The sequence below is a fragment of the Serratia sp. BNK-4 genome (assembly GCF_048685115.1).
Classification (GTDB): domain Bacteria; phylum Pseudomonadota; class Gammaproteobacteria; order Enterobacterales; family Enterobacteriaceae; genus Serratia; species Serratia bockelmannii.
The window spans coordinates 4,477,299-4,534,969 of the sequence record NZ_JBLQTM010000001.1 but is presented as its reverse complement, the minus strand read 5'-3'; the positions used below and the strand labels follow the sequence as shown (position 1 = coordinate 4,534,969).

44 protein-coding genes and 1 pseudogene (1 of these 45 only partly in view) are annotated in these 57,671 nt (G+C 60.9%); 22 read left to right on the top strand and 23 right to left on the bottom strand.

The window, feature by feature from the left end; all coding sequences use genetic code 11:
- On the bottom strand, nucleotides 1–1,898 hold the 5' portion of the coding sequence (locus ACMGGW_RS21575; protein ID WP_025304577.1) for a bifunctional 5-dehydro-2-deoxygluconokinase/5-dehydro-2-deoxyphosphogluconate aldolase. 34 nt of this gene lie to the left of the window's left edge; the window shows 1,898 of its 1,932 coding nt (coding positions 1–1,898); it begins with the start codon at nucleotides 1,896–1,898; its stop codon lies off the left edge, out of view.
- Between the two features lie 545 nt (nucleotides 1,899–2,443).
- On the opposite strand from ACMGGW_RS21575, the gene iolD reads away from it, so the two are divergent.
- From iolD to iolE, 4 genes are read left to right on the top strand one after another with little or no spacing between them, the layout of a single operon-like run.
- Nucleotides 2,444–4,384, top strand: coding sequence for a 3D-(3,5/4)-trihydroxycyclohexane-1,2-dione acylhydrolase (decyclizing) (gene iolD, locus ACMGGW_RS21570; protein ID WP_025304576.1), 1,941 nt, complete (start codon nucleotides 2,444–2,446; stop codon nucleotides 4,382–4,384).
- Between the two features lie 41 nt (nucleotides 4,385–4,425).
- On the top strand, nucleotides 4,426–5,448 hold the full coding sequence (locus ACMGGW_RS21565) for a Gfo/Idh/MocA family protein (RefSeq protein ID WP_043138991.1): 1,023 nt from the start codon (nucleotides 4,426–4,428) through the stop codon (nucleotides 5,446–5,448).
- A gap of 31 nt (nucleotides 5,449–5,479) precedes the next feature.
- The gene (locus ACMGGW_RS21560) at nucleotides 5,480–6,364 is read left to right on the top strand and encodes a sugar phosphate isomerase/epimerase family protein (RefSeq protein WP_049205585.1); all 885 of its coding nucleotides are present in this window, start codon (nucleotides 5,480–5,482) and stop codon (nucleotides 6,362–6,364) included.
- 59 nt (nucleotides 6,365–6,423) lie between these two features.
- Nucleotides 6,424–7,320: a myo-inosose-2 dehydratase gene (gene iolE, locus ACMGGW_RS21555; protein WP_019455194.1), complete on the top strand. Its 897-nt coding sequence runs from the start codon at nucleotides 6,424–6,426 to the stop codon at nucleotides 7,318–7,320.
- 61 nt (nucleotides 7,321–7,381) lie between these two features.
- Here the strand turns inward: iolE and ACMGGW_RS21550 are convergent.
- A pseudogene (locus ACMGGW_RS21550) lies at nucleotides 7,382–8,563 on the bottom strand (P1 family peptidase).
- Nucleotides 8,556–9,071: a GNAT family N-acetyltransferase gene (locus ACMGGW_RS21545; protein WP_049209126.1), complete on the bottom strand. Its 516-nt coding sequence runs from the start codon at nucleotides 9,069–9,071 to the stop codon at nucleotides 8,556–8,558. Before ACMGGW_RS21545 ends, ACMGGW_RS21550 begins: the two are co-directional and overlap by 8 nt.
- Nucleotides 9,072–9,461: 390 nt before the next feature.
- On the opposite strand from ACMGGW_RS21545, the gene ACMGGW_RS21540 reads away from it, so the two are divergent.
- The 4 genes from ACMGGW_RS21540 (at nucleotide 9,462) to gntK (ending at nucleotide 13,732) form a co-directional block, all read left to right on the top strand.
- Nucleotides 9,462–10,157: a pirin family protein gene (locus ACMGGW_RS21540; protein ID WP_025304570.1), complete on the top strand. Its 696-nt coding sequence runs from the start codon at nucleotides 9,462–9,464 to the stop codon at nucleotides 10,155–10,157.
- Between the two features lie 293 nt (nucleotides 10,158–10,450).
- On the top strand, nucleotides 10,451–11,446 hold the full coding sequence (gntR, locus tag ACMGGW_RS21535) for a gluconate operon transcriptional repressor GntR (RefSeq protein WP_025304569.1): 996 nt from the start codon (nucleotides 10,451–10,453) through the stop codon (nucleotides 11,444–11,446).
- A 340-nt stretch (nucleotides 11,447–11,786) separates the two neighbouring features.
- A complete protein-coding gene (gene gntT / locus ACMGGW_RS21530) occupies nucleotides 11,787–13,103 on the top strand; it encodes a gluconate transporter (protein ID WP_016930400.1) in 1,317 nt (438 codons plus the stop codon).
- A 101-nt stretch (nucleotides 13,104–13,204) separates the two neighbouring features.
- Nucleotides 13,205–13,732 carry a gluconokinase gene (gntK, locus tag ACMGGW_RS21525; protein WP_016930399.1) on the top strand — a complete coding sequence of 176 codons (528 nt, stop codon included), beginning with the start codon at nucleotides 13,205–13,207 and terminating at the stop codon, nucleotides 13,730–13,732.
- Nucleotides 13,733–13,762: 30 nt separating this feature from the next.
- On the opposite strand, the gene ACMGGW_RS21520 is transcribed toward gntK, so the two are convergent.
- The gene (locus ACMGGW_RS21520; RefSeq protein ID WP_197832484.1) at nucleotides 13,763–14,356 is read right to left on the bottom strand and encodes a YhgN family NAAT transporter; all 594 of its coding nucleotides are present in this window, start codon (nucleotides 14,354–14,356) and stop codon (nucleotides 13,763–13,765) included.
- Between the two features lie 319 nt (nucleotides 14,357–14,675).
- On the opposite strand from ACMGGW_RS21520, the gene asd reads away from it, so the two are divergent.
- From asd to glgP, 6 genes are all read left to right on the top strand, one after another.
- Nucleotides 14,676–15,779 carry an aspartate-semialdehyde dehydrogenase gene (gene asd / locus ACMGGW_RS21515; RefSeq protein ID WP_016930397.1) on the top strand — a complete coding sequence of 368 codons (1,104 nt, stop codon included), beginning with the start codon at nucleotides 14,676–14,678 and terminating at the stop codon, nucleotides 15,777–15,779.
- 443 nt (nucleotides 15,780–16,222) lie between these two features.
- Nucleotides 16,223–18,409, top strand: a complete 2,187-nt coding sequence (gene glgB, locus ACMGGW_RS21510; protein WP_025304568.1) for a 1,4-alpha-glucan branching enzyme — start codon at nucleotides 16,223–16,225, stop codon at nucleotides 18,407–18,409.
- A complete protein-coding gene (gene glgX / locus ACMGGW_RS21505) occupies nucleotides 18,406–20,388 on the top strand; it encodes a glycogen debranching protein GlgX (RefSeq protein WP_060435146.1) in 1,983 nt (660 codons plus the stop codon). Before glgB ends, glgX begins: the two co-directional genes overlap by 4 nt.
- Nucleotides 20,389–20,403: 15 nt before the next feature.
- The gene (gene glgC, locus ACMGGW_RS21500) at nucleotides 20,404–21,681 is read left to right on the top strand and encodes a glucose-1-phosphate adenylyltransferase (protein WP_025304566.1); all 1,278 of its coding nucleotides are present in this window, start codon (nucleotides 20,404–20,406) and stop codon (nucleotides 21,679–21,681) included.
- 135 nt (nucleotides 21,682–21,816) lie between these two features.
- Entirely contained in the window at nucleotides 21,817–23,247 is a 1,431-nt protein-coding gene (glgA, locus tag ACMGGW_RS21495) for a glycogen synthase GlgA (protein WP_025304565.1), read from the top strand.
- A gap of 141 nt (nucleotides 23,248–23,388) precedes the next feature.
- Nucleotides 23,389–25,836, top strand: coding sequence for a glycogen phosphorylase (gene glgP / locus ACMGGW_RS21490; RefSeq protein ID WP_025304564.1), 2,448 nt, complete (start codon nucleotides 23,389–23,391; stop codon nucleotides 25,834–25,836).
- A gap of 67 nt (nucleotides 25,837–25,903) precedes the next feature.
- Here the strand turns inward: glgP and glpD are convergent, their stop codons facing one another.
- The 5 genes from glpD to malT form a co-directional block, all read right to left on the bottom strand.
- Nucleotides 25,904–27,412 (bottom strand): glycerol-3-phosphate dehydrogenase, encoded by a 1,509-nt coding sequence (gene glpD / locus ACMGGW_RS21485; RefSeq protein ID WP_043138961.1) that lies wholly within the window; start codon nucleotides 27,410–27,412, stop codon nucleotides 25,904–25,906.
- 246 nt (nucleotides 27,413–27,658) lie between these two features.
- Nucleotides 27,659–28,417, bottom strand: coding sequence for a DeoR/GlpR family transcriptional regulator (locus ACMGGW_RS21480; protein WP_004930797.1), 759 nt, complete (start codon nucleotides 28,415–28,417; stop codon nucleotides 27,659–27,661).
- 50 nt (nucleotides 28,418–28,467) lie between these two features.
- On the bottom strand, nucleotides 28,468–29,304 hold the full coding sequence (glpG, locus tag ACMGGW_RS21475; RefSeq protein WP_043138958.1) for a rhomboid family intramembrane serine protease GlpG: 837 nt from the start codon (nucleotides 29,302–29,304) through the stop codon (nucleotides 28,468–28,470).
- A 171-nt stretch (nucleotides 29,305–29,475) separates the two neighbouring features.
- Nucleotides 29,476–29,802 carry a thiosulfate sulfurtransferase GlpE gene (gene glpE, locus ACMGGW_RS21470; RefSeq protein WP_004930790.1) on the bottom strand — a complete coding sequence of 109 codons (327 nt, stop codon included), beginning with the start codon at nucleotides 29,800–29,802 and terminating at the stop codon, nucleotides 29,476–29,478.
- An 82-nt stretch (nucleotides 29,803–29,884) separates the two neighbouring features.
- Nucleotides 29,885–32,599, bottom strand: coding sequence for an HTH-type transcriptional regulator MalT (gene malT, locus ACMGGW_RS21465; protein ID WP_043138955.1), 2,715 nt, complete (start codon nucleotides 32,597–32,599; stop codon nucleotides 29,885–29,887).
- A 460-nt stretch (nucleotides 32,600–33,059) separates the two neighbouring features.
- Here malT and malP point away from each other — a divergent pair, with 460 nt between their 5' ends.
- Nucleotides 33,060–35,465: a maltodextrin phosphorylase gene (gene malP / locus ACMGGW_RS21460; RefSeq protein ID WP_197832483.1), complete on the top strand. Its 2,406-nt coding sequence runs from the start codon at nucleotides 33,060–33,062 to the stop codon at nucleotides 35,463–35,465.
- A gap of 9 nt (nucleotides 35,466–35,474) precedes the next feature.
- The gene (malQ, locus tag ACMGGW_RS21455; protein ID WP_197832482.1) at nucleotides 35,475–37,565 is read left to right on the top strand and encodes a 4-alpha-glucanotransferase; all 2,091 of its coding nucleotides are present in this window, start codon (nucleotides 35,475–35,477) and stop codon (nucleotides 37,563–37,565) included.
- Between the two features lie 184 nt (nucleotides 37,566–37,749).
- On the opposite strand, the gene nfuA is transcribed toward malQ, so the two are convergent.
- A complete protein-coding gene (gene nfuA / locus ACMGGW_RS21450) occupies nucleotides 37,750–38,325 on the bottom strand; it encodes a Fe-S biogenesis protein NfuA (protein WP_025304558.1) in 576 nt (191 codons plus the stop codon).
- A 58-nt stretch (nucleotides 38,326–38,383) separates the two neighbouring features.
- Nucleotides 38,384–39,067 (bottom strand): DNA utilization protein GntX, encoded by a 684-nt coding sequence (gene gntX / locus ACMGGW_RS21445; RefSeq protein WP_197832481.1) that lies wholly within the window; start codon nucleotides 39,065–39,067, stop codon nucleotides 38,384–38,386.
- Between the two features lie 40 nt (nucleotides 39,068–39,107).
- Between gntX and bioH the strand changes: the two genes are divergently transcribed.
- Nucleotides 39,108–39,878, top strand: coding sequence for a pimeloyl-ACP methyl ester esterase BioH (bioH, locus tag ACMGGW_RS21440; protein ID WP_197832480.1), 771 nt, complete (start codon nucleotides 39,108–39,110; stop codon nucleotides 39,876–39,878).
- A gap of 270 nt (nucleotides 39,879–40,148) precedes the next feature.
- Nucleotides 40,149–40,433, top strand: coding sequence for a YdgH/BhsA/McbA-like domain containing protein (locus tag ACMGGW_RS21435; protein WP_004930765.1), 285 nt, complete (start codon nucleotides 40,149–40,151; stop codon nucleotides 40,431–40,433).
- A gap of 41 nt (nucleotides 40,434–40,474) precedes the next feature.
- Here the strand turns inward: ACMGGW_RS21435 and ACMGGW_RS21430 are convergent, their stop codons facing one another.
- From ACMGGW_RS21430 to greB, 5 genes are all read right to left on the bottom strand, one after another.
- Nucleotides 40,475–40,714: a FeoC-like transcriptional regulator gene (locus ACMGGW_RS21430; protein WP_033639206.1), complete on the bottom strand. Its 240-nt coding sequence runs from the start codon at nucleotides 40,712–40,714 to the stop codon at nucleotides 40,475–40,477.
- Nucleotides 40,714–43,029, bottom strand: a complete 2,316-nt coding sequence (feoB, locus tag ACMGGW_RS21425; RefSeq protein WP_060448470.1) for a Fe(2+) transporter permease subunit FeoB — start codon at nucleotides 43,027–43,029, stop codon at nucleotides 40,714–40,716. The genes ACMGGW_RS21430 and feoB overlap by 1 nt, the downstream gene beginning before the upstream one ends.
- 62 nt (nucleotides 43,030–43,091) lie before the next feature.
- A complete protein-coding gene (gene feoA / locus ACMGGW_RS21420) occupies nucleotides 43,092–43,316 on the bottom strand; it encodes a ferrous iron transporter A (RefSeq protein WP_043139125.1) in 225 nt (74 codons plus the stop codon).
- Between the two features lie 606 nt (nucleotides 43,317–43,922).
- Nucleotides 43,923–46,256 (bottom strand): Tex family protein, encoded by a 2,334-nt coding sequence (locus tag ACMGGW_RS21415; RefSeq protein WP_025304552.1) that lies wholly within the window; start codon nucleotides 46,254–46,256, stop codon nucleotides 43,923–43,925.
- 157 nt (nucleotides 46,257–46,413) lie between these two features.
- Nucleotides 46,414–46,887 carry a transcription elongation factor GreB gene (gene greB / locus ACMGGW_RS21410; RefSeq protein WP_025304551.1) on the bottom strand — a complete coding sequence of 158 codons (474 nt, stop codon included), beginning with the start codon at nucleotides 46,885–46,887 and terminating at the stop codon, nucleotides 46,414–46,416.
- A 230-nt stretch (nucleotides 46,888–47,117) separates the two neighbouring features.
- Here greB and cbpA point away from each other — a divergent pair, with 230 nt between their 5' ends.
- The 4 genes from cbpA (at nucleotide 47,118) to envZ (ending at nucleotide 50,735) form a co-directional block, all read left to right on the top strand.
- Nucleotides 47,118–48,080, top strand: coding sequence for a curved DNA-binding protein (cbpA, locus tag ACMGGW_RS21405; protein WP_025304550.1), 963 nt, complete (start codon nucleotides 47,118–47,120; stop codon nucleotides 48,078–48,080).
- A gap of 5 nt (nucleotides 48,081–48,085) precedes the next feature.
- Complete coding sequence (locus tag ACMGGW_RS21400) at nucleotides 48,086–48,391, top strand: chaperone modulator CbpM (protein WP_004930739.1); 306 nt, start codon at nucleotides 48,086–48,088, stop codon at nucleotides 48,389–48,391.
- Between the two features lie 257 nt (nucleotides 48,392–48,648).
- Nucleotides 48,649–49,368 (top strand): two-component system response regulator OmpR, encoded by a 720-nt coding sequence (gene ompR, locus ACMGGW_RS21395; protein ID WP_004709363.1) that lies wholly within the window; start codon nucleotides 48,649–48,651, stop codon nucleotides 49,366–49,368.
- Nucleotides 49,365–50,735 (top strand): two-component system sensor histidine kinase EnvZ, encoded by a 1,371-nt coding sequence (gene envZ / locus ACMGGW_RS21390; protein WP_015379311.1) that lies wholly within the window; start codon nucleotides 49,365–49,367, stop codon nucleotides 50,733–50,735. Before ompR ends, envZ begins: the two co-directional genes overlap by 4 nt.
- Before the next feature lie 32 nt (nucleotides 50,736–50,767).
- On the opposite strand, the gene ACMGGW_RS21385 is transcribed toward envZ, so the two are convergent.
- The 7 genes from ACMGGW_RS21385 to ACMGGW_RS21355 all read right to left on the bottom strand — a co-directional run bounded on the left by ACMGGW_RS21385 (nucleotide 50,768) and on the right by ACMGGW_RS21355 (nucleotide 57,671).
- Complete coding sequence (locus tag ACMGGW_RS21385) at nucleotides 50,768–51,247, bottom strand: type II toxin-antitoxin system VapC family toxin (protein ID WP_016930378.1); 480 nt, start codon at nucleotides 51,245–51,247, stop codon at nucleotides 50,768–50,770.
- The gene (locus tag ACMGGW_RS21380; RefSeq protein WP_004930730.1) at nucleotides 51,244–51,507 is read right to left on the bottom strand and encodes a FitA-like ribbon-helix-helix domain-containing protein; all 264 of its coding nucleotides are present in this window, start codon (nucleotides 51,505–51,507) and stop codon (nucleotides 51,244–51,246) included. Before ACMGGW_RS21380 ends, ACMGGW_RS21385 begins: the two co-directional genes overlap by 4 nt.
- Before the next feature lie 126 nt (nucleotides 51,508–51,633).
- Nucleotides 51,634–53,253: a phosphoenolpyruvate carboxykinase (ATP) gene (pckA, locus tag ACMGGW_RS21375; RefSeq protein WP_043138920.1), complete on the bottom strand. Its 1,620-nt coding sequence runs from the start codon at nucleotides 53,251–53,253 to the stop codon at nucleotides 51,634–51,636.
- Between the two features lie 194 nt (nucleotides 53,254–53,447).
- Nucleotides 53,448–54,326, bottom strand: coding sequence for an Hsp33 family molecular chaperone HslO (gene hslO / locus ACMGGW_RS21370; RefSeq protein WP_025304548.1), 879 nt, complete (start codon nucleotides 54,324–54,326; stop codon nucleotides 53,448–53,450).
- Nucleotides 54,327–54,351: 25 nt separating this feature from the next.
- The gene (gene hslR, locus ACMGGW_RS21365) at nucleotides 54,352–54,759 is read right to left on the bottom strand and encodes a ribosome-associated heat shock protein Hsp15 (protein WP_025304547.1); all 408 of its coding nucleotides are present in this window, start codon (nucleotides 54,757–54,759) and stop codon (nucleotides 54,352–54,354) included.
- On the bottom strand, nucleotides 54,756–55,436 hold the full coding sequence (yrfG, locus tag ACMGGW_RS21360; RefSeq protein ID WP_025304546.1) for a GMP/IMP nucleotidase: 681 nt from the start codon (nucleotides 55,434–55,436) through the stop codon (nucleotides 54,756–54,758). Before yrfG ends, hslR begins: the two co-directional genes overlap by 4 nt.
- A gap of 99 nt (nucleotides 55,437–55,535) precedes the next feature.
- Complete coding sequence (locus ACMGGW_RS21355; protein ID WP_197832479.1) at nucleotides 55,536–57,671, bottom strand: IgaA/UmoB family intracellular growth attenuator; 2,136 nt, start codon at nucleotides 57,669–57,671, stop codon at nucleotides 55,536–55,538.

The window sequence follows — 57,671 nt, the reverse complement described above, 5'->3', positions numbered from 1 at the left end:
CGCCAGAAACCGATCAGCGTCAGGTATTTTTGTTTCACCTGCTCGATCAGGGCCGCGTCGTCGATTTCCCCCTGCAGCCAGCGGCGCGAAGGTTGGCCGAAAATAGTGCGGCCGACGGCGAAACCTTTCACCCAGCGCGCATCTGCGGCGGCGGCAAAGCCCGCCTTCAGCACCGCCTCTGGGGAATCGAGCCCCAGGATCAGCACGCCGCGGCAGTCGGGATCGTAGGCGTCGATCAGCGCGCCGACCTGCTGCCAGTTTTCCGCGCTCAGCGGCGGCAGTTTCCACCAGTCCGGCTGAATGCCCAACCGGTAGAAGTGTTCAATCATCTCCAGGTAATAGCGCTCGTCCTTGTCGGCGTTGCCGTCCGGCAGGATCACTTCCAGCAGCAGCTCATGGCCGGATTTGCAGCAGCCGCGGTAGACGTCGGCGATCAGCTCATCCTGTTCGCGGCGCAGTTCTGCCGCGTCGTGCGGATGATAAAACACCAGGCACTTCACCACGTGCTCCTGCGGCCAGTCGATCAATTGCGAACCGATGTTGCCGTGCTCCAGGCGCAGCGGGCGCGAGCTGGGCAGCTCCACCGGCCGGCCAATCCACCATCCCTGACCGGTGATTTCGTTCAGCGCCGCCTGCCCGTAGGTGGTGTCGGCCAGAATGCCGCTGTTGCCGTTGAGGCCGGCCTGCGCGGCAGCCTGTTGCGCCGCCGTTAACAGCAGGGTTTTCAGGCGCGGAATGCGTTCCTCGCTGACGCCGGCTTCGCGCGCCATGTCCGCCAGCTGCTTGCGGTGATCGAAGGCGAATACGCACAATTCCGGCCACTGTTGCTTGCGGGTGGTGACCCGGTGCAGGTGATTCAGGCGTGCGTCGCGGTCCGGGCGCGTGACCTGTTGTTCACGCTGCAGATAGTCATCCAGCTCCCGTTTGGTCGGCATGGCCGGGGCGCAGCCGTGACGCGAGACCACCAATGCGCCGCAGGCGTTGGCGTAGCGGCAGGCCTGATCCCAGCCCTCATCGTTCAGGTAGCCGCGCAGCAGGCCGGACATAAAGGCGTCGCCGGCTCCCAGCACGTTCAGCACCTCCACTCGCACACCAGCGTGCAGCTTCACCTGTTCCCAGTCGTCGGCGATGTCATCTTCGAACACCGAACAGCCCTGCGCGCCGCGCTTGCACACCAGCGTGGCCGCCGTGGCCCGGCGCACGTTTTTCAGCGCCGTCAGCGTGTCGGTGCTGCCGCCGGCGATATGAAATTCCTCTTCGGTGCCGACGATCAGATCGAAATGGTGCAGCACCTCTTGTAGCTCGCGCGTGACCTGATCCGATTCCACAAAGCGAGTTTCGCCGTCGCCCAGCGACGTCAACCCCCACAGCACCGGGCGGTAATCGATGTCCAGCGCGGTGCGCAGGCCGTGGCGGCGCGCGTATTCCAGCGCCTTCAGCACCGCGGCGCGGGTGTTCGGGTGCGACAGGTGCGTGCCGGTGATGGCCAGCGCGCGCGCGGAAGCAATGTAGGCCTCGTCGATGTCGTCGGGCGTCAGCGCCATGTCCGCGCAGTTTTCGCGGTAGAAGATCAGCGGGAAGGTTTCCTGATCCTTGATGCCGAGGATCACCAGGCCGGTTAACCGACGTTTGTCGGTGATCAGGCAGCGAGTATCGGCCCCGACGCGCTGCAGCTCTTCGCGCAGAAAGCGGCCCATGTGTTCATCGCCGACGCGCGCCAGCATGCCGGATTTCAACCCCTGAATGGCGGTGCCGTAGGCCACGTTGCCGGAAGATCCGCCGAGGTACTTGGCGAATGTGCCGGCGTCTTCCAGCCGCGCGCCGATCTGCTGAGCATAGAAATCGACGGCGATGCGCCCGAGACAAATGACATCAAGCTGTTTTTCTTGTGTAGCCATACCCGTTTCCTTCTGTTTAAGCAAAACTCCGGCGGCGGCCCGAGCGTGGCGCCCTGCAGGAAGCATGGGGATAGTATGGGGAATGAAAATTTCAATTTCAATATAGAATGAAATTTACACCCCGAAAATGTGATGCGTTTAAAACATCGACAGGAGAACGGGAAAAGCCGATGAAGCGGCCATAAGACGGCGACCGGGCGCGCGCAGAAAAGGGGATTAGATCAGGATAAAAGGCTGTCAGCCCGTGTGGTAACGGTTGTTATCGGCCGGTGCGCGGCGCGAAGCCAGTAAAGGCTGAATCACGAGATGAAACGGGCTTTTCATGTAATATGCGATCTTTATCGCAAAATGAAATGTTTCTTCTGTAATGTGATTTTATGAAAAATATATTTGTTTATAATCGCTTCACGTTTCAGGTTGTCGACTTCGTGAGCAGCGGGCATCGCCTGCTCAAGATAATAGCTGCCGCCGCGTAATACAAACACGGGATTGTCGGCTCGGCGCGAGCCCTTTCCGGGGCGGCCCTCAATCTAAAGGGTGAGTAAATGGGCAAGATCAGGCTAACCATGGCGCAGGCGCTCGTCAGATTTCTCGATAACCAGTATCTGCTGGCCGACGGGGTGGAAACCAAATTCGTCGCGGGTATTTTCGCGATTTTCGGCCACGGCAACGTGCTGGGGCTGGGGCAAGCGCTGGAACAGGATAGCGGCGATCTGCGGGTGCATCAGGGCCGCAACGAGCAGGGGATGGCCCATGCGGCGATCGGCTTCGCCAAACAAAAACTGCGCCGGCAGATCTACGCCTGCACTTCATCGGTCGGCCCCGGCGCCGCCAATATGATCACCGCCGCGGCCACCGCCACCGCCAACCGCATTCCTTTATTGCTGCTGCCGGGCGACGTTTACGCTTCCCGCCAGCCCGACCCGGTGCTGCAGCAAATCGAACAGTCTTACGATCTCAGCATCAGCACCAACGACGCGTTCCGCGCGGTGAGCAAATACTGGGACCGCATCGTGCGACCGGAACAGCTGATGAGCGCCTGCATCAATGCGATGCGCGTGTTGACCGATCCGGCGGAAACCGGCGCGGTGACGCTGTGTCTGCCGCAGGACGTGCAGGGGGAAGCCTACGACTACCCCGACTATTTCTTCCAAAAACGCGTGCACCGGCTCGATCGCCGTCCGGCGACCGACGGCATGTTGGCGGACGCGTTGGCGCTGCTGACGGCCAAACGCAAACCGCTGCTGGTGTGCGGCGGCGGCGTGAAATACTCGCAGGCCGGGCGGGCGCTGCGCGAATTCGCCGAGCGCTTCGGCATTCCGTTCGCCGAGACCCAGGCCGGCAAAGGCGCGGTGCCGAGTGACCATGAGTTCAACCTCGGCGGCATCGGCGAAACCGGCTGCCTGGCGGCCAACACGCTGGCCCGTCAGGCCGATCTGGTGATTGGCGTCGGCACCCGTTACACCGATTTCACCACCTCGTCTAAATGGCTGTTTCAACACCCGGACGTCAGCTTCCTCAATATCAACGTCAGCGCCTTCGACGCCGGCAAGCTCGACGGCGTGCAGGTGCTGGCGGACGCCCGCGAGGCCCTGAGCGAACTGGGCGCGCTGCTGACGCAAACCGAGTACCGCGCCGGCTGGGGCGACGCCATCGCCGCGGCGCGCGCTGCCCAGCATGAAGAGACCGAGCGGGTTTACGCGGTGGAATACAGCGGCGCAGGCTTTGTGCCAGAGATCGACGATCACCTCGATCGCGAGCGGGTGTTCGCCGAATTTATCGCTCAGACCGACTCGGCGATGACGCAAAGCCGGGTGCTGGGGGTGCTGAACCGCGAGCTCCCGCCGGACAGCGTGATCGTGGCCGCCGCCGGCAGCCTGCCGGGCGATCTGCAGCGGGTGTGGCACAACCGCGGCGAGCACGGTTATCACGTGGAATACGGCTACTCCTGCATGGGGTACGAGGTGAACGCCGCATTGGGGGTCAAGCTGGCCGAGCCGCAGCGTGAGGTGTACGCGATGGTGGGCGATGGCGCCTTCATGATGCTGCATTCCGAACTGGTCACCTCGATTCAGGAAGGTTGCAAGATCAACGTGGTGCTGTTCGACAACATGACCAACGGCTGCATCAACAACCTGCAGATGGAACACGGCATGGACAGCTACACCACCGAATTCCGCTTCCGCAATCCAGAGGGCGGCAAGCTCGACGGCAAACTGGTGCCGGTCGATTTCGCCATGCTGGCGGCGGCTTACGGCTGTAAAACCTATCGCGTCACCACCGAGCAGCAGCTGCTCGATGCGCTGGCCGACGCCCGCAGGCAGACCGTGTCCACGCTGCTGGACATCAAGGTGCTGCCGAAGACCATGGTGCACAAGTATCTCAGCTGGTGGCGCGTGGGCGGCGCTCAGGTGGCCGACAGCGAGAAAATCGTCGCAGTGGCGCGCAAGCTGCAGGAAAACATCGATAAGGCGCGCGATTACTGATTCGTTTTCGAACACAACACACTTTCCAGAGGGTAGCGAAAATGACATTGAACATTGGGGTTATCGGCACCGGCGCCATCGGCCGCGATCATATCCGTCGCTGCAGCAAAGTTTTGCAGGGCGCCCGCGTCGTGGCGGTGAACGACATCAATCGCGACAACGCCGCCAAGGTGGTGAGCGATCTGCAGCTGGATGCGCGGGTGTATGACAACGGCCACGATCTGATCAAGGCCGCCGACGTGCAGGCGGTGCTGGTCACCTCCTGGGGGCCAAGCCACGAAGAATTCGTGCTGGCGGCCATCGCCGCCGGCAAACCGGTGTTCTGCGAGAAGCCGCTGGCGGTGACCGCGCAGGGCTGCAAGAACATCGTCGATGCCGAAGCGAAGCACGGCAGGCGGTTGGTGCAGGTCGGCTTTATGCGCCCCTATGACCAGGGCTATCGCGCGCTGAAACAGGTGCTGACCAGCGGCCAGATCGGCGAACCGCTGATGTTGCACTGCGCGCACCGCAACCCGACGGTTGGCGAGGCCTACACCACCGATATGGCGATCACCGATACCCTGATCCACGAAATCGACGTGCTGCGCTGGCTGCTCGACGACGACTATGTGTCGGTGCAGGTGGTGTTCCCACGCAAGAGCCCGAAGGCGTTCCCGCATCTGAAAGATCCGCAGATTGTGTTGTTCGAAACCGCCAAAGGCACGCGCATCGACGTCGAAATTTTCGTCAACTGCCAGTACGGCTACGACATTCAGTGTGAAGTGGTGGGGGAAACCGGCATTGCCAAACTGCCGGAGCCGTCCTCGGTGCAGATGCGCAGCGGCGCCCGCCTGTCGACCGAAATCCTGACCGACTGGAAGGATCGCTTTATCGACGCCTATGACGTCGAGCTGCAGGGGTTCATCAACGACGTGGCCGCGGGCCAGTTGACCGGGCCTTCCGCCTGGGACGGCTACGCCGCCGCGGTGACCGCCGACGCCTGTGTGGCGGCCCAGCTCAGCGGTGAGATCGTACCGGTGACCCTGCCGGCGCGCCCGGCGTTTTACAACAAGCCATCGGCTTGAACCCCGTACCCACGATTGCAGAGGAGTGACCATGAAGATCGCTTTTGATGTCGACGTTATCCGGGATTTGGGCGTGACCAAAATGGTTCAGCAGGTGGCGGACTGGGGCTATAAATACATCGAGCAGTCGCCGCACCCGCAGATCAACCCGTTTTACAAGCATCCGAAGGCCAGCCGCGAAATCATGGCGGAGTATAAAAACGCCCTGAAAGCGACCGGCGTGGAGATCTCCTCATTTATCGTGGTGTATCGCTGGTCCGGGCCGGGCGAAGATCGCCGCCAGGCGGCAGTCAAAAACTGGCGACGGATGATCGAGATCGCGGTGGAAATGGGCGTGCAGGTGATCAACACCGAACTGGCCGGCAACCCCAACGAGCCGGAGATCTGCGAGGAGCTGTGGTATCGCTCGATGGAGGAGCTGCTGCCGATCATCGAGCGTGAAGGTATCCGTATGGAGATCCAGTCGCACCCGTGGGACTTCTGCGAGCTGAGTAACGAAACCGCCGATCTGGTGAAATCGCTGCGCAGCGACCACGTCAAATACCTCTACAGCGTGCCGCACACCTTCTACTACGACAAGGGGCAGGGCGATGTGGCCGGCATGTTGCAGTACGCCGGGGACGATCTTTCCCACGTGCTGATTGCCGACACCATGAATCACACCAAGCATTGCCGTTATATCGTCAATCCGCCGGGCGTTGACGCCGCGGTGCATCAGCACGTCGGCATCGGCGAAGGTGAGGTGAATTTCGACGCCCTGTTCCAGACGCTGCGCGACATGGAATTTGCCAACCGCAGCTTCAAGGCCGGCGGCGAATCGATCATCTGCACCTCGCTGTTCGGCTATCCGGAAAAGATGCCGAGCCAGGCGGTGGCGACCAGAGAGCGCATCGAAAGAGAGCTGTTGGGCAAATAATCTTATTTGGCTCGCCGGCGTCATTTGCACCGGCGGCCCTCCAAGGACCGAGGCAGACCATGAATAAAGACAACGTGAAATTGGCCATCGCGCCAATCGGCTGGACCAACGACGACATGCCCGATCTGGGCAAGGAAAACACCTTCCAGCAGTGCGTCAGCGAAATGGCGCTGGCCGGTTTCACCGGCAGCGAAGTGGGCAGCAAATACCCGCGCGATCCGGCGGTGCTGAAACCGATGCTGGATATTCGCGGCATTCAGATCTGCAACGCCTGGTTCAGCACCTTTTTCGCCGACGGCCAAAAAGACAAAACCATCGATGAATTTATCAACCACATGAATTTCCTGCATGCCATGGGCGCCAGGGTGATTGGCTGCTCCGAGCAGAGCAAGAGCATTCAGGGCACCACCAAAGGCGTGTTCGAAGAGAAGCCGTATTTCAGCGATGAAGAGTGGCAGCGCGTGGCCGACGGTTACAACGAGCTGGCTAAGATCGCCGCCGGCAAAGGCATGCAGGTGTGTCTGCACCACCACATGGGCACCGGCATTCAGACTACCGCCGAAATCGATCGCTACATGAGCATGGTCAACGACGACGTTTACCTGTTGTTCGATACCGGGCACGCCTACTATTCGGAAGGCAGCCAGCAGGCGATGATGGCGATCCTGGAGAAGTATCTGCCGCGCATCAACCACGTCCATCTGAAGGACGTGCGCGATGAGGTGGTGGCGGAAGTGAAGGCCAACAAGCTGAGCTTCCTCGATGGCGTGAAGAAGGGCACCTTCACCGTGCCGGGTGATGGCGTGATCGACTTCAGGCCGGTGTTCAAGCTGCTGGACGAGCGCGGTTACAAGGGATGGATGGTGGTGGAGGCCGAGCAGGATCCGGCGCTGGCCAACCCGTTCGAGTATGCGGTGAAAGCGCGCCGCTATATTCGGGAAACCGCCGGTATTTAAGCGGTAAGGGTGAATAAAGATCGAGGGGCGCTGCCAGCGCCCCTTTTTTGATGGCGGCGCGTTAGCCGCCGAGCGTTTGCCAGGTTGCGACCTGGCTGCCTGGCCATGGTGTAGCGGCATGCACGCCACGGGCGATCGCCCGAGCGAGGGTGTCCGCCGCCAGCGCGCCGATTTGCAGCACCGCCAGTTCGCGGCTGCCCTGTACCTCGCGCTGCCCGGTGGACAGGGCGAACACCACGTCGCCGTCAAACGGGCTGTGCAGCGGGCGAATAGCGCGCGCCATACCGTCTTGCGCCATGATGGCCACCCGTTTCAACTCCACTCGCGTCAGCGCCAGGTCGGTGGCGATGCAGGCCAGGGTGGTGTTCTTTCTGCCGCCCTGCGGCTATTGCACCATCCCGTCTTCACCCTGCGCATGCAGTTGCGCCAGCGCCGCCGCGCCGCCGTTGCCAAATTCACCGTTAATTTCATAAGGCGTCGCCCAGAAGGCGCGGGTGCCGGGTGCGACCACCGCACCCAAACTGTTGACCGCCACCAGCGCGCCGACGGTAGCGCCGTTGGTGGCCACGATCGACGCCGAACCGAGGCCGCCTTTCAGCTTGCCCATGCCGGTCATGGCGCCGTAGCCGGCCCCGACGGTGCCCAGCGGAAAGTCCAGGCCGGCCTTGCCGACCGCCTCGATGCCCAACTGGCGATACGGCGGCGTGAGCTGCCAGTTTTTGTCGCCGCCGTTGGCCAGATCGTACAGGCAGGCGGTGGGCACGATAGGGGAGACCGGCACGCCGGGTGCTGGGCGCAGCGCGTAGCCTTTACCCTGTTGCCCCAGCCAGGCTGCGACGCCATCCGCCGCCGCCAGACCGTAAACCGAACCGCCGCTGAACGTCAGCGCATCGATGGTCTGTACCAAATTGTCCTCACCGAGCGCGTCGGTTTCCCGGGTGGCGGGGCCGCCGCCGCGCACGTCCACGGCGGCAATCGCCGGGCTGTCCGGCAGGATCACCGTCGCGCCGGTGCGCACTCGGCTGTCCTGCGCCACGCCGACCTTCAGGCCGGGCACATCGGTAATCAGGTTGCGGGAGCCTGGACGCCCGGCGGCGGAAGTTGGCATAGCGGCACCTAATGGGGTGAGAGGAGAGAATATGCCGACGGCGGCGGTCAGGCCGGCCAGCGCGTGTAAAAAGGTTCGGCGGTTGATATGCAGGGGCCGGCACAGCGGCCCCTGCGGGTGGGGAATATTACGCATCGCCGTGCGGCTGCCCGGAACGCAAACGCGCCATATGGTAGGCGTCGACCAGCACGCCATCGCGCATGGCATAGCCGCGGCTGGTGCCCTCTATCTCGAAGCCGAACTTGCGGTATAGCGCGATGGCGGCCGGGTTGTCGGTGAACACCGTCAGTTCGATGCGCTCGATGGCGGCCCAGTTGTCGCACAGGTCGATCATCGCCCGCATCAGGCGGCTGCCGACGCCTTTGCCGTGGTAGCGCGGATCGACGCCGATGCCGAAGGTGGCGACGTGGCGGCGGCGAACGCGCTGATTCAGCATCACAACCAACTGGCCGGCAAGCTGCCCGTCGATGATGGCCGCCAGGTTATGCGTGCCCGGTTCGGGATTGGCGAGTCGCTTCTGCCAGGACTCGACGGACGGTAGCGGGAGCTGCAGCGTATCGCGGTAGACGGGCGTCTGCGAATAAAGATGATGCAGGGCTTGCGCATCCGTTGTTTCCACGTGGCGTATCACGATCTCGCTCATGTCGCTGCTCCTTTTGCTTACCGGTTGAATAACCTCTGAATTTATCCGTTTACTGCCTTGAGTCAATATTATTTCAACGGGTCAAAAAAAACGCTTTACAGGTGCGAATGATAATGATTATTATTGCGATGCGTTCCGGGGAGGGCATCAACCCTTGATACTCTCGCTGCGAAGGCACGACATTGCTCACATTGCTTCCAGTGTTTACTTAGCCAGCTCGGGTGCTGGCTTTTTTTTTGCCCTTTTTTCAGCCGTTTCCGCCTTCAACAAATCCGCTGCCCATCCGCTGTTTCATTCCATCGAAATTTTTGAACAGAGGCATGAGTTTTTTACGCTTTCTTATTCTGCTGGCAGGACTAGACTGTAAAAAAACATTGAGGAGAGTTGAATATGATTTATGTACGTAAAGCGGAAGACCGCGGCCACGCCAATCATGGCTGGCTGGATAGCTGGCACACCTTCTCATTTGCCGATTACTACGATCCGAACTTTATGGGATTCTCGGCGCTGCGGGTGATCAACGAAGATATGATCGATGCAGGGCAGGGTTTCGGTACTCACCCGCATAAAGACATGGAAATCCTGACCTACGTGCTGAGCGGCACGGTGGAACATCAGGACAGCATGGGCAACAAGGAGCAGATCCAGGCCGGTGAATTCCAGATCATGAGTGCGGGCACCGGGGTGCGTCACTCCGAGTACAACGCCAATCAGGATCGTCCGTTGCACCTGTACCAGATTTGGATCATCCCGGATCAGGTCGGGCTTGAGCCACGCTATGAGCAGCGCATGTTCGACGCGCCGCAGGGCCGTCAGCTGGTGCTGTCGCCGGATGCGCGTGACGGCTCGCTGAAGGTGTTCCAGGATATGACGCTGTCGCGTTGGGCGCTGAATAAAGGCGAGCAGGGGGAATGCCCGATCGCCGCCGGCCGTCGCGTTTGGATCCAGGTGGTGCGCGGCAAGGTCTCGGTCAACGGCCAGACCGCCGGCATCAGCGACGCGTTCGCGGTGTGGGATGAATCGGCACTGACGATCCAGGCCGACGAAGAGAGCGAAATCCTGCTGTTCGATCTGCCGCCGGTGTGATTAAGCGGTAAATATCAAGGGCTCACGGTGTGAGCCCTTGAGGTGAGTGACTCGCCTGCCGACGTTGCCTGACTTAACGCCGGCAAAACATATAAAAACAAGGAAAATCAATTTATTGATTTTCGGTTGATCGTCACAAAGGGGGAGAAACCACGCTTTTTCCCCTTTGTCTGCGTATGAAGGGCTCACGATGTGAGCCCTTTTTGCGTTGGCCGTCGCATAACCGACAATATCGGCCCGCCGTTTTTTTTGCTAAAATGACTGCCCATTCATGGTTAGTCAGTTCATTGATAATGAAGAAAAAACGGCCGGTACTCCAGGATGTGGCGGACAAGGTGGGCGTGACCAAGATGACGGTGAGCCGTTATCTGCGCAATCCCGACCAGGTTTCCGTCGCCCTGCAGCAAAAAATCGCCGTCGCGCTGGATGAGCTGGGCTACATCCCCAACCGCGCGCCGGACATCCTCTCCAACGCCACCAGCCGGGCGATTGGCGTGCTGTTGCCGTCGTTGACCAACCAGGTGTTCGCCGAAGTGCTGCGCGGCATCGAAAGCGTGACCGACGCGCACAACTACCAGACCATGCTGGCGCACTATGGCTACCTGCCGGAGCGTGAAGAAGAACGTCTGACCTCGCTGCTGTCTTACAATATCGACGGCCTGATCCTGTCTGAGCGCCATCACACGCCGCGCACCCTGAAAATGATCGAGGTGGCGGGCATTCCGGTGGTGGAGCTGATGGACTGCGTCTCGCCGTGCATCGATCTGGCGGTGGGCTTCAACAACTTCGAGGCGGCGCGCCAGATGACCCAGCAGATCATCGCGCACGGCCACCGTCACGTGGTCTATTTCGGCGCCCGTCAGGATGAACGTACCATCATCAAGCAGCAGGGGTATGAGCAGGCGATGCGTGAATCCGGCCTGGAACCGTACAGCATCATGACCGCGCGATCTTCCTCCTATTCCGCCGGCGGTGAACTGCTGCGCGTGGCGCAGCGCGACTATCCGCAGATCGACAGTATCTTCTGCACCAACGATGACCTGGCGATCGGCGCGGCCTTCGAGTGCCAGCGGCAGGGGCTGTCGATCCCGCAGGACATGGCGATCGCCGGCTTCCACGGCCATGACATCGGCCAGGTGATGGTGCCGAAGCTGGCCAGCGTGCTGACGCCGCGTGAACGCATGGGGCAGATCGGCGCCGAGCGCTTGCTGGCCCGGCTGCGCGGTGAAACGGTGTGCCCACGCATGGTGGACGTCGGTTTCACTGTGATCCCCGGTGGCAGTATCTGAGCCATTTTAACGTTCTGTTTTAACACCCTTTCTTTTTGCAGCGCGCCCTGAGGCGCGCTGGTTATCCCGCCTGTAAGCCCGCCGCTCGTTGCCGACATAAGTTTGATCTCTGTCCCAGAACGCGAATTTTAGCCGCTTACCCGGTTCCGGCGCTCATGTTGTTACCGGTATCATGATACCGGTAACAACGAGTGTGCGGTCATCTTGCTGCAAGACTGAACCTCTGACTCAACAACACCTACAGCTCTTCTTAAACACCGGGAAAGAGCCTAAAAATAAAACAACCGCACGCTTTACGCCTATCGTAAAGAGAGTCGCGATAAAAGGTTGGAGAAAAACTATGCCATTAGTGATTGTTGCAGGCGGCGTAGCGCTGCTGCTGCTGCTGATGATCCGCTTCAAGCTGAACGGCTTTATCTCTCTGGTTCTGGTTGCCCTGGCGGTCGGGATTGCACAGGGTATGCCGGTCGATAAGGTCATCGGCTCCATCAAGGCCGGCGTGGGCGGTACGCTAGGCAGCCTGGCGCTGATCATGGGCTTCGGCGCCATGCTCGGCAAGCTGCTGGCGGACTGCGGCGGCGCACAGCGCATCGCCACCACGCTGATCGACAAGTTCGGCAGAAAACACATTCAATGGGCGGTGGTGCTGACCGGCTTCACCGTCGGCTTCGCGCTGTTCTACGAAGTGGGCTTCGTGCTGTTGCTGCCGCTGGTGTTCACCATCGCCGCCTCCGCACGCATTCCGCTGCTGTACGTCGGCGTGCCGATGGCCGCCGCGCTGTCGGTGACTCACGGCTTCCTGCCACCGCATCCAGGCCCGACCGCCATCGCCACCATCTTCCATGCTGACATGGGTAAAACCCTGTTGTACGGCACGCTGCTGGCGATCCCGACGGTGATCCTGGCCGGCCCGGTCTATGCCCGCTTCCTGAAAGGCATCGACAAGCCGGTGCCGGAAGGCCTGTACAACCCGAAAACCTTTACCGACGCGGAGATGCCGAGCTTTGGCGTCAGCGTTGCCACGTCGCTGGTGCCGGTGATCCTGATGGCGCTGCGCGCGGTGGCTGAAATGGTGCTGCCGAAGGGCCACAGCCTGCTGCGCTTCGCCGAGTTCTTCGGCGACCCGGTGATGGCGACCCTGATCGCCGTGCTGATCGCCATCTTCACCTTCGGCCTGAACCGTGGCCGCACCATGGATGAAGTGATGGGCACCATCACCGACTCGATTAAAATCATCGCGATGATGCTGTTGATCATCGGCGGTGGCGGCGCCTTTAAACAGGTGCTGGTGGACAGCGGCGTCGAGCAGTACATCGCCGGCCTGATGGAAGGCAGCAACGTTTCGCCGATTCTGATGGCCTGGTCAATCGCCGCCGCGCTGCGTCTGGCGCTGGGTTCCGCCACCGTGGCGGCAATCACCGCCGGCGGCATCGTCGCGCCGCTGATCGCCACCACCGGCGTCAGCCCTGAGCTGATGGTGATTGCGGTCGGCTCCGGCAGCGTCATCTTCTCGCACGTCAACGATCCGGGCTTCTGGCTGTTCAAGGAGTATTTCAACCTGAGCATCATGGAAACCATCAAATCCTGGTCGGTGCTGGAAACCATCATCTCGGTGTGCGGCCTGGTGGGCTGTCTGCTGCTGGCGACGGTCGTATAATCTTTATCCGGCGCCCTGCGGGGCGTCGGCGTTCCAGAGTATCTTTATCAGTTGGGACGCATTTGGCGCGCTTGCGCCAGTTCCCATAGGGGCATGACACAATGAGCAATCCGCAGAATCACGTATTTATCCTGATGGGCGTATCCGGCAGCGGCAAATCCGCCGTAGCCAGCACTGTCGCCCACGAGGCCGAGGCCGCCATGCTGGACGGCGATTATCTGCATCCGCGCGCCAACATCAACAAAATGGCTGCCGGGCACGCGCTGGACGACAACGATCGCGCCCCGTGGCTGGCGGCCTTGAACGACGCCATCTTCGCCATGCAACGCACCAATCCCGTGTCGCTGCTGGTCTGCTCGGCGTTGAAAAAAAGCTATCGTGACCGCCTGCGCGAAGGGAATAGCAACCTGCATTTCCTCTACCTGAAAGGCGACAAGGCGGTGATCGAGGAGCGCCTGAAGCAGCGCAAAGGTCACTTCTTCAAACCGCAGATGCTGGTTTCGCAGTTCGCCACGTTGGAAGAGCCGGGTGAGCAGGAGCCGGATGTGCAAGCGATTGACATCAACCAGCCGCTGGACGGCGTGGTCGCCGATACGCTCGCCTATATTCGCCGCGTTACCGCCCGCTGAGCGCGGGCCGTTGTCGGCGCCGCCAGGCGCCTACAGCTTCATGTAAGCCCGCACGCCGTCCAGGAACATCTGGGTCGACAGCATCACCAGAATCAGCCCCATCAACCGCTCCAGCGCGCTGACGCCTTTGCTGCCCAGCAGGCGCAGGAACAGGTTCGACATCAGCAAAATGGCCGCAGAGAGACCCCAGGCGATCAACAGCGCTGCCACCAGATGGGGCAGCTGATGCGGATACTGGTGCGACAGCAGCATCAGCGCCGCCAGAATCGATGGCCCGGCCACCAGCGGGATCGCCAGCAGCACCAGGAACGGCTCCTCGCCGGCGGACAGCCCGGAGCTGTTCCCCTCCTGCGTGGGGAAAATCATCTTGATGGCGATCAGAAACAGGATGATGCCGCCGGAAATGGAGACGGTTTCGGTGCGCAGATTGAGGAACGCCAGAATTTTCTCGCCGGCGAACAGGAAGATCAGCATCAGCAGCAGGGCGATCAGCAGCTCGCGGATCAGCACCACCCGGCGGCGGCGCGGTTCCAGGTGCTTGAGCACCGACATGAAAATCGGCAGGTTGCCCAGCGGATCCATAATTAAAAACAGCAATACCGTAGCGGAAATCATCTCTGTCATGGTGACCTCGTGATCGGGAAAACGCCTCGGCCTTTTCGGCCGCGTCCTTGCCTATACCCTATGGATTTCAAATTGCAGCTAGGCGCCCAGCGATCGCATCCCCAGGAGCTTACTCAAGTAAGTGACTGGGGATGCGATCGTGCAGGTAACAACGCTGCAGTTTGAAAGACGACGGGTATATAAGAAGGATTGCTGAGAAATCCTCAGCCATCGAATAAATTCACTTTGCGCCCGCGCCGACATTTTGTAAGGTGAGGAGATATTGCACACAACTCGTTATCACCTACATAAGCCCTTATCCGGGCGGGATACAGATATTATGAAAAACGTTGGTTTCATCGGTTGGCGCGGAATGGTCGGCTCGGTTCTCATGCAACGCATGACGGAAGAGCGCGATTTCGACGCCATTCGCCCGGTCTTTTTCTCCACCTCGCAGCACGGTTCTGCCGCGCCGGCCTTCGGCGGCCAGCAAGGCACGCTGCAGGATGCGTATGACATCGACGCACTGAGCGCGCTCGATATCATTATTACCTGTCAGGGCGGCGATTATACCAACGAAGTCTATCCTAAGCTGCGCGCCAGCGGTTGGCAGGGTTACTGGATCGACGCGGCCTCGTCGCTGCGCATGCAGGACGACGCCATTATCATCCTGGATCCGGTCAACCACGCGGTGATCCAGCAGGGCCTGGACAAAGGCATCAAAACCTTCGTCGGCGGCAACTGCACCGTCAGCCTGATGCTGATGTCCCTCGGCGGCCTGTTCGCCAACGATCTGGTGGAGTGGGCGTCGGTCGCCACCTACCAGGCGGCCTCCGGCGGCGGCGCGCGCCACATGCGCGAACTGTTGACCCAAATGGGTATGCTGCACGCCGACGTGGCGAAAGAGCTACAGGACCCGGCTTCCGCCATTCTGGATATCGAGCGCAAGGTGACCGAAGCCACCCGCAGCGGCAAACTGCCGACCGATAACTTCGGCGTGCCGCTGGCCGGCAGCCTGATCCCATGGATCGACAAGCAGCTCGACAACGGCCAGAGCCGCGAAGAGTGGAAAGGCCAGGCGGAAACCAACAAGATTCTGAACACCGGCAGCGTGATCCCGGTCGATGGCCTGTGCGTGCGCGTGGGCGCGCTGCGCTGCCACAGCCAGGCGTTCACCCTGAAGCTGAAAAAAGACGTGTCGCTGCCGGAAATCGAGCAGATGCTGGCGACGCACAACGACTGGGTGCGCGTGATCCCGAACGACCGCGAGCTGACCATGCGCGAACTGACGCCGGCGGCGGTGACCGGCACGCTGAATACGCCGGTCGGCCGTCTGCGCAAGCTGAACATGGGGCCAGAGTACCTGTCGGCGTTCACCGTGGGCGACCAGCTGCTGTGGGGCGCGGCCGAGCCGCTGCGCCGCATGCTGCGCATCCTGTTGTAAACCCGCACTTCCTGGGGGCTGGCTGATTTCAGCCCCCTAAAGCCTTATTTTCCGCCTTTTTGTTCGCCGCGCACCGCGTCGGACAACGTCACCGCAAGCCTCGTTTCACTGGGCTTCACCCCGCATATCGCCTCGTCGGCCGCCGCATTCAGACGCCGCCGGGCTGGCAGTTTTCTTAATGAAGAATTTTCCTGAGCAATGCTGAGCAGTTTTTAACAGACATTGGCTATGCTTAACGCATGGGTGAACACTTTTTCACCATGACTGAAATATTTCAAAAAATAAGCATAAAGAGCGAAATTCAGGTCGGCAGAGTAAAGATTGGTCAATAACCGACCGCAATCACGCTTTAGAGTCCGAATGCATTGCATGATGACCAAAACGGCCAAGGAATAACCAACAAGCCGTGCTTAGATCATGCTGTTAATCTAAGGAAGAAGACTATGCCTGTACTTCCCGATCGTGACGTGATTGATCAGATCATCTCCGGCCATTACGCCGACCCTTTTGCTCTGCTTGGCATGCATGCGACCGATAACGGTCTGCAGGTGCGCGCGCTGCTGCCGGACGCCGGCGCAGTCTGGCTGGTAGAACAGCAAACCGGCCGGCGGCTGGTGCAGCTGAACTGCGACGATCCGCGCGGTTTCTTCAGCGCCGTGGTGCCGCGGCGAAAAAATCCTTTCCGCTATCAGCTGCAGGTCAGCTGGCGCGATCACCAACAGACTGTCGACGATCCCTACCGGTTTGGCCCGCTGCTGCAGGATATCGACAGTTGGCTATTGGCCGAGGGCACGCATTTGCGTCCCTATGAACGGCTGGGCGCCCACCTCGTTACGCTGGATGGCATCGACGGCGTCAGTTTTGCGGTCTGGGCGCCCAACGCCCAGCGCGTCTCGGTGGTGGGGGAGTTCAACTTCTGGGACGGCCGCCGCCATCCGATGCGTCTGCGGCGTGAGAACGGCATTTGGGAGCTGTTCCTGCCCGGCGTGCGGGCCGGCCAGCTGTACAAATATGAAATCGTCGATTGCTACGGCAATACCCAGCTGAAAGCCGATCCTTACGCCTTTGAGGCGCAGATGCGCCCGGATACCGCCTCGCTGGTGGCGCCGCTGCCGGAGGGGGTGCCGTCGACGCCGGCGCGCCGCCGCGCCAACGATTTTGACCAGCCGATCGCCATCTACGAGGTGCATCTCGGCTCATGGCGCCGCCACACCGATAATCACTTCTGGCTTAGCTATGGCGAGCTGGCGGTGCAGCTTATCGACTATGTGAAGGACATGGGATTCACCCATATCGAGCTGCTGCCGATCAACGAGCACCCGTTCGACGGCAGCTGGGGCTATCAGCCGCTGGGGCTGTATGCGCCGACCCGTCGCTTCGGCACGCCGGCCGATTTCAGGGCGTTCGTGGCGGCGGCGCATGAGGCGGGCATCAACGTGATCCTTGACTGGGTGCCGGGGCACTTCCCGAGCGACGCCTACGGCCTGGCGAATTTCGACGGCACCGCGCTGTACGAATACGCCGATCCGCGTGAGGGCTACCACCAGGACTGGAATACGCTGATCTACAACTACGGCCGTCACGAGGTGCGCAACTACCTGGCGGGCAACGCGCTGTATTGGCTGGAGCGTTTCGGTATCGATGCGCTGCGGGTCGATGCGGTGGCGTCGATGATTTATCGCGACTACAGCCGCGCCGACGGCGAGTGGGTGCCGAATTACTACGGTGGCAACGAGAACCTGGAGGCCATCGCCTTCCTGCGTTATACCAACCAAACTATTGGCCAGGCGCAGCCGGGCGCGGTGACGCTGGCGGAGGAGTCCACCGACTATCCCGGCGTCACTCTGCCGCCGGACGCCAACGGCCTGGGGTTCCACTACAAATGGAACCTCGGCTGGATGCACGACACGCTCAATTACATGAAGTGCGATCCGGTGCACCGCAAATATCACCACAACCAGATGACCTTCGGCATGCTGTATGCCTATACCGAGAACTTCGTGTTACCTATCTCGCACGATGAAGTGGTGCACGGCAAAAAATCGGTCCTCGACCGCATGCCGGGCGACGCCTGGCAAAAGTTCGCCAACCTGCGCGCCTATTACGGGTTTATGTGGGCGCATCCGGGCAAAAAGCTGCTGTTTATGGGCTGCGAATTTGCGCAGGGGCGCGAGTGGAATTTCGATACCAGCCTCGACTGGCATTTATTGGAAGGGTTGGATAACTGGCATAACGGCGTGCAGCGGCTGGTGCGCGATCTGAACCACTGCTACCGGCAGCAGGCGCCGCTGTACGAGCGCGACTACCGGCCGGACGGCTTCGAGTGGCTGGTGGTCGACGATCACGATAACTCGGTGTTCGCCTTCGCGCGCTACGATTCGCAGGGCAATGAGCTGATCGCCATCAGCAACTTTACCCCGGTGCCGCGCTACCGCTACCGCATCGGCCTCTCGCGCGCCGGTGACTACCGCGAGATCCTCAATACCGATTCGCACCACTATCACGGCAGCAACGCCGGCAATCAGGGGCGGGTCTCTTCTGAAGCGGTCGGCAGCCACGGCCGCGACTTCTCCATCTGCGTAACGCTGCCGCCGCTGGCGACCATTTATCTGCTGCGGGAGGCGCCATGACGGAGCTGACGGCCGGCCTCGCCGCGCCGCTGGGCGCGCATTACGACGGCGAAGGCATCAACTTTACCCTGTACTCGGCGCACGCCGAGCGGGTGGAGCTGTGCCTGTTCGACGGCCAGCAGCGCGAAGTGCGCCTGCCGCTGCCGGCGCGCAGCGGCGATATCTGGCATGGCTATTTGCCGGGCGGCAGGCCGGGGCAACGTTACGGTTACCGGGTCTACGGCCCGTTTGACCCGGCGAACGGACAGCGTTTCAACCCCAACAAACTGGCGCTCGATCCAGCCGCGCGCGCGGTGGAAGGGCCGGTGGGGGACCACCCGCACCTGCACGGCGGTTATGAGCAGCCGGACCCGCACGACAGCGCAGAGCTAATGCCGAAATGTGTGGTGGTGGACGAACGGTATGACTGGCAGGACGATCGCCCGCCTGCCACGCCCTGGGGCCAGACGGTGATTTATGAAGCGCACGTGCGCGGCCTGACGCTGCTGCACCCGAAGATCCCGCCGGCGCTGCGCGGCAGCTTCGCCGCATTGGGGCACCCGGCGATGATCGCCCACTTCAAACGCCTCGGCATCACCGCGCTGGAACTGCTGCCGGTGCAGCAACATACCTCCGAACCGCGCCTGCAGCGGTTGGGGCTGATCAACTATTGGGGCTATAACGTGCTGGCGCCCTATGCGCCGGACAACCGCTACGCCAGCCTGAGCACCGATGCCACGCCGCTGAACGAATTCCGCGATGCGGTCAAGGCGCTGCACCAAGCCGGCATCGAGGTGATCCTGGACGTGGTGTTTAACCACAGCGCCGAGCTGGATAGGGACGGGCCGATGCTGTCGCTGAGCGGCATCGATAACCTGAGCTACTACTGGCTGACGCCCGAAGGGGACTATGTCAACGACACCGGCTGCGGCAACACGCTGCGGTTGGATCAGCCGCAAGGCGTGGCCTGGGTGATGGATTGCCTGCGTTTTTGGGTACGGGAGTGCCACGTCGACGGCTTCCGTTTCGATCTGGGCAGCGTGCTCGGCCGCACGCCGGAGTTCGATCGCGATGCCCCGCTGTTCCAGGCGATGCTGGCGGACGATGTGCTGTCGCGCTGCAAGCTGATCGCTGAACCCTGGGACGTTGGCCCCGGTGGCTATCAGGTGGGGGCGTTTCCCGGCCGCTTCGCCGAATGGAACGACCATTACCGCGATGACATGCGCCGTTTCTGGCTGCAGAGCGGCGTGTCGCTCGGCCAGTTCGCCCGGCGTTTTGCCGCTTCCAGCGATCTGTATAACCAGCGCGGGCGAGCGCCTTACGCCACCGTCAATATGCTGACCGCCCATGATGGTTTTACCCTGCAAGACGTGGTCAGCTTCAATGAGAAACACAATCAGCCCAACGGCGAGGGCAACCGCGACGGCAGCGATCGCAATTTCAGCAACAACCACGGCGTCGAAGGCCTGGTGGCCGACGACGCCATTGTGCAACGCCGCAGGGCCAGCCAGCGGGCGATGCTCGCTACGCTGTTGCTGTCCCAGGGAACGCCGATGCTGCTGGCCGGCGATGAACAGGGACACAGCCAGCAGGGGAACAACAATGCCTATTGTCAGGACAACGCCACCACCTGGCTCGATTGGGCCACGGCGGACGATGCGCTAACCGATTACGTCGCGGCACTGATCGCGCTGCGCCGCCAGATCCCCGCGCTGCAGCAGGACCGCTGGTGGCAGCAGGATGACGGCAGCGTGCAGTGGCTGAACGCGCAAGGGCAGGCGCTCGACGCGCAGCAGTGGGAGCAGGGCGAGCCGCTCATGCAGATCCTGCTGTCGCAGCGCTGGCTGCTGCTGATCAACGCCACGCCGCAAACGACGGAGATGAGGTTGCCGGAAGGCGATTGGCAGGTTGTCGCCCCGTTCACTCAGGAAGACTCACGGGCGGTATTGCCCGCCTGGCACCAGGCCGCGCGCTCGCTTTGCGTACTGGTACGGAAATAATAAAAGGAGTCCGCTATGGTTAGGTTTGAAAATAAAGACCCCCTGATGTTGGCGCGCCAGTTGCCGATTAAATCCGTAGCGCTGATCCTGGCCGGCGGCCGCGGTTCACGTCTGAAAGATTTGACCTCCACCCGCGCCAAGCCCGCCGTCCACTTTGGCGGCAAATTCCGCATCATCGACTTCGCCTTGTCGAACTGCCTGAACTCCGGCATCCGCCGCATCGGCGTGATCACCCAATACCAGTCGCACACGCTGGTGCAGCACATTCAGCGCGGCTGGTCATTCCTCAACGAGGAGATGAATGAGTTCGTCGATCTGCTGCCGGCCCAGCAGCGCCTCAGCACCGAGCATTGGTACAAGGGCACCGCAGACGCGGTGTACCAGAACCTGGATATCATCCGCCGCTACGAGGCCGAATACGTGGTGATCCTGGCGGGCGATCACATCTACAAGATGGATTATTCGCGCATGCTGATCGACCACGTCGAGAAGGGCGCTCAGTGCACTGTGGCTTGCCTGCCGGTGCCGCGCAGCGAGGCCGGTGAATTCGGCGTGATGAAGGTGGATGAAAGCGATCGCATCATCGAGTTTCTGGAAAAACCCACCGATCCGCCGGCGATGCCGGGCAACCCGGATATGTCGCTGGCCAGCATGGGCATCTATATTTTTAATGCCGCCTACCTGTTCCAGCTATTGGAGGAGGATATGTCGACCCCCGGCTCCAGCCACGACTTCGGCAAGGATCTGATCCCGAAAATCACCGCGCAGCAGGCGGCGTGGGCACATCCGTTTACCTTATCCTGCGTGACGTCCAACCCCGACTTGCCGCCGTACTGGCGCGACGTGGGCACGCTGGACGCCTACTGGCGCGCCAATCTCGATCTGGCGTCGGTGACGCCGGAGCTGGACATGTACGACCGCGCCTGGCCGATCCGCACCCACATGGAACCGCTGCCGCCGGCCAAGTTTGTGCAGGATCGCTCCGGTAGCCATGGCATGACCATGAATTCGCTGGTGTCCGGCGGTTGCATCGTGTCTGGGTCGGTGGTGGTGCATTCGGTGCTGTTCCCGCGCGTGCGAGTGAACTCGTTTTGCACCATCGACTCTACCGTATTGTTGCCGGACGTGAACGTCGGCCGTTCCTGCCGCCTGCGGCGCTGCATCATCGACCGCGCCTGCCACATTCCGGAGGGCATGGTGATCGGGGAAAACGCCGATGAGGACAGCAAGCGTTTTTATCGCTCGGAAGGCGGCATCGTGCTGGTGACGCGCGAAATGTTGTCAAAATTGTGAGTTAACGTGGGCGGCAGAACGATAGCCTGCCGCCCGATGAACGGTTCGATGGCTTGCGCAACGCGGCACACATAACAGCGGCAAGCCTGCTTTATTTCTTATCCAGAGGCCTTCGGCCGACTTTCAGGAGTGATAATGCAGGTCTTACACGTATGTTCTGAAATGTTCCCCCTGCTGAAAACGGGCGGACTCGCAGACGTGGTTGGCGCACTGCCGGCGGCGCAAATCGCCGAAGGCGCCGATGTTCGGGTGCTATTGCCCGCTTTCCCTGACGTACGCAACGGCATTCCGGACACCGTGCTGGTGGCGGAAATCGATTCGTTCGCCGGCCGGGTGGGCCTGCGTTACGGCACCTATCATGGCGTGGGCATTTACCTGATCGATGCGCCCTGGCTGTATGACCGGCCGGGCAGCCCGTACCACGATCAGTCCATGTACGCCTACCCCGACAACCACCGGCGCTTTGCGCTGCTGGGCTGGATGGCCTGCGAGCTGGCCAAGGGGCTGGATCGCTACTGGCGCCCGCAGCTGGTGCACGCCCACGACTGGCACGCCGGTCTCAGCTGCGCCTATCTGGCCGCCAACGGCCACCCAGCGCGTTCGGTGTTCACGGTGCACAACCTGGCCTACCAGGGGCTGTTCTCCGCCCATCACGTGACCGAGCTGTGGCTGCCGGCGTCGTTTTACAACGTCTATGGCCTGGAGTTCTACGGCCAGATGTCGTTCCTCAAGGCCGGGTTGTTTTATGCCGACCACGTGACCGCCGTCAGCCCGACCTATGCGCGCGAGATCACCCGGCCGGAGTTCGGCTACGGCATGGAGGGGCTGCTGCAGGAGCGGCAGCGGCAGGGCAGGCTGAGCGGCATCCTCAACGGCGTGGACGACAAGATTTGGGATCCGGCCCACGACCCGCGGCTGAGCGCCCGCTATGACGCCGACGATCTGAAAAGCAAGGTCAAAAACAAGCTGCATCTGCAAAAGGCCATGGGACTGAAGGTGGACGAATCGCTGCCGGTGTTCGCGGTGGTGAGCCGATTGACCAACCAGAAAGGCCTCGATCTGGTGCTGCAGGCGTTGCCCGAATTGCTGGCGCAGGGCGGGCAGTTGGCGCTGCTGGGCGCCGGCGACGCGGTGCTGCAGCAGGCGTTTCTGGCCGCCGCCGCCGACTACCCTGAGCAGGTCGGCGTGCAGATCGGTTATCACGAATCCTTCTCCCACCGCATCATCGGCGGCGCCGACGTGATTCTGGTGCCGAGCCGCTTCGAGCCCTGCGGCCTGACGCAGCTCTACGGCCTGAAATACGGCACGCTGCCGCTGGTGCGCCGTACCGGCGGGCTGGCGGACACGGTCGTGGACTGCGCCCTAGAGAACCTGGCCGACGGCACCGCCAGCGGATTTGTGTTCGACGATTGCGACGCCGTCGCGCTGGGCAACGCCATCCGCCGCGCCATGGTGCTGTGGAGCCGGCCGAAACACTGGCGCCACGTTCAGCGCCACGCCATGAGTGTGGACTTCGGCTGGCCGGTGGCGGCGAAAGAGTATTTATCGCTTTATCAACGCTTGTAGCCCGCGTTTCGCGTCTCGGGTTGACGCACGGCGGGCAGCCGTAAGGGTAGATTGTCGGGGCGCGGTGTACCGCGTCCATGTTCAGCGGAGCCCGCTATTCCGCGGCGAATGGCGGGGCTCCCTACAAGGGATTAAAAAGCCATGACTTCACCGTTTAGTTACACCTCACCTACGGTCAGTGTGGAAGCGCTGAAACACTCCATCGCCTATAAGCTGATGTTTATCGTCGGCAAGGATCCGGCTATCGCCAACCGGCACGATTGGCTGAACGCCGTGCTGTTCGCGGTGCGCGATCGCATGGTGGAGCGCTGGCTGCGTTCCAACCGCGCCCAGCTGTCTCAAGACGTGCGGCAGGTGTATTACCTGTCGATGGAGTTCCTGATCGGCCGCACTCTGTCTAACGCGCTGCTGTCGATGGGCATCTATCAGGATATCGACAATGCGCTGAATGAGATGGGGCTGAACCTGGCGGAGCTGCTGGAGGAAGAGAACGACCCCGGGCTCGGTAACGGCGGTCTGGGCCGGCTGGCGGCCTGCTTCCTCGACTCGCTGGCCACGCTGGCGCTGCCGGGGCGCGGCTACGGCATTCGCTATGAATACGGCATGTTCAAGCAGAACATCGTCAACGGCCAACAGATGGAATCGCCGGACTACTGGCTGGAGTACGGCAATCCGTGGGAGTTTCCGCGCCATAACACTCGCTACAAGGTGCGCTTCGGCGGCCGCGTGCAGCAGGAGGGCGCCAAGGCGCGTTGGCTGGAGACCGAAGAGGTCGTGGCCATCGCCTACGATCAGGTGATCCCCGGTTTTGACACTGACGCCACCAACACGCTGCGGTTATGGGGCGCGCAGGCCAGTAACGAGATCAACCTCGGCAAGTTCAACCAGGGCGATTACTTCGCGGCGGTGGAAGATAAAAACCATTCGGAGAACGTGTCGCGCGTGCTGTATCCGGACGATTCGACCTCCTCCGGGCGCGAACTGCGGCTGCGGCAGGAGTATTTCCTGGTGTCGGCCACGGTACAGGATATCCTCAATCGCCATTGGCTGATGCACAAAACCTTCGACAACCTGGCGGACAAAATCGCCATTCACCTCAACGACACCCACCCGGTATTGTCGATTCCCGAGCTGATGCACCGGCTGATCGACGAGCACAAATTCAAGTGGCTCGACGCCTGGGAAGTGGTGGAGCAGGTGTTCTCTTACACCAACCACACGCTGATGAGCGAGGCGCTGGAAACCTGGCCGCTGGACATGATAGGCCGCATCTTGCCGCGCCACCTGCAGCTGATTTTCGAAATCAACGATCACTTCCTCAAGATGGTGCAGGAAGTGGCGCCGGGCGACAACGATCTGCTGGCGCGGGTCTCGATCATCGACGAAACCAACGGCCGCCGGGTGCGCATGGCGTGGCTGGCGGTGGTGGCCAGCCACAAGGTCAACGGCGTTTCCGCTCTGCATTCTGAACTGATGGTGCAGTCGTTGTTCGCCGACTTCGCCCGGCTGTTCCCGACTCGTTTCTGCAACAAAACCAACGGGGTAACGCCGCGTCGTTGGCTGGCGCTGGCCAACCCGCCGCTGGCGGCGGTGCTGGACGACTGCATCGGCCAAACCTGGCGCACCGATCTCAGCCAACTGAGCGAGATCCAGGCCAATATCGACTACCCGAGCTTCCTGCAGGCGGTACAGCGCGCCAAGCGGCAGAACAAGGAGCGGCTGGCGCTGTATATCGCCAAAACGCTCAACGTGGTGGTTAACCCGGATGCGTTGTTCGACGTGCAGATCAAGCGCATCCACGAGTACAAACGGCAGCTGCTCAACGTGCTGCACGTCATCACGCTGTATAACCGTTTGCTGGACGATCCGGAGATCGAGCGCGTGCCGCGGGTGGTGATCTTCGCCGGCAAGGCGGCCTCGGCCTACTATGCCGCCAAGCAGATCATCCGCTTGATCAACGACGTGGCCAAAGTGATCAACAACGATCCGCGCGTGCATACCCAACTGAAGGTGGTGTTCATTCCGAACTACGGCGTCAGCCTGGCGCAGATCATCATCCCGGCGGCGGATCTGTCCGAACAGATCTCGCTGGCGGGCACCGAGGCCTCGGGCACCAGCAATATGAAGTTCGCGCTGAACGGCGCGCTGACCATCGGCACGCTGGACGGCGCCAACGTCGAGATGCGCGAGCACGTGGGGGAGGAGAACATCTTTATCTTCGGCAATACCGCCGAGCAGGTCGAGGAGCTGCGCCGCAACGGTTACAACCCGCGCCAGTACTATGAGCAAGACCCGGAGCTGCATCAGGCGCTGACGCAGATCGCCACCGGCGTGTTCAGCCCGGAAGAGCCGAAACGCTATGGCAATCTGTTCGACTCGCTGGTCAACCTCGGCGACCACTATCAGCTGTTGGCGGATTACCGCAGCTATGTGGACACGCAGGACAAGGTGGACGAGGTCTATCTCAATCAGGACGAATGGACGCGGCGCGCGGTGCTGAACATCGCCAACATGGGCTACTTCTCCTCCGATCGCACCATTCAGGAATACGCGGACGAAATCTGGCACATTCAGCCGGTGAAGCTGTAAAGCGGGGCAGGAAAAAAGCAAAGGGCCGGATAATCGGCCCTTTTTCGTTTTTTCGTTACGCTGCGGCTCAGGAAGCCAGAGACAGCGCTTTCGTTTTCGCGTGTTCTGCCAGCCAGGCTTTCACTCGCGCCTGCTGCGCCTCGTCCAGCCACATACCCAGCTTGGTACGGCGCCAGATGGCGTCGGCCAGCTCTACGACCCACTCTTTCTCGGTCAGGTAGCGCAGCTCGGCTTCATACAGACCGTGGCCGAAATCTTCGCCCAGATCGGCGAGGCCGTTGGCGCCGGCCAGGATCAGCTCGCTCTGGCTGCCGTAGGTGCGGGCATAGCGGCGCGCGAGAGCTTCCGGCAACCAGCCGTGCGCACGGCGCAGTTTGGCCGCGTAGCCGTCGCGGTCGCCGTCGATGTCACCGCCCGGCAGCGTGGCGTTTTTGGTCCACGCCGGGCCGCAGCCTGGGTAGTAGTGGGCCAGTTTTTCCATCGCATGCTCGGCCAGCTTGCGGTAGGTGGTCAGCTTGCCGCCGAAGACCGACAGCAGCGGCGCTTTGCCCTGCTCATCGTGCACGTCCAGCGTGTAATCGCGGGTGATCGCCTGCGGTGAATCGGACTCGTCGTCGCACAGCGGACGCACGCCGGAGTAAGTCCAGACGATGTCGTCGCGGCCCAGCTGCTTCTTGAAGTGATCGTTGTACACTTTCAGCAGATAAGCGATTTCGTTCTCGTCGATCTTCACGTCCTTCGGATCGCCTTTGTACTCCACGTCGGTGGTGCCGATGATGGAGAACTCGTCATTCCACGGGATCACGAACACGATGCGGTGGTCTTCGTTCTGCAGAATGTAAGACTGCGGCTGATCGTGCACGCGCGGCACCACGATGTGGCTGCCTTTGATCAGACGGATGCCGTAAGGTGATTTCAGCTTCAGGCCGTCGTCGAAGAAGTTTTTCACCCACGGGCCGGTGGCGTTCACCAGGCCTTTGGCGCGCCAGGTGAAGGTTTTGCCGCTGTCGATATCGACCGCTTCCACCATCCACAGGCCGTTTTCACGCCATGCGCGGGTCACTTTGGTGCGGGTGCGCACTTCGCCGCCGCGTTTTTCCACTTCCTGCGCGTTCAGCACCACCAGGCGAGCATCGTCAACCCAGCAGTCGGAATATTCGAAACCGCGCTTCAGTTCAGGCTTCAGCACCGACTCTGGTCCAAAGCGCAACCCCTTGCTGCCCGGCAGGCTGGTGCGTTTGCCCAAGTGATCGTACAGGAACAGGCCGATACGGATCATCCAGGCCGGACGCAGATGCGGCTGGTGCGGCAGGCGGAAACGCATCGGGAACGCGATGTGCGGTGCCAGCTTCAGCAGCACTTCACGCTCGGCCAGCGCTTCGCTCACCAGACGGAATTCGTAGTGTTCCAGGTAGCGCAGGCCACCGTGGATCAGTTTGGAACTGGCGGAAGACGTAGCACAGGCCAAGTCTTGCGCTTCCAGTAGCAGTACCGACAGCCCGCGCCCGGCAGCATCCGCCGCGATGCCGGCACCGTTGATGCCGCCACCGATAACGATCAAGTCTTTGGTTTCCACGTCATCTTCCTCCAGATGTTCGAAATAGCTCTTTCATGTTCGTTTTCGCTCATGATTGTAATCAAAAACCAACAAGCAAGCCAAGACTTAACCAAACAAAAACATTTAGGCGTGATAGAGGTAACAGTTTGGTGATGATAGTCACATAAATGATGTGGATATGGCGCGAGCGCGCAAACGGCTGTCGATGAAGAGGGCGGGGAGTAGGAAACGGGGCGGCGGCGCGCCCCGCAGGTTAACAGCGGATCAGCACAGCTCCAGTTGCACGTCGTACTGCTCGATGATTTTCATCACGCTCGGCGGCGGCAGCTGGTCGGTAAACAGGTAGTCGATCAGGTTCATGTTGCCCAGGTTGACCATGGCGTTGCGGCCGAATTTAGAGTGGTCGGTGACCAGCATCACGCAGCGGGAATTTTCGATAATCGCGCGTTTGGTGCGCACTTCGTGATAGTCGAATTCGAGCAGCGAGCCGTCCATATCGATGCCGCTGATGCCGAGAATGCCGTAATCGAGGCGGAATTGAGAGATAAAGTCCAGGGTGGCTTCGCCCATGATGCCGCCGTCACGGGTGCGCACTTCGCCGCCGGCCAGGATCAGGCGGAAGTCTTCCTTGGCGGTCAGCAGGGTGGCGACGTTGAGGTTGTTGGTGACCACGCGCAGGTTCTTGTGGTTCATCAGCGCATGGGCCACCGCTTCCGGCGTGGTGCCGATATCGATGAACAGCGTGGCGCCGTCCGGGATCTGGCTGGCGACGCGCTGCGCGATGCGGGCTTTCTCTTCCGACCACATCACCTTGCGATCGTTATAGGCAGCGTTGACCGAGCTGGAAGGCAGCGCCGCGCCGCCGTGGTGACGCTGGATCTTGTTCTGGTCGGCCAGGTCATTCAAATCGCGGCGAATCGTTTGCGGGCTGACGTCAAAATGTTCCACCAGCTCTTCCGTGCTGACGTAACCCTGCAGGCGCACCAGCTCGATAATTGCGTCATGACGCTGTGTTTGCTTCACGATAATCCCCTAAAACGCCCGCCATGCCCGCTGGGCACAGCTCCCGGCTGTTATTGTTCGTTGTGTGCGCGATGACGCGTATCCCAAAATGCCATCAATAACCCTAACACTAAACCGGCTACGTGTGCCGCGTTGGCGATCGACATTCCTAAAATATCGAAATATCCGGCCACCAGCCACAGCACCGAGAACACCATCAGGCCGCGCGGCAGCATCAGGCCGCGCTCCGGCGCCCGTTCCCCCGTCAGCCACACATAGCCCATCAGCGCATAGACCACGCCGGAAAGCCCGCCGAACAGCGCGCCGCTGAACAGCGATTGCGCCCAGCCGCTGAAGAAGGCCGACACCACCGCCAGCACGAACAGCTTACCGGCGCCGAGGCGTTTTTCCATCTGGCCGCCGAGATACCACCACCACATCAGGTTAAACAGAATATGCAGCAGGGAGAAGTGCAGGAACGCATGGCTGACCCAGCGCCACAGCTGCGTGTATTGGCTGCTGTCTTGCGGCCAGGAGAGCCAGTACATCACGGTATCGTCACCCAGCACCTGCATCAGGATGTAGACCGCGATGCACAGTACCATCACGCCGAGCGTCAGCGGCCCGGCCTTGCTGCGCAGGGTGTGCAGGTAGGATTCGCTCTGATAGTGCAGGCCGGCGTCGGTATGGCCGGTCTGCCAACTGGCGGCCTGATAACGGCGGTTGAGCGGATCGACCAGAAACTGCTGCAGCTCGTGTTGCACCTGCTCGAGGTGGCTGTCGTCGGCCAGCCAGATTTCCGCCGCCTCGCCGCTGTTGCGCAGCTCAAGCCGGATGCCCTGGGTCGCCATATAGTCGACAAAGGCCAGCGCCAAGCGCGGGTTGGATATGGCGATTACTCTAACCATTGCTCTTCCGTCGTAAGTGAATGATTTTGGCCGCGGCTTGCTCGCCGATGACCCTGACAGCCGATTATAACGTCGAAATCCTGAGCGCTGGCAAACGGATCTGCGAAAAACCCGCGAAAACGCGCATAAAATCGAAGGGAAAGCCCGCCGATGCGCAGCGGGCGGCGGGGATCAAGCAGAGGTTTCCACGTCTTGCGGGTACTGGCGGGCCCAGGCTTCGAAACCGCCGTCGATGCTGTAGACCGCGTCGAACCCCTGGTGCAGCAGGTATTGCGCCGCGCTGCGGCTGCTGTTGCCGTGGTAGCACATCACCATCACCGGCCGCTCGAAGTCGTTTTGCTGCATAAAGGCCGACAGGGTGGCGTTGGTGAGGTGAAAGGCGCCCGGCGTATGCCCGGCTTCAAAACTTTGCGGATCGCGGATGTCGACCAGGGCGGCGCTGCCCTCTTTCCAGCGGGTGTACGCCTGCTCAACGTTGATCGCTTCGAACTGTTCCATACTGCTGACTGCCTCGTTATTGGGGGACGCCGCTATTGTAACCAACTCGGCGGCGTTTAAGACCAGAGGGATATCAGGGTTTTTACGCGCCGTACCCCATCATCTTCAACAGCTGCTGCGCCTGCTGCACCGCCTCCTGGCGATGGGCCACGCCCAGTTTCTGATACAGGTTGCGGATGTGCGTCTTGATGGTGGTGGCCGCCACGTCCAGCTCGCCGGCGATCTGGTCGTTGCTGTAGCCGGAATAGATCAGCCCCAGCACCTGCCATTCACGCTGGGTGAGCGGGCTGGTGCGGATCAGCTCCGGCACCTGCGGGTGGGTCAGCAGCTTATCGACGAAGTTCTCGTCAAAATGCGCGAATTTGTGCCGATGGTGCTGGTTGATGTCGCGCAGGATGCGCTGGGCGCGATGCTGCTCCAGCTCCGGCAACGTGTTGAGCTGGATCAGCTGGCGCAGCTGCTGCGCCATCGCTTCGCCCTCGATGACGAAATGGCTGATAAAGCCGGTGCGGTTAGCCAGCGACAGCGCTTCGATCAGCGCCTGCTGCGCTTCGCCCTTGCGCTCTTGCAGCCAGTACAGCTGGTTGCTGAGCAGCAGATTGCGGTTGAGATCGCTCACCAGCCGCAGGCGGCGGGCGTTCTCGTTCAGTTCATCCAGCACCACCCCGGCCTCTTCATACTGGCCGAGCAGGATTTGCACCCGCGCGATGTTGCGCCATTGGCCCTGCGTGAAGTGGTTGTCCGCCATACCGGGTTTTTCGGTGTGGCGCAGCCACTGGGCGGCGGCGGCGGTGTCGCCGGTCATCTGCCAGTGGATCACCCGCGATTTGTCGGTGTTGGTCAGCCAGTCGCGATGATAATGAGCGCCGTGCAGCAGGGCTTCGCACCGCTGCAGATGGGTATTGGCGTTGTCCAGGTCGCCGCGCGCCAGCGAGCATTTTGCTAACATGGCGATGCACTGCAGCTGCTGTTGCGGTTGGTAGTTCGCCAGAATTTTCAGCCCGGTGCGCGCCGCGTCTTCCGCTTCGTCCAGCCGCGACCACGACCACAGGATCTGCGCGCGAATGCGCAGCAGGAATTCGTGCATCGGCAGCTGTTCCAGGTGCTGTTCGCGGATCAGTTCGAAGGCCTTATCCTGGGTTTCGTAAGCGGCCTGCAGGTAGCCTTGGGCGATAAGAATTTCGCTCTGCTGCAGCAGCGCCCAGAGCGCGTAATGGTTGGCCTGATGACGACGCGCCATCTGTTCGGTTTGCTGCATCATCGGCAGCGCGCGCGCCAGCTCGCCCTTGCAGTGGTGCACTTCGCCGGTCACCGAGGTGGCGACGATGCGGCTGTAGTAGCTGGACAGCGGCAGGAATTTTAACGCTTCGGTCGCCAGCCGCTCGGCTTCTTCCGGTTTGCCGGCGTTGATCGCCACCTGGGCGCGCAGGGCGTCGAACTCGGCGTGCAGCGTTTGGTCTATCTCGATTTTCTGTTCGCGCATGGTGCGCTCGGCGCGCTCCAGCAGGGTATTGACCTCGCTGTAGCGGTGCTGGCTCTGCGCCAGCCAGGCCTGCAGCAGCGCCAGCTTGGGGTTTTGGATCAGGCGCTCATAGGGCAGCGCGTTGAGGCACTCCTCCAGCAAGGCCAGTTCGCTGTGGTGGAACAGCGACCAGGCGTGTTGCAGCAGGATGTCGCGCAGCATGCTGACGTCGCTGGCCGCCAACGCGTGGTGAATGGCCTCCGCCGGATACCCCAGCGCCAGCCAGCCCTCGGCGGCGGCGCGGTGCAACCCCGGCAGCTCCAGCGCCAGTTCCCACTGGCAACGCTGGCGCAGGAAAGAGGCGAACAGCGGGTGGAAGTTGAACCACTCGCCGGTGTCGTCCATGCGGTGGATAAACAGCCCCTGGCGCTCCAGCTCCTCCAGCCGCTGCTGGCCGTTGTCTTCGCCGGTCAGTCGCACGATCAGCGCATCGTTCATCGAACGCAGCACCGAACAGCGCAGAAGGAAAGCGCGCGCATCGGTATCGACGTGGTCCAGCACTTCGTCTACCAGGTAGTCGGACAGGTGACTGGCGTTCAGCCCCGCCAGGCGCTTGGCCGACAGCTGAGCCGACGAGGCGGACTGGCGGGCCGACAGCGCGATCAGCTGCAGCGCGGTGGCCCAGCCTTCGACTTCGTCGCACAGGCGGCTGCTGTCCTGCTGTTCCATCGGCGCCGCCAGGCGGCAGTCGAAGAACTGTTTGGCTTCCTGGTGGGTGAATGCCAGCTGCTGCGTGCCCATTTCCAGCAGCTGATCGCGCACCCGCAAATTGGCGATGCCGAGCGGCGGCAGGGTGCGTGAGAGCAGGATCAGCGTCAGGTTTTCCGGCTGATGGCGCAGGAAGAAGCGCATGGCTTCGTGGATGGCGTCGTTGGTGATCAGGTGGTAGTCGTCGATCACCAGGTACAGCGGCTGGTGCCAGTCGGCCAGCTCGATAAACAGCTGGGCGAACAACGCCGACAGGCTGGCGTACTGGTGTTTCTGGCTCAGCACCTCGCTCTTGACGCAGCGGCCGCCGCTGGCCTGCTGCAGCGCGGCGATCAGGTAGCTGGCGAAGCGCTCCGGCTGGTTGTCGCTCTCATCCAGCGAATACCAGCCCAGATCGGCCTTGCCGGCCGCCCATTGGGCGATCAGCGTGGTTTTCCCGTATCCCGCCGGGCAATTGACCAGTGTCAGGCGATAGTTGCCCGCGCTGGCCAGTTTGGCCAGCAGGCGATCGCGGATCACGGTATTTTGCAGCCGTACCGGGCGGCTCAGTTTTGATGGGATCAGCATAGTATTCCAGGGTATAAATCGCGGTTCCCGCCGGGATTGGAGTGGCGCTAATTATTTTATGGTTCGTAATTAATAGCTCCCCCTAACTTCTGCCAACCCTAAACGTATTGCAACAAGCTTCCGCATCGGCTTGGAGTTAAGTTGCTATCGATCACACTTTTTTACGTTTGGCGCCGGCGCGCGGCGATGCGGTCGCGGATCGCATTTCCGGCCATGGACAAAACTTCAGCAGCGCGAATACTTGTGCTAACGTCATGGTTAACGTTCTCAGTGCTCGCCGCACGCGTTGGCGGGCTTTTTTGCATCGTTGCAAGGGAGTCAAACAGTGCCTGAGATCACAATTCCAGCTACGCCCCAATCCTCCTCCCCAGCTAATCCCCAGGCGGGATGATGCCGTCAGACTTTCTCACCGGCACGATAGCGGCAATTTGACCCACTTACTGGATAGAGAGTTTTCCTTATGTCACAGCCTACGCTCAAGAAGGATGCTTTTCTGGCGGCGCTCGCCCGTCAGTGGCAACGGTTCGGCCTCAGTTCCGCACAGCAGATGACGCAACATCAATGGTGGGAAGCCGTCAGTGCGGCGCTGGCCGAGCAGTTGGCCGCACAGCCGGCGCCGCGCAAAAGCGCCAAACCGCTGCGCCACGTGAACTACATCTCGATGGAGTTTTTGATTGGCCGGTTGACAGCGAACAACCTGATCAACCTGGGCTGGTACGACACCGTCGAGCAGGCGCTGGCCGAGCAGAACGTCAAGCTGGCGGATTTGCTGGAGCAGGAAACCGATCCGGCGCTGGGCAACGGCGGGCTGGGGCGTCTGGCGGCCTGTTTCCTCGACTCGATGGCGACGGTGGAACAACCGGCCACCGGCTATGGGCTGAATTACCAGTACGGGCTGTTCCGCCAGTCGTTCCGCGAAGGGCAACAGCAAGAGGTGCCGGATAACTGGCAACGCGAGAGCTACCCGTGGTTCCGCCACAACGCCGCGCTGGCGGTGGACGTGGGCATCGGCGGCAAGCTGGAAAAGCAGGCCGACGGCCGCGAACGGTGGCGCCCGGCCTTCACCCTGCGCGGCGAAGCCTGGGATCTGCCGGTGCTGGGCTATCGCAACGGCGTGGCGCAGCCGCTGCGCCTGTGGCAGGCGACCCATCAGCATCCGTTCAACCTGAGCGATTTCAACGACGGCAAATTCTTGCAGGCGGAGAAGCAGGGCGTAGAAGCCGACAAGCTGACCAAGGTGCTTTACCCGAACGACAACCATCAGGCCGGCAAGCGCCTGCGCCTGATGCAGCAGTATTTCCAGTGCGCCTGCTCGGTGGCGGACATTTTGCGCAAGCACCATCAGGCCGGCCGCAAGATTGAAGAGCTGCCGAAGTACGAAGTGATCCAGCTGAACGACACCCACCCGACCATCGCCATTCCGGAAATGCTGCGCATTCTGTTGGACGAGCACCAGCTGGAGTGGGAGGCGGCCTGGGCGATCACCAGCAACACCTTCGCCTATACCAACCACACCCTGATGCCGGAAGCGCTGGAGTGCTGGGATGAAAAACTGGTGCGCAGCCTGCTGCCGCGCCATTTCTCCATTATCAAACAGATCAACGCCAGGTTTAAAAAATTGGTGGATAAGCACTGGCCGGGCGACGAGGCGGTGTGGGCCAAACTGGCGGTGCACCATGACAAGCAGGTGCGCATGGCCAACCTGTGCGTGGTCAGTGGCTTTGCGGTCAATGGCGTGGCGCAGCTGCATTCGGATCTGGTGGTGAAAGATCTGTTCCCGGAATATCACCAGCTGTGGCCGAACAAATTCCATAACGTCACCAACGGCATCACGCCGCGCCGCTGGCTGAAACAGTGCAACCCGGCGCTGTCGGGCCTGATCGACGAGACGCTGAAGGTGGAGTGGGAGAGCGATCTCGACGCGCTGCGCGGGCTGGAAAAATTCGCCGACGACGCGGCGTTCCGCCAGCGTTATCAGCAGATCAAACGCGACAACAAGGTGGCGCTGGCCCATTACGTACACGGCGTAATGGGGCTGACACTTGACCCGGACGCGATCTTCGACGTGCAGATCAAGCGTCTGCACGAGTACAAACGCCAGCACCTGAACCTGCTGCACATCCTGTCGCTGTATCGTCAGCTGCGCGACAACCCCAACCTGGACATCGTGCCGCGCGTCTTCCTGTTCGGCGCCAAGGCGGCGCCGGGCTACTACCTGGCGAAGAACATCATCTACGCCATCAATCAGGCGGCCGAGAAGATCAATAACGATCCGTTGGTGAAAGATCGCCTGAAAGTGGCGTTCATCCCTGACTATCGCGTGTCGGTGGCCGAACTGATGATCCCGGCGGCGGATATCTCCGAACAGATCTCCACCGCCGGCAAAGAGGCCTCCGGCACCGGCAACATGAAGCTGGCGTTGAACGGCGCGCTGACGGTCGGCACGCTGGACGGCGCCAACGTCGAAATCGCCGAGCAGGTGGGCGAAGACAATATCTTTATCTTCGGCAATACCGTGGAGCAGGTGAAGGCGATAGTGGCGAAGGGTTACGATCCGCTCAGCTACCGCAAGAAAGACAAGCACCTGAAGGCGATTCTGGACGAGCTGGCGAGCGGCACCTTCAGCCACGGCGACAAGCACGCGTTCGACATGATGCTGCACAGCCTGCTGGAAGGCGGCGATCCCTACCTGGTGCTGGCGGACTTTGCCTCGTACTGCCAGGCGCAGCGCCGGGTCGACGAGCTGTATCGCGATCGGGACGAATGGACGCGGCGGACTATCCTTAACACCGCGCGCGTCGGCATGTTCAGCTCGGATCGCTCGATCCGCGATTACCAGCAGCGTATCTGGCAAGCCAAACGTTAAGGAGAGCGAATGGATCGCAAGCGTATCGATCAGGCGGCAGCGCAGGCGGGGATCGCCGCCGATTTCATCAATGCCCACGGCAAGCGGCAGGCGATTGAACCGCAGACCAAGCGCAAGCTGCTGGCGGCCATGAACCGAACCGATGCCGAGCAGGAAGGAGCGGCGCCGCCGTTACCGGCGGTCAAGGTGTTCTATCAGGGCGCGCCGCTGGCGCTGACCCCGGCGGGCGAAGGCGAGTACCTGTGGGCGCTGCAACGTGAAGACGGCGAATGCCTGCAGGGGCGCATCGGCGCGCGCAAGACCCTGACGCTGCCCGGCGATCTGCCGGTGGGTTACCACCAATTGACGCTGAGCCAGGGCGAGCAGCAGTGGCCATGCCGGCTGATCGTCGCGCCGAGACGCTGCTTCGAGCCGGACGCCTTGCTGACCGGTAAGAAGCTGTGGGGCGCTTGCGTTCAGCTGTATACGCTGCGCTCCGATCGCAACTGGGGCATCGGCGATTTCGGCGATCTGCGTCTGATGGTGGAGCAGGTGGGGGAGCGCGGCGGCGCCTTCGTTGGCCTCAACCCGATCCATGCGCTGTATCCGGCTAATCCGGAGAGCGCCAGCCCTTACAGCCCCTCGTCGCGCCGCTGGCTGAATCTGGCGTATATCGACGTCAACGCGGTGGAGGATTTCCAGCGCAGCGATGCGGCGCAGCGCTGGTGGCAGAAGCCGGCGACGCAGAAGCAGCTGGCCAAGGCGCGCGCTGCGGAGTGGGTGGATTACACCGCCGTGATGCAGCTGAAGCTGGCGGCGCTGAAGCTGGCGTTTCCGCTGTTTCAGGCGCGCAAGCCAAACGACGGGCAGCGTCAGGCGTTCGAACAGTTCGTCAGCGAGGGCGGCGACAGCCTGTATCAGCAGGCGGCGTTCGACGCGCTGCATGCCCATCTGGCGGCCAAAGATGCCCACCAGTGGGGCTGGCCGGCCTGGCCAGAGCGCTATCGGCAGGGGCAGAGCGAAGCGGTACGGCTGTTCTGCTCCGAACATCAGGACGCGGTCCGCTTTTACCTGTGGCTGCAGTGGCTGGCGGCCACGCAGTTCGCGCAGTGTTTTGACCAGAGCCGGCAGCAGCAGATGCCGATTGGCCTGTATCGCGATCTGGCGGTCGGGGTGGCGGAAGGCGGGGCGGAAACCTGGTGTGACCGCGAACTGTACTGCCTGAAAGCGTCGGTCGGGGCACCGCCGGATATTCTGGGGCCTCTGGGGCAAAACTGGGGCCTGCCGCCGATGGATCCGCACGTGATGGCGGCACGCGGGTACCAGCCGTTTATCGATCTTTTGCGCGCCAACATGACCAACTGCGGCGCGCTGCGCATCGATCACGTCATGGCGCTGCTGCGGCTGTGGTGGATCCCGTATGGCGAAACCGCCGATCGCGGCGCCTACGTCAAATACCCGGTGGACGATCTGCTGGCGGTGTTGGCGCTGGAAAGCCAGCGCCACCGTTGCATGGTGATCGGCGAAGATCTCGGCACGGTGCCGGTGGAGATCGTCGGCAAGCTGCGCGACAGCGGCGTCTATTCCTACAAAGTGCTCTATTTCGAAAGCGACGGCGAACACCATTTCCGCGCGCCTCAGGCCTATCCGGTACAGGCGATGGCAACCATCACCACCCACGATCTGCCGACGCTGCGCGGCTACTGGCAAAGCGACGATCTGACGCTCGGCAACCGGCTGGGTCTTTACCCGGACGCGGAGATCCTGCGGGCGCTGTTCGCCGATCGGGAACGCGCCAAGCAGGGGCTGCTGGATGGATTGCATCGTTATGGCTGCGTGCCGCAGAAGGTGGGCAAGAAGGCAGCGCTGCTCGGCATGAGCCCGCTGCTTAACCGCGGCCTGCAGCGCTATGTCGCCGACAGCGCCAGCGCCTTGCTCGGCCTGCAGCCGGAAGACTGGCTGGATATGGCCGATCCGGTCAATATTCCCGGTACCAGCGATCAGTACCCTAACTGGCGGCGCAAGCTGACCCAGACGCTGGAGGAGATGTTCGCCGATCCGCGGATAAACCGGCTGCTGAAGGATTTGGACAAGCGGCGCCGCAAGGTGTCGGTGGGGTGACGATGAGGTGTCGTTGTATTAGGTCAAAGGACGAGAACTTTAGTCCCATCCAAATGACGGATACCCGAATTAATTGGAGTTGCAGCTAGGCGGCAAGTGCGTAAATCCCCAGGAACTTACTTAAGTAAGTGACTGGGGGGCGCGCATGCGGCCAACAACGCTGCAACTTCAAGTAAGAAGGGTATCAATAGTAGGAGTGCTCGCCGCGCTGGTGCTCGGTCAGGTCACGCACGCCTTTCAGCTCCGGGAATTTCTGCAGCAGCTCTTTCTCGATGCCTTCTTTCAGCGTGACGTCGACCATCGAACAACCGTTGCAACCGCCGCCGAACTGCAGGATCGCCATGTTGTCGTCGGTGATCTCCATCAGCGTTACGCGGCCGCCGTGGCCCGCCAGCTGTGGGTTGATCTGCGACTGCAGCACGTATTCCACGCGCTCCATCAGCGGCGCATCGTCATCGACCTTGCGCATTTTGGCGTTTGGCGCTTTCAGCGTCAGCTGAGAACCCAGTTGGTCGGTCACGAAGTCGATTTCGGCGTCTTCCAGATACGGCGCGCTCAGCTCATCGACATAGGCGGACAGTTTGTCGAACTTCAGTTCGGTATCCGTCGCTTCTACCGCGTCCGGCGGACAATAAGAGACACCGCATTCGGCCGTCGGCGTGCCCGGGTTGATCACGAATACGCGGATTTGGGTGCCTTCTTCTTGATTTGCCAGCAGTTTGGCAAAGTGTTCCTGTGCAGTATCTGTTATACGGATCATAGCATTAGCTCAATAGTTGACTTCTATAGTCGGTTATAATACGCCCATTGCCGTGGCACTACAACGTGCGGCAAACGCACCATATCTGCACCGAGGCGGCGCCTTGCCGCTGCAGCAGCGCCGCTATCTGCGCGACGGTGCTGCCGGTGGTCACCACGTCATCCACCAGGGCGATATGCCGGCCGGCGACCGATGCCACGCAAACGAACGCGCGTTGCAGATTGCGCCTGCGTACCCCGGCGCTCAGCCGCTGTTGCGGGGCGGTTTTGCGCACCCGGCGCAAGGCGGCGGGCTGATAGGTGCAGCCCAGCCAGCGCGCCAGCGGCCGGGCCAACAGATCGCTCTGGTTATAACCACGGTGCCAGCAGCGTGTTGCATACAAGGGTACCGCTAAAATCAGGTCGGGTCTGTTCAGATACTGCTCTCTGCGCGCCTGCTGCCACCGCAACAACATCAGGCGCGCTAGCGTCGGCGCCAGCTCGGGCGCGCGGTGGAACTTGAACCTTTTTACCAGTTGGCTGAGGGGCGCAACGTAGTCGCCGACGAACACCAGCCGTTGCCAGGGCGGTGGCCGTTGCAGGCAGCGGCCGCAGGGCGTTCGCGTCTTCCCGGCGGGCAATCCGCAGCGCGGGCAACACGGCGGGTGGGCCGGCAGATGACGCAGGCAACAGCTGCAGATGCCATGACGGATCAGGCTCAACGGTTGTCGGCATAGCCAACAACGGCTGCGGATTGATAGCATAGCGTCTCCGTGACGGATAAGTATGAAAGGACAATAACCAATGACAGCGCTGTACTGGCAAACAATAGGCGAAGGCGAACGCGATCTTGTGCTGCTGCACGGCTGGGGATTGAACGCCGAAGTGTGGAGTTGCATTCAGGCGCGACTGACGCCGCATTTTCGCCTGCACCTGGTCGATCTGCCGGGGTACGGCCGTAGCCAGGGGTTCGGCGCCCTGTCGCTGGAGCAGATGACGGAAATCGTGCTGGCGGCTGCCCCGCCGCAGTCCAGGTGGCTTGGCTGGTCGCTCGGTGGGCTGGTGGCCAGCCAGGCGGCGCTGATGCAGCCCGAGCGAGTCAAGGGGCTTATCACCGTAGCCTCCTCGCCGTGCTTTGCCGCCCGCGATGAGTGGCCGGGGATCCGCCCGGATGTGCTGAGCGGTTTCCAGCATCAGCTGAGCCTGGATTTCCAGCGCACCGTCGAGCGTTTTCTGGCGCTGCAGACGCTGGGCACTGAGAGCGCGCGTCAGGATGCGCGCCAACTGAAAGCGGTGGTGCTCAACCAACCGACGCCGAGCGTCGAGGTGCTGAACGGTGGGCTGGAGATCTTGCGCACAGCCGATCTGCGTGCACCGCTGGCGGAGTTGACGCTGCCGCTGCTGCGGATCTACGGCTATCTGGACGGGCTGGTGCCGCGCAAGGTCGCCGAGCTGCTCGACGCCGACTGGCCGAACTCTACGTCGCAGATCGTGGCCAAAGCCGCCCATGCGCCATTTATCTCTCATCCCGATGAATTTGTGACGATGATCGAAGCGTTTATTGCAGCACATTGAATGCAGCGTGAAAACGCACGATAGAGCGCGAAAAAAAACGCCGCCGGGTGGATAAAAGACAAAGCTGTTCAATACTTAGTGAGTCAATGCGTTGGCTGCAAAATGAAAAGACCGCGTGCGGCGCTTTTCATTTTGGCGTTTCGTCTCTGGGAAACAGGCCCCGTCAGGGAAAGCAACGAGGCCTGAGGATGTCGCGGCAGCCTGCGGTACTACGCATGGATCCTTGACGGCTTTCATAACAGATAAATTATCCATTGAGAGGTTAGTGTCATGAAATCATTGAAGATGATTATTGCAGCGGCAGTGCTGGGTTCGGTGTCTTTCGGCTCCATGGCGGCAACCCTGCTGACCAAGGAAGATCTGGATAAGAATCCGGGTAAATACGAGAAGATCGGCACCGTCACCACGACGGCGGAAACCACGTCACCGATGGATGCCAAGGAAGAGCTGTCCAAACTGGCAGACGAAAAGGGCGGTCAATACTACGTGATCCTGGCGGGCCGCGAACACGGTAAATTCAGCGCCATCGCCGAAGTTTACAAAGACAAGCAATAAGCCTTGAACGGCAAGGGGCGCCGCTGCGGCGCCCCTGATCGTCAGGCCTTCAGCCGGTAGAACACCGTGCTGCATCCCTGGCCCTGCGGGCAGCTTTTGCAACTGCCGCTCAGACAGGCGCCGCCATCCTGTTCGATACGTTCCACTTTCCCCATTGCCGTCAAACGATCCAGCATCGCCTGCACCAGCGGCAGCGGCGTCGCCAGCGATTGGCTGAGCTGCTGCGCCTGGGCGCTGCCGCGCAGCGCCAGCGCATCGCGCACCTGCAGCAGCCCGGCCATCAGTGACAGCTCCCTTTGGCGCTCTGGCAACAAGCCGCCGGCGTGGCGTTGCCCAGGCGCACCGTGACGCGGCTGCGCGCCCGGCGCAGGCCGAACAGCACCAGCAGGTTCACCAGCACCACCGCCAGGATCGCCGTCAGGCTGTACTGCGGGTGTTGGTTGAAGGTCGCCGCCTGATAGAACAGCGTCGCCAGCGAGTAGGCCACGTTCAGCCCCCACAGGATTGAGAAGGTCATCCAGCCGCGGCTTGATTCACGTGCGATGGCGCCCATCACCGAGACGCAAGGCACATACAGCAGCACGAAGATCAGGTAGCTGTAGGCGGAAATGCCGGAGCCGAATTTGCTGCTCATCACGCCCATCGAACCGACGCCCATCTCGCCGTCGCCCTTGCTGGCTTCGATCGGGTTGGAGAGCACGCTCAGGCTGAAGGTATTTTTCAGGCCGTCCCAGGTTTCCTGCAGCGCGCCGCCCAGCTCATCGAGCAGGTTGAAGTTGGCGGCGTCGAACGCCTCTTTGTTGATGTGCTCGGCGGTATACAGCGTATTCAGCGTGCCGACCACCACTTCTTTCGCCATCGCGCCGGTCACCAGACCGACGGTGGCCTGCCAGTTATCGCTGTGGACGCCCATCGGCTGCAGCAGCGGCGTCAACACCTTGGAGACCGAGGCCAGCGCGGAGTCGTTGATGTTGTCGACCGTTTTGCCGCTGAACGAGAAGCTGTTCAGGCCGCCGATGAATATGCTGGCTACCACGATCACCTTACCGGCGCGCAACACGAAGCCTTTCAACCGCTGCCAGGTTTGCAGCAGCAGGCTTTTCAGGTGCGGCACGTGGTAAACCGGCAGCTCCATGACGAACGGTGAGGCTTCGCCGCGCATGAGGGTATATTTGAGTACCAGGCCGGTCAGGATCGCCACCGCGATGCCGAGCATGTATAGCGAGAACACCACCCCAGCACCGTCCTGGCCGAAGAAGGCGGCGGCGAACACCGCGAAGATCGCCAGACGGGCGCCGCACGACATGAACGGCGCCATCATGATGGTGATCAGGCGCTCGCGCTGGGCGTCCAGCGTACGGGCGCCCATGATGGACGGCACGTTGCAACCGAAGCCGACGATCAGCGGCACGAAGGATTTACCCGGCAGCCCGAGCGCCTGCATCAGGCGATCCATCACGAACGCCGCGCGCGCCATGTAGCCGGAGTCTTCCAGGAATGACAGGAACAGGTACATCATGCCGATCTGCGGCACCAGCGGCAGCACGGTGTTGATGCCGCCGCCGACGCCCTGCGCCAGGAATACGGTCAGCCAGCCGGGGAAGTGCAGGGTGTAGCCGAGCCACTGAATGCCCTGAATGAAGATCGCCGCCGAGCCGATATCGAAGATCGGCTGCAGCGCGCCGCCGATATTGATCGCCAGCAGGAACATCAGGTACATCACCAACAGGAAGATCGGCACGCCCAGCCAGCGGTTGAGGATCACTTTATCCAGCATATCGGTCAGGCGGTTGGGCATCGCCTGCTGCGAGTTGCTGACCGCGTCGCTCAGGGTGGCGATAGACTGGTAGCGCGCGTCGGCGATCACCAGCGCCGGGTCTTCTTGCTCCTGCTGTTGCAACGTCTGAATGGCCGCAGGCAGCAGCGCGACGGCGGGACCGGCCAGCCGGTGGCTGTAGATGTCGCCCTCCAGCATCTGCAATGCCAGCCAGCGGCGTTGCACTGCCGGCAGCGTTTGCGGCATGGCGTTGCTCAGCGTGGCGACCGCTTTCAGCAGCAACGGTGGGTAGTTCACCAGCGCCTGCTGTTCGTTGATGCGATGATTGTCGATCATCTGTTTCAGCACGCCGATGCCGTCGGCGCGGGTGGAGATCATCGGTACTACCGGGCAGCCGAGGCGCGCCGACAGCGCGGCGACGTCGATATCGATATGCTGGCTTTTGGCGATGTCGAGCATGTTCAGCGCCACGATGCAGGGGATGCCCAGCTCCAGCAATTGCAGCGTCAGGTAGAGGTTGCGCTCCAGGTTGGAGGCGTCGACCACGTTGATCAGCAGATCGGCGTCGCCGCTCAAAATGTAATGGCAGGCGATCTGCTCATCGAGCGACGTTTGCTCTGAAATGGTGGTCAGGGAGTAGGTGCCGGGCAAATCGACCAGCCGCACGTCGGACTGCGGGGTGGTGAAATGGCCTTCTTTGCGTTCGACCGTCACGCCCGCCCAGTTGCCGACCCGTTGGCGTGCGCCCGTCAGCTGGTTGAACAGCGTGGTTTTGCCGGAGTTTGGGTTACCGATTAAGCCGATGGTGAGTTTTTTCATAGTTCAGCGTGTCGTCTTGAAGGAGAACAGCGCCGGCGCAAGAGCGCGTCGGCAAACGGAGGTCAGGGCTGGCCATCGAGCTGCAGCAGCGCCAGATCCTTCTTGCGCAGCACCAGGCTGACGCGGCGAGTTTTAATTTCTATCGGATCGCCCAGTGGCGCGACGCGCACTACGTCGAATGAAGAGCCAGGCAGCATGCCGAGCGATAACAATTTCTGGCGGTAGGCCGGCGCAATTTCACCGGAAAAGCCGACAATCTTATACGTGCGTTTAGGTTGAAGCTGCATGTGATTAACCTTCCGGGTGCCGATGAACATCGGGCTGATGATAATTGGACGTTGCCGGCGAAAATGCCACGCCGTCGGCGGTATTCATCCATAAGGTCATGCAATAAAGTGAGCGCAAATAATAGTAATTATCATTATCGCGTTCAATACAAAAAGTAAGGGTATTGTAACCAATTATTATGGTGACGGCAGTTTTTAATGGCGTTGTCTTGATTAACGATGTTTTATCACTGCTTGCACTTGGGAACAAATGAGAATGGCGAGTTAAATCAGTTACGTATTTGTAGCCGAGTTTTCTTGTTTGCAAATATCGATGGCTTTTTCCCTTTATTTATTTCCGCTGAAAGGCAATTCGATAACATTATTCCACCGTAATGCGAGCGGTAACCATTTGTGTTTCTCTCACAATTAGCGAGATGAAAAATGCGTGTTAACGGAGTTGTTAATAAATGGCTGCAGAAGGCATTTTTGTTGCCTGAATAATGGGAGGGCGGTCACGCAGGAACGGGAAATAAAAAGATGATGGTTTATTGAGACGGGTCAAGAAATGCCGCAAGTTTTATTCATCGGAAAGGGCGGAGCAGGCTCCGCCCTGTTGGCTCTGACTTAGCGTTTCTTGCCGAATGCCGCCGCCAGCGCGTCGCCCATGGCGCTGTTGCCGGCCGGCGTCGCATTGCGCGGTTTGGCCTTGTTGCCGCCTGCCGAACGGTTGGCGTTGTCGCGTGCCTGTGCCGGCGCGTTGCCGCCGCGGCGCGGTGAACCTTCGCCCGGTTGCTCATCCAGGCGCATGCTCAGCGCGATGCGTTTACGCTGCAGATCGACTTCCATCACCTTCACTTTGACGATGTCGCCGGCCTTCACCACGGTGTGCGGATCTTCGACGAACTTGTCCGCCAGCGAGGAGATGTGCACCAGGCCATCCTGATGCACACCGATATCCACGAAGGCGCCGAAGTTGGTGACGTTAGTGACCGACCCTTCCAGGATCATCCCCGGCTGCAGATCGTTGAGGGTTTCCACGCCTTCGGCAAAGGTGGCGGTTTTGAACTCCGGACGCGGGTCGCGGCCCGGCTTCTCCAGCTCTTTCAGAATGTCGGTGACCGTCGGCACGCCGAACTTGTCGTCGGTGAAATCGACCGCTTTCAGGCTGCGCACCGCCGAGGCGTTGCCCATCAGGTCCTGCAGCGCCTGCTCGGTGGCGGCCAGGATGCGCTGCACCACCGGGTAGGCTTCCGGGTGAACGGTGGAGGCATCCAGCGGGTTGTCGCCGTGGTTGATGCGCAGGAAGCCGGCGCACTGTTCGAAGGCCTTCGGCCCCAGACGGCTGACTTTCAGCAGCTGTTCACGGTTGCTGAAGCGGCCGTTCTCGTCGCGCCAGTTGACGATGTTCTGCGCCATCATGCGTGTCAGGCCGGCCACGCGGGTCAGCAATGGTACCGATGCGGTGTTCAGATCGACGCCGACGGCGTTCACGCAGTCTTCCACCACCGAATCCAGCTTCTTCGCCAACTGGCTCTGGCTGACGTCGTGCTGATACTGGCCGACGCCGATGGATTTCGGATCGATCTTCACCAGCTCTGCCAGCGGATCCTGCAGGCGACGGGCAATGGATACCGCGCCGCGCAGCGACACGTCGAGATCCGGGAATTCCAGCGCCGCCAGTTCTGACGCGGAGTACACCGATGCGCCCGCTTCGCTGACGATCACTTTCTGCGCCCGGACGTCGCTGAACTGCTTTTGCAGGTCGAGATAGAAACGCTCGGTCTCACGCGAAGCGGTGCCGTTGCCGATGGCCACCAGCTCTACATTGTGTTTGATGCACAGTGCCGCGACGATGGCGGCGGCTTTGGCCGCTTGCCCGGTGTGCGGGTAAACGGTGTCGGTGGCCACCAGTTTACCGGTCGCGTCGACCACGGCGACTTTCACCCCGGTTCGCAGGCCTGGATCGAGGCCCATGGTGGCGCGCATGCCGGCCGGCGCGGCCATCAGCAGATCATGCATGTTGCGGGCGAACACGTTGATCGCTTCGTCTTCCGCGCGTTCGCGCACCGTGCCCATCAGCTCGGTTTCCAGGTGCAGGAGCACCTTGATGCGCCAGGTCCAGTTGACCACCGCCTTACGCCAGGCGTCGGCCGGGGCGTTGTTCAGGCGCAGGTTGAGGTGATTGATGATGATCAGCTCCGCCTGGCTTTCGCGCGGCGCTTCCTCAAATTGCGGATCGGCGTTCAGCGCCAGCTGCAGCACACCTTCGTTGCGGCCGCGGAACATTGCCAGCGCGCGGTGCGAAGGCACCTGGGAAATCGGTTCGTGGTGATCGAAGTAGTCGCGGAACTTGGCGCCTTCGTCTTCCTTGCCCTCGACCACTTTGGACACCAGATGGGCGTTTTTCCACAGGTAGTCGCGCACCTTGGCCAGCAGCGCGGCGTCTTCGGCGAAGCGCTCCATCAGGATATAGCGCGCGCCGTCGAGGGCGGCTTTCACGTCCGCCACGCCCTTGTCGGCGTCGACGTAGCGTTCAGCCAGCTGTTCCGGCTGCTGTTGCGGATCCTGCCACAGCGTGTCCGCCAGCGGTTCCAGACCGGCTTCGATGGCGATCTGGCCACGGGTGCGGCGCTTCGGTTTGTACGGCAGGTAGAGGTCTTCGAGTTCGGTCTTGCTCAGCGTGGCGTTGATCGCCCCCGCCAGCTGTTCGGTCAGTTTGCCCTGTTCATCGATCGACTTCAGGATGGTCTGACGACGATCTTCCAGTTCACGCAGATAACCCAGGCGGGTTTCCAGCTGGCGCAGTTGGGTGTCGTCCAGGCCCCCGGTGACTTCCTTACGATAGCGTGCAATAAAGGGCACGGTATTACCTTCATCCAGCAGACGGATGGCGGAGTCGACTTGCTCCGGCCGGGCCTGCAGTTCTGTTGCAATAATGCGGCTCAGTGGGTCATTCATAGGTCTGGTATCTGTATTGAGAACGGTGAATAAACAGGGGACAGTTATACGGATTGATCGCGGAAAATGCCAGTGGAGCGGGCCGCCGCCGCGCGGCCGCGGCGTGGAGAACAGCTCAGGCGGCGGCGTTGGCGGCGGTTCGGAAAAAGCTGAAAGCTTACTTCGGGTAGTTTATCTCATTTACGTACCACTGTGCCTCGCCCAGCGGCGTATTGACGGTGGCGATGTCCCCGACCTCTTTTTTCAGCAGGGCGCGCGCCATCGGCGCATCGATGGAGATGTAATCCTTGCGGCCGAAAATCTCGTCGTAACCGACGATGCGAAAGCGTTTGGTCTCGCCGTCGTCATTCTCCACCTCCACCCAGGCACCGAAGAACACCTTGCCTTCCTGCTGCGGGGAGTAATCGACGATCTTCAACTGCTCCAGGCATTTGGTCAGATAGCGGACGCGGCGGTCAATTTCGCGCAGCCGCTTCTTGTTGTACTGGTAGTCGGCGTTTTCGCTTCTGTCGCCCAGGCTGGCGGCCCAGGTCACTTTTTTGGTCACCTCGGGGCGTTCTTCACGCCAGAGGTAATCCAGCTCTTGTTTGAGCTTGTCATACCCTTCACGGGTTATCAGTTGAGTTCTCATCGTGATTTATCTTTATGGGGCCACCGCCACAGTGTACGTGAATGCGGGGGGCTTTAGAAATGGCGCGCGGGCCTGCGCCTTGTCGCACGGTTTTTATTCAGTTTGCGCAGCTTTTAACAATCGGGAGTATGCTTAGCGATAGCGGAAAAGGAATGTGACGAAAGGAGGATATCTGGCGAGAGAGACAAGGAATTTTGGCGCACAACCCAACACATTGAAGGTATTACCGCATGGAATTTAAAGATTACTACGCCACGATGGGCGTTGAGCCCAACGCCGATCTGAAAACCATCAAAACGGCCTACCGCCGGCTGGCGCGTAAATATCACCCTGACGTGAGCACTGAAGACGACGCCGAGAGCAAGTTCAAGGAGCTGGCCGAAGCCTATGAGGTGCTGAAGGACGACGAGCGCCGCGCCGAGTACGATCAGATCCGGCTGCACCGCAACGATCCGAACTTTGGCCGCCAGGCGCGCGGCGATCACGGCGGCTATCAGCAGAGCGCTTCATGGCACGGCGGCGGCGCCGACGCGCAAGACTTCTCCGACTTCTTCGAGAGCATGTTCGGCGGGCGTGCGGCGGGCGGGCACCGTTCCGCTTCGCACTCGCACGGCGGGCATGGCTTCCGCGGCCAGGATCTGGAGATGGAGGTGCCGCTGTTCCTCGAGGAAACGCTGCATGGCCAAAGCCGCGAGATCTCCTATACGCTGCCGGTGTATGACGAGCTGGGGCGGCAGGTGAGCGAAGCCAACAAAACGTTGAACGTGAAAATCCCGGCCGGCGTGGGCGACGGCGAGCGCATTCGCCTCAAGGGGCAGGGCGTTGCCGGCGTGGGCGGCGGCCAAAACGGCGATCTGTATCTGGTCATCCGCCTCGCGCCGCACCCGCTGTTTGAGATAGATGGCCACAACCTGAGCATCGTGGCGCCGCTCGCTCCGTGGGAAGCGGCACTGGGTGCCAGCATCGAGGTGCCGACGCTGACCGGAAAAATCGCGCTGACCGTGCCGGCCGGCAGCCAGAGCGGCAAACGGCTGCGGGTCAAAGGCAAAGGGCTGGCGGGCAAGAAAGAGCCCGGCGATCTGTATGTCATTCTCAAGGTGGTGATGCCGCCGAAGCCGAACGAGAAGGCCAGCGCCCTGTGGCGAGAGCTGGCTGAACAGGCGGCGTTCAACCCGCGCGCGGAATGGGAGTAAAGCACATGATGAAGAAAGAGATCACATTCACCGTGGTGGAGCTGTGTCAGCGAGTGGAGATTTCAGAGGATGAGCTGGTCGAGATCGTCGGCCTGGGCGTGATCGTGCCGTTGGAGCCGGCGCAGCCGCGCTGGGAGTTCGATTATCCGGCGCTGAGCCATCTGCAGCGCGCGCGCAGGCTGCGGGCCGAGCTGGATCTGGACTGGCCGGGGATCGCCATGGCGCTGACGCTGCTCGATCGGGTTGATGCGCTACAGCAAGAGAACCGGCAGCTGCGTAGGCAGCTGGCACGTTTCCTGCAGACCTCCTGACCCGACAGCTGAACGCCACCGGGCGCTTCCCCGGTGGCGAAATTGCACAAAATTGGGCCGCTGCCCCACATTGTGCCGATAAAGGGCGAAATTTTGACGAACCCCCGTCGACATTCACTGAAAATTGTTGATAAATGGGGAAAAGAATAAGCTTTGTAACAATTTCGTCTAGAATACATACCATTAAACGCTGTCTCAAATGGCAAGGTTTTCTAACAATATTCGAGTCAGGCAATAAAGCCTTTGGGAGTAATACCATGCAAGAGAATCATAAGATCCTGGTTGTCGATGATGACATGCGCCTGCGCGCGCTTTTAGAACGTTATTTAACCGAGCAGGGCTTCCAGGTTCGCAGCGTTGCCAACGCTGAGCAAATGGATCGCTTGCTGACTCGTGAATCCTTCCATTTGATGGTGCTCGATCTGATGTTGCCGGGCGAAGACGGCCTGTCCATCTGCCGCCGCCTGCGCAGCCAGAGCAACCCGATGCCGATCATTATGGTCACCGCGAAAGGCGAAGAGGTCGATCGCATCGTGGGCCTGGAAATCGGCGCCGACGACTACATTCCTAAACCGTTCAACCCGCGTGAGCTGTTGGCTCGTATCCGCGCGGTGCTGCGCCGCCAGGCGAACGAACTGCCGGGCGCGCCTTCGCAGGAAGAGGCGGTGATCGCTTTCGGCAAATTCAAACTGAACCTCGGCACCCGCGAGATGTTCCGCGAAGACGAGCCGATGCCGTTGACCAGCGGCGAATTCGCGGTACTGAAGGCGCTGGTCAGCCACCCGCGTGAACCGCTGTCGCGCGATAAGCTGATGAATCTGGCGCGTGGCCGCGAATACAGCGCCATGGAGCGCTCCATCGACGTGCAGATCTCTCGTCTGCGCCGCATGGTTGAAGAAGATCCGGCGCATCCGCGTTATATCCAGACCGTGTGGGGTCTCGGCTACGTCTTCGTCCCGGACGGCAGCAAGGCATGAGGCGATTGCGCTTTTCACCGCGTAGCTCGTTTGCCCGAACCCTGTTGTTGATCGTCACTTTGCTGTTCGTCAGCCTGGTGACGACCTATCTGGTGGTGCTGAACTTCGCCATCCTGCCCAGCCTGCAGCAGTTCAACAAGGTACTGGCTTACGAAGTGCGTATGCTGATGACCGATCGGCTGCAGCTGGAGGACGGCACGCTGTTGGAAGTGCCGCCAGCGTTCCGTCGTGAGATCTACCGCGAGTTGGGCATTTCTCTCTACACCAACTCGGCGGCGGAGGAGAGCGGCCTGCGCTGGGCGCAGCACTACCAGTTCCTCAGCCAGCAGATGGCGCAGCAGCTCGGCGGGCCGACCGATGTGCGGGTGGAGGTGAACAAGAACTCCCCGGTGGTGTGGCTGAAAACCTGGCTGCAGCCCGATATCTGGGTGCGCGTACCGCTGACGGAAATCCATCAGGGCGACTTCTCTCCGCTGTTCCGCTATACGCTGGCGATCATGCTGCTCGCGATCGGCGGTGCCTGGCTGTTTATTCGTATTCAAAACCGCCCGCTGGTGGAGCTGGAACATGCGGCGCTGCAGGTGGGCAAAGGGATTATTCCGCCGCCGCTGCGCGAGTATGGGGCTTCCGAAGTGCGGTCGGTGACTCGCGCATTCAATCAGATGGCGTCGGGCGTCAAGCAGCTGGCGGACGATCGCACCTTGCTGATGGCCGGGGTCAGCCATGATCTGCGCACGCCGTTGACGCGTATCCGGCTGGCGACGGAGATGATGAGCGCCGAAGACGGTTATCTGGCCGAGTCGATCAATAAAGACATCGAAGAGTGCAACGCCATCATTGAGCAGTTCATCGATTATCTGCGCACCGGGCAGGAGATGCCGACCGAAAGCAGCGACCTGAACGCCATTTTGGGCGAGGTGGTTGCGGCGGAAAGCGGCTATGAGCGGGTGATTGAAACCGCGTTGTCACCGGGCGAGCTGATGATGAATGTGCATCCGCTGTCGATTAAGCGGGCGGCGGTGAACATGGTGGTGAACGCGGCGCGTTACGGCAACGGTTGGATCAAGGTCAGCAGCGGCCGCGAGCTGCAGCGCGGCTGGTTCCAGGTGGAAGATGACGGCCCGGGTATCAAGCCGGAAGAGTTGAAGCACCTGCTGCAGCCGTTCGTACGCGGTGACAGCGCGCGCAGCACCAGCGGCACCGGTCTGGGGCTGGCGATCGTGCAGCGTATTATCGACGCGCATGACGGCGAACTGGATATCGGCACCAGCGAGCGCGGCGGGCTGTTGATCCGCGCGTATATTCCGTTGCCGATGGAGAAAAAAGAGTCGACCAACGGTCATCAAACGGCCAGGGAAAACGCCTGACCTCTGATGTGGGCCGCGCCGCTGCGGCCCCGTCAGGACTTTCTGCTCATCACGTAGTATTCCGCCGCATCCTCATGCAACCGGCGGCCGGTCGGCGCCTGCCACGGATCGATTAATTCGATACCGCAGTGGAGGAAGTCTTTGGTATTGCGGGTGGCCAGGGCGGCACCGTAATGCAGGCAGGTGGCGGCGATTTGGGTATCCGGCACGCTCATCGCTTTACCCAGCAGCCGATTCCTTGCCGTCAATTCCGCGTATTGCATCGCGCACAGCCCATCAAACGGCAATATCTGCCCCTCGAACTTCAATTCAATGGCGTCCGCCAATTTCAGCTTGAGATCCCGCTGGCGCTTGCCGTCAGGCATGCAGGCGACGCCGCTGAACAGTTCGGCGAGGACAATGGCGCTGAGATAGAGCTCGTCATTGTCCTTTTCATTTAACCAGTTAATGACGTTGTAGTACGGGCTGGGACGCAGCGTTTCTGAAATGACGTTGGTGTCGATAATGATCATGCGTTGTCATCTTCATCATCAAAGGTGACGATGCGTGGCGGCACGGCGTCACGCGGTGGGATCTCCAGCTCAACGCCGCCGAATTCGGCGAAGTGCTGATGCATCCAGGTACCCAATCCATAGCGCGGCGGCTTTTTCACCAGCGCCTGTTTCAGGATCATGCGCGCTTCCTCTTCCATAGAATGGCCGTTTTTCGCCGCTGAGATACGCAGCAGCTCTTTGATTTCGTCGTCCAGATTTCTGACGGTGATAGTCGCCATTTAAACCTCCTTTGCTATCAATGATTGCATTGACTTATTTTCTCGCCTTGCTGGTTAAAAAGCAATCGATGAAAATAAAAAAAGGCGCGGGATCCGCGCCTTAGCTGAAGAGGTAACGCTACCGAATTACAGCTTCGGGCCGGCGCTAACCAGCGCGGCGCCCGCAGGCGTGTCGGTGTATTTGTCGAAGTTGGTGATGAAGCGCTCGGCCAGATCCTGCGCTTTTTCCTGCCACTGCTCGAGGCTGGCGTAGGTATTGCGCGGATCGAGGATCTCTGGGTTCACGCCCGGCAGCGCGGTCGGCATCGCCAGATCGAAGATTGGCAGGGTAACGGTTTCCGCCTTGTCGATTTCACCGCTCAGGATGGCGTCGATGATGCCGCGCGTATCTTTGATCGAGATGCGTTTGCCGGTGCCGTTCCAGCCGGTGTTGACCAGGTAAGCCTGGGCGCCGGCGGCCTGCATGCGTTTTACCAACACTTCGGCGTACTGCGTCGGGTGCAGTGACAGGAACGCAGCGCCGAAGCAGGCGGAGAAGGTTGGCGTTGGCTCGGTTACGCCGCGTTCGGTGCCGGCCAATTTGGCGGTGAAACCGGACAGGAAGTGATACTGAGTCTGGTTGGCGGTCAGACGCGATACCGGCGGCAACACGCCGAAGGCGTCGGCGGTCAGGAAGATCACTTTGGTGGCGTGACCCGCTTTGGACACCGGCTTGACGATGTTTTGGATATGGTAGATCGGGTAAGAAACGCGGGTGTTCTCGGTTTTCGAACCGTCGTTGAAGTCGATGCTGCCGTCGGCCAGCACGGTGACGTTTTCCAGCAGCGCGTCGCGTTTGATGGCGTGATAGATGTCCGGCTCGGCTTCTTCAGAGAGCTTGATGGTCTTGGCGTAGCAGCCGCCTTCGAAGTTAAACACGCCGTCGTCGTCCCAGCCGTGCTCGTCATCGCCGATCAGCTGACGCTTAGGATCGGTGGAAAGGGTGGTCTTGCCGGTACCGGACAGGCCGAAGAACACCGCCACGTCGCCTTTCTCGCCCACGTTGGCCGAGCAGTGCATCGAGGCGATGCCTTTCAGCGGCAGCAGGTAGTTCATCATCGAGAACATGCCTTTCTTCATTTCGCCGCCGTACCAGGTGCCGCCGATCAGCTGCATGCGCTCGGTCAGGTTGAAGGCGACGAAGTTCTCCGAGTTCAGGCCTTGCTGCTGCCAGTTCGGGTTGGTGCATTTGGCGCCGTTCATCACCACGAAGTCCGGCTCGAAGTCAGCCAGCTCGTCGTCGCTTGGGCGGATGAACATGTTTTTCACGAAGTGCGCCTGCCAGGCCACCTCGGTGATGAAGCGCACTTTCAGGCGCGAGTCGGCGTTGGCGCCGCAGAAGGTATCCACCACGAACAGGCGTTTGCCGGAAAGCTGCTCGGTGACCAGGTGTTTCAGATCGGCCCACACTTCCGGGCTGAGGGGTTTGTTGTCGTTTTTGCCTTTGCCCTGATCGGCCCACCACACGGTATCGCGGGTAATGTCGTCGCGGACGATGTATTTGTCTTTCGGCGAACGGCCGGTGAAGATGCCGGTATCGACGGAGACGGCACCCAGCTTGGTGACTACCCCACGCTCAAAACCTTCCAGAGATGGGTCTGTTTCTTCCTTAAACAGCAGTTCATAGCTCGGGTTGTGAACGATTTCGCTAACGTCGTGAATGCCGTAAGCGGCCAGATCCTGAGGGGTTATACCTTTAACGCGCATGTTACTACTCCTTGGTCACAGAATTTCTGGCGGCAATTGTAGGGATCTAACGGTGCGTAACCGCGATGGGTATCAAATATTTAACGTTTTAGGCGGTATTTCGTTACGATCTGAGAGATAGCACACGGAAAAAAGCAAACGTGCAAACGGCGGGCGTTGGCGGGCGCTGGGCGCACCCGCCGAGGGAGTGTAACTTAGTGCAACTGGTCGCTTTCGCCGGTATTACCCGCATACAAAGCGGCAACATCAACCGGGTCAAAGACATAGTGGCTGCCACAGTAGTCGCAGTGCATGTCGATATTACCGTCCTGCTCCAGCATGTCCGCCACTTCGTCGGTCGGCAGGGTCATCAGCGCGTCGGCGCAACGCTGGCGCGAACAGGTGCAACGGAACTGTACGTCCTGCGGTTCGTACAAGGTGACCTCTTCCTGATGGTACAGGCGGTACAACACTTCGTTGGCCGGCAGGCCGAACAGCTCTTCGCTTTTGACCGTGTTGGTCAGTTGCACCAGATGATCGAAATCATCGAGGTTGCCGTCCTGCGCCGGCAGCACCTGCAGCAGCATACCGGCTGCTGCGGCATTGCCTTCCACTTCGCCGGTGCGGATGAACAGGCGGGTTGGCAGCTGCTCGGACTGGCGGAAGTAGGCTTCCAGGCATTCTGCCAGGGTTTCACCTTCCAGGCCGACCACGCCCTGATAGCGCTCGCCTTCCGTCGGGGAAATGGTGATGACCATGACGCCGTTGCCGATCATCTGATGCAGGGTGCTGTCGTCGGCGATAGGCGCCTGGGTGCGCGCAACGCCACGCATCTCCTGGCGGTTGTTGCCGTTGATCACGGCCAGCTTCAGCGGGCCGTCGCCCTGCAGCTGCACGGTGATGTCGCCGTCGAACTTCAGGGTTGCGGTCAACAGACTGGTGGCGACCAGCAGTTCACCCAGTAGCTTTTGCACCGGCGCCGGGTAGTCGTGGTTGTTCAGGATCTGCTGATAGGTTTCGCTGACGGTAACCAGCTCGCCGCGCACCGCGTAGTTTTCAAACAGGTAACGGTGCAATTGGTCATGGTTGGACATAATCTTCTCTCATTACGGTGAGGGGTTATTCCGGCTCACCAAATTTAAATTTCATCAGGTCGCGCCGCTCCTTTTTGTCCGGACGACGGTCCGGATGCGGCATGGTCAACGCGTTCATCTTGCGCGCCAGCGCCATTTTTTCGCGGTTGGCGATGCTGGCTTCGGTTTCCTGATACATTTGCTGCGCCTCGTTGGCACCGCGGCGTTGGCTGGTCAGCGCCAGCACGATCACCGTACGCTCTTCGTTGCCCTGCCGCAGCTTAAGCTCGGCATTGAGTTCGACAATCTTGCTCGGTTTGCCGCGCTGGCCGTTGTAATGCACCTTGCCGCCGTCGATCATTTCGCGCGCCAGCGCGCGAGTCTTATAGAAGCGTGCGGCCCACAGCCACTTATCCAGCCGGACCGCGTCGTCGCGCGTCGCTTTTTCCTTCATGCTTCCCCCTTGGCCAGCGCCGGTATCAGCAGACGGTAGTCGCGCATCGACGGATGGCGCTGGAAGCTTTTTTCCGCCGTGCTGGAGTCCGGGTTTTGCACGCCCAGGCAGTAACGAATGCCGAAAGTGCGCGCCGCGTCGAGGATAGGCTCGCCGTCGTCGACGAACAGCGTGCGCTGCGGGTTGAATCCGGTGTGCTGCTGCACCGCTTGCCACAGACGCTGATCTTCTTTCGGATAACCAAATGTGTGGGTGGAAAACAATAAATCAAGGTGCCGATCGAGGCCGGTATGCTCGATTTTCACCGCCAGGCTGTGAGGATGGGCGTTGGTCAGCAAAATGGTTTGCAGACCGGCGTCGCGCAGCGCCCGTAAAAACGGCTCGGTGTCTTCGCGCAGCCGCGCGCGGCTACCGACTTCGCTGGTCATGCGGTAGATGTCCAGATCCAACCGCTCGCTCCAGTAATCGAAGCAATACCAGTTCATGGTGTGCTGCACCGCCTGATATTCCCGTTCAATGATATGACGGGCTTCGTCGAACGGAATGGCGCGCCTTTCGCTCAGCGCTTGCGGCACCAGGCTGAGCCAGAAGTGGCTGTCGAACTCCAGATCCAGCAAGGTGCCGTCCATATCCAGCAGCACGGTATCGATCTGCGGCCAATCAAACTCGGGAACCATAAAAACTCCATGGGCGGACCGACGGGCGGTCCGCAGATGAGAATAATAGCGTTAGCGTAGCATAAGCAGATGACAGGGCGGAGACCCCCGGCGTCAGGTTCAGGCCATCGGCCGCATTGACATCGGATTGAGCTGCGGATTGAAGCAGCTGTCGTAGTAACGCTGGATATCGGCGACGCGGTGCTGATTGATGCGCCGACGCTGTACCAGCCGCCAGGCGTTATAGCCCAGGCTGACGACCACCGCCAGCAACAGCAGGCTGGTACCGAGGTAGCGCCACAGGGTGATCATGTCCGGTTCGCTGTGCAGCGCCACGTGGCGGGTGCCGTTGGCATCGACGCTGAGGCTGGTGATCACCCCCTGCGCCTGGAATGGGGTATGCAGCAGCAGAGTGGAAAGGCGCTGCAACTCATTCCACTGGTCAAGAGCGTTGTATTCGCTCTGCGGCGCTGAGGATTGCGGATGGCTGACCAACTGTCGACCTTCATCGCTGCGGATCAGGAAACCGCCCGGCGGCGGGCTGTTGAGCGCCGCGGCGGCCAGACGCGTTTCATTGAAGATGAACGACGACGTGGCCACTTTGGTCAGGCTTTCCAGCGACTCGGCGCTTACCGGGCGCAGCAGGACGTTGACGCCTTGCAGCGCGCCTGATCTGGCGCGTTTCACCAGGCCGCTCCAGTTTTTGGCGTTGCCCAGGTTGACCAGCGCGTTTTTCAGCCGCACACAGTCGTTTTCTGCCTGGCATAAATCCTGTGTTTTCAAAACGATATCAGAAAAGTCATCCAACAGGATCATGCCGGATTTCTCGATGGCGCTGGCCAGCTGCGGGTTGATCTTCTGATCGGTGCCGCTCGGATGCAGCTGGCTGTTGACCGTGGCCAGCAGGGCCGTCGCTTTGTCTATGACTTCTGATTCCGGCTGCGGCAGCGGGGCGGCGTTGTTCCAGTAAATGCCGGAGCAATCGAACGGCGCAAAATTGACGGCGCCGCCACCGTTGGCCGGCGGCGGCACATAGCACATGCCGCTGCCGCGCACCTTTAGGGTGTCGCCGATGCGCAGCGGCGTAGCTTCCAGCGCCTGTACGCTGGTCACTTCCACTTTTTGCGCGCCTTGCAGCCAGGCCATGCTGAGGGTCAGCGGCAGATTGAGCGGGATATAGATCAGCAACAACAGCAGTACCAGTGCCGAACTGGCGACCAGCACCGCGTTGCGGCCCCACTGCTGCAGCGGAAAATTCTTCACTTCGTCATGCAGCGAGAGGAAACGGCCCTGGCGCACCACCTGCCGATTGAGGTAGACGTCCACATCGGTGGTCTTGCCCAAGTCTTGCGTCAGGTACGGCTGCCAGTGCGGCGGGTAGATAAGATCGATGATGCCGAGTGAAATGTTGCTGATCTGTCCCTGGCCGGATTCGCCGAACAGTCCCCAGCGCTTCGGCGTGCCGCGCAGGCAGTGGATCTCTTTCAGCTCGCGTGACGCCGGACGGCGGAACAGGTTCCAGCATCCCCAGGCGATCATCAGCACCGCCACGAAAATCATCCACGGGATCACCAGCACCGGGCTGATCAGGCTGAAGAACAGCAGCAGCAGCGCGGCGGAGATGATGACGGCTTCACGGATGCCGTTCGGCCGGTTCAGCGCATGCTCTTCCGGCGTTTCCTTACGAATGTTCACCAGCTCGACATGTTCGCTCTCTTCCTTGCGGATGGAAGCGTTTTTGGTCGGCGCGGAGGTCACCACCGGCGGCTGCGGCCGGTCGTGAATATGATCTTTCAGCGAGTGCCCGTTGAGCGAAATCACCAGCGGCAGCGTCTGGGTTCGGATCAATTCCACATGGTTGTCGGCGGTGATGTAGGGTTCCCAAAACGGCGGCAGATGTACCTCTTCGGCATCGAGGTAATAGCGCCATTTATTGGGATCGTCGCTGGCCAGACCGTAGCGGGTGATGGCGTGCGTGACGGGATAAACGTTATCGCTTTGCGGGGTGAGCGCCAGTTTGGCTGCGGGCAGCGTAGCGCCGCCGCCGGGCAACAGTTTGTTGCTCAGCTTGTTTTGCTGATTGAGGTAGAACTCGACCGCGGCGCGCTCTTCATCGGTCAGCTTGCGGTGGGCAGGCTTGATAAACGGCAACGCGTGCGCCAGCGCCGACGGGTTGCGGGCCTTGAACCACAGGTACAGGCCGGCGGCAATCAGGCAGACAAGCACTAAGGCCAATATCAACACTATTGTGCTCAT

Excerpts from the sequence above, each read along its gene's own strand:
- iolD (WP_025304576.1), top strand. The coding sequence starts at position 2,444 with ATGGGCAAGATCAGGCTAACCATGGCGCAGGCGCTCGTCAGATTTCTC.
- ACMGGW_RS21565 (WP_043138991.1), top strand. The coding sequence starts at position 4,426 with ATGACATTGAACATTGGGGTTATCGGCACCGGCGCCATCGGCCGCGAT.
- ACMGGW_RS21560 (WP_049205585.1), top strand. The coding sequence starts at position 5,480 with ATGAAGATCGCTTTTGATGTCGACGTTATCCGGGATTTGGGCGTGACC.
- iolE (WP_019455194.1), top strand. The coding sequence starts at position 6,424 with ATGAATAAAGACAACGTGAAATTGGCCATCGCGCCAATCGGCTGGACC.
- ACMGGW_RS21545 (WP_049209126.1), bottom strand. The coding sequence starts at position 9,071 with ATGAGCGAGATCGTGATACGCCACGTGGAAACAACGGATGCGCAAGCC.
- ACMGGW_RS21540 (WP_025304570.1), top strand. The coding sequence starts at position 9,462 with ATGATTTATGTACGTAAAGCGGAAGACCGCGGCCACGCCAATCATGGC.
- gntR (WP_025304569.1), top strand. The coding sequence starts at position 10,451 with ATGAAGAAAAAACGGCCGGTACTCCAGGATGTGGCGGACAAGGTGGGC.
- gntT (WP_016930400.1), top strand. The coding sequence starts at position 11,787 with ATGCCATTAGTGATTGTTGCAGGCGGCGTAGCGCTGCTGCTGCTGCTG.
- gntK (WP_016930399.1), top strand. The coding sequence starts at position 13,205 with ATGAGCAATCCGCAGAATCACGTATTTATCCTGATGGGCGTATCCGGC.
- ACMGGW_RS21520 (WP_197832484.1), bottom strand. The coding sequence starts at position 14,356 with ATGACAGAGATGATTTCCGCTACGGTATTGCTGTTTTTAATTATGGAT.
- asd (WP_016930397.1), top strand. The coding sequence starts at position 14,676 with ATGAAAAACGTTGGTTTCATCGGTTGGCGCGGAATGGTCGGCTCGGTT.
- glgB (WP_025304568.1), top strand. The coding sequence starts at position 16,223 with ATGCCTGTACTTCCCGATCGTGACGTGATTGATCAGATCATCTCCGGC.
- glgX (WP_060435146.1), top strand. The coding sequence starts at position 18,406 with ATGACGGAGCTGACGGCCGGCCTCGCCGCGCCGCTGGGCGCGCATTAC.
- glgC (WP_025304566.1), top strand. The coding sequence starts at position 20,404 with ATGGTTAGGTTTGAAAATAAAGACCCCCTGATGTTGGCGCGCCAGTTG.
- glgA (WP_025304565.1), top strand. The coding sequence starts at position 21,817 with ATGCAGGTCTTACACGTATGTTCTGAAATGTTCCCCCTGCTGAAAACG.
- glgP (WP_025304564.1), top strand. The coding sequence starts at position 23,389 with ATGACTTCACCGTTTAGTTACACCTCACCTACGGTCAGTGTGGAAGCG.
- glpG (WP_043138958.1), bottom strand. The coding sequence starts at position 29,304 with ATGGTTAGAGTAATCGCCATATCCAACCCGCGCTTGGCGCTGGCCTTT.
- glpE (WP_004930790.1), bottom strand. The coding sequence starts at position 29,802 with ATGGAACAGTTCGAAGCGATCAACGTTGAGCAGGCGTACACCCGCTGG.
- malT (WP_043138955.1), bottom strand. The coding sequence starts at position 32,599 with ATGCTGATCCCATCAAAACTGAGCCGCCCGGTACGGCTGCAAAATACC.
- malP (WP_197832483.1), top strand. The coding sequence starts at position 33,060 with ATGTCACAGCCTACGCTCAAGAAGGATGCTTTTCTGGCGGCGCTCGCC.
- malQ (WP_197832482.1), top strand. The coding sequence starts at position 35,475 with ATGGATCGCAAGCGTATCGATCAGGCGGCAGCGCAGGCGGGGATCGCC.
- nfuA (WP_025304558.1), bottom strand. The coding sequence starts at position 38,325 with ATGATCCGTATAACAGATACTGCACAGGAACACTTTGCCAAACTGCTG.
- gntX (WP_197832481.1), bottom strand. The coding sequence starts at position 39,067 with ATGCTATCAATCCGCAGCCGTTGTTGGCTATGCCGACAACCGTTGAGC.
- bioH (WP_197832480.1), top strand. The coding sequence starts at position 39,108 with ATGACAGCGCTGTACTGGCAAACAATAGGCGAAGGCGAACGCGATCTT.
- ACMGGW_RS21435 (WP_004930765.1), top strand. The coding sequence starts at position 40,149 with ATGAAATCATTGAAGATGATTATTGCAGCGGCAGTGCTGGGTTCGGTG.
- ACMGGW_RS21430 (WP_033639206.1), bottom strand. The coding sequence starts at position 40,714 with ATGGCCGGGCTGCTGCAGGTGCGCGATGCGCTGGCGCTGCGCGGCAGC.
- feoB (WP_060448470.1), bottom strand. The coding sequence starts at position 43,029 with ATGAAAAAACTCACCATCGGCTTAATCGGTAACCCAAACTCCGGCAAA.
- feoA (WP_043139125.1), bottom strand. The coding sequence starts at position 43,316 with ATGCAGCTTCAACCTAAACGCACGTATAAGATTGTCGGCTTTTCCGGT.
- ACMGGW_RS21415 (WP_025304552.1), bottom strand. The coding sequence starts at position 46,256 with ATGAATGACCCACTGAGCCGCATTATTGCAACAGAACTGCAGGCCCGG.
- greB (WP_025304551.1), bottom strand. The coding sequence starts at position 46,887 with ATGAGAACTCAACTGATAACCCGTGAAGGGTATGACAAGCTCAAACAA.
- cbpA (WP_025304550.1), top strand. The coding sequence starts at position 47,118 with ATGGAATTTAAAGATTACTACGCCACGATGGGCGTTGAGCCCAACGCC.
- ACMGGW_RS21400 (WP_004930739.1), top strand. The coding sequence starts at position 48,086 with ATGATGAAGAAAGAGATCACATTCACCGTGGTGGAGCTGTGTCAGCGA.
- ompR (WP_004709363.1), top strand. The coding sequence starts at position 48,649 with ATGCAAGAGAATCATAAGATCCTGGTTGTCGATGATGACATGCGCCTG.
- envZ (WP_015379311.1), top strand. The coding sequence starts at position 49,365 with ATGAGGCGATTGCGCTTTTCACCGCGTAGCTCGTTTGCCCGAACCCTG.
- ACMGGW_RS21385 (WP_016930378.1), bottom strand. The coding sequence starts at position 51,247 with ATGATCATTATCGACACCAACGTCATTTCAGAAACGCTGCGTCCCAGC.
- ACMGGW_RS21380 (WP_004930730.1), bottom strand. The coding sequence starts at position 51,507 with ATGGCGACTATCACCGTCAGAAATCTGGACGACGAAATCAAAGAGCTG.
- pckA (WP_043138920.1), bottom strand. The coding sequence starts at position 53,253 with ATGCGCGTTAAAGGTATAACCCCTCAGGATCTGGCCGCTTACGGCATT.
- hslO (WP_025304548.1), bottom strand. The coding sequence starts at position 54,326 with ATGTCCAACCATGACCAATTGCACCGTTACCTGTTTGAAAACTACGCG.
- hslR (WP_025304547.1), bottom strand. The coding sequence starts at position 54,759 with ATGAAGGAAAAAGCGACGCGCGACGACGCGGTCCGGCTGGATAAGTGG.
- yrfG (WP_025304546.1), bottom strand. The coding sequence starts at position 55,436 with ATGGTTCCCGAGTTTGATTGGCCGCAGATCGATACCGTGCTGCTGGAT.
- ACMGGW_RS21355 (WP_197832479.1), bottom strand. The coding sequence starts at position 57,671 with ATGAGCACAATAGTGTTGATATTGGCCTTAGTGCTTGTCTGCCTGATT.